Below are 57,671 nucleotides of genomic sequence, written 5' to 3'. Positions count from 1 at the left end.
GGTGCAAAGCGCTACATATCGCCAGGCTCGCATCGGCTCCCCCGCTCGATGTGGTGGACGTGGTGTCTGCCTTCCCATGCTGTCGCTGGTTCAGTGCCCAGCCGGCGCACGCGAACGCAAACGCTCAATACTTGATATTCCTGGCCGCCTGACGGCCGCCCTGCTTGGTTTGCCGCTTGTCCTGCCGGCATTGCGAATTGCTCTTCTGGTCCGCGGCTCTGCACTCCTGCTTCGTATGACGGGCACCCTGGCGTGTCTCCTGGCGCACGTCGCGTCCAGCACGACGTTGCTGAGCCTGTTCGGTTGCCCATGCGCTTCCCGCGCAAGCCATCGCGGACACGGCCATGACCGCGAGCGCGAACTGCCGGCTCCATGAAAACATGGCGGCCTCCCTGTCAGGTTGACGATGATTATTCCGGCTTTGTACAAGGGTGCCACGCGTGGATGTCGCGTCAATCGGACCAAGGTCCTAGGGCCGTCGCGATGACTTTCTCAGCTGTGCGGAGCTCAAATAGGTGTGTAGATCGAGAGTTTCAGCGACGGGTCGTCGTTCGCCTGAAACGTAGCGTATTGATAGCGTTGGTTTCCACGCTGAGGATGCGCGAGTACCTTCTCACCAGATGCGCCGCCACGGACGTCATGCGCGATCCACCAGCTAGCGAACTCCGCACTCGACGAACGCAGGCGCTCCACTAGCTGGACGAACGATGGATCGGTGGCGAAGAGATCATGCGTTGCGCGGAAGAGCGCGATCATGCGGCGCGCTTCGTCTTCCCACGCGGGTCCGAATAGCCGTCGCGCTTCCGGGTCGATGAACATGAAAACGAGGATATTGCGGTCCGCCTCGGTCAGCCGATCGAATCCGAGTAGATCGGCGGCCGCCCGGTTCCACGCCAGGATGTCCCACCGCCTGCCGGTCACGTATGCCGGCAGGCCGAGGTCTGAAACGATGCGCGCGATTGCCGGCGGCACTTTCTCCGCAGCAAACGTCCGCTGATCGTTGCTGCGCGCGAGCGCCCGCAGATGCGCGGCTTCTGCTTTGCCAAGCCGCAGGGCGCGAGCAAGCGCGTCGAGGGTGGCATCGGAGGGGCTGACCGTTCGCCCCTGCTCCAGCCGCACATACCAGTCCACACCGATGCCCGCCAGTTCGGCAACTTCTTCCCGCCGCAGACCCGGCGTACGACGGCGCCGGCCGCTCCCGAGCCGCCCCGATGCGGGGCTCAGCTTCTCCCGGCGCGACCGCAGAAAATCGCCAAACTCACTCCGTCTCGATGCCGGCATGTTCGTCCTCGCAAGGAGGTATCGATGAATCCTGGGATAGTACCAGGCCTTGTTGCCTATTCTAGGTTCGCCAGAATGACCTCGTCAGACCACCCTTGACGGAGAACGACGATGAAAGCTGCAATCCTGAATTCGCTTGAGCGACCGCTCGCGATTAGGCAAATGCCGGATCCGGAAATCGGCACGGGCGAGGTGATCGTGGATGTCGCCGCCGCGCCGGTGCTGTCATACGCGAATGAAGTGTTCAATGGGCAGCGCCGCTATTCGATCGAGCTGCCGATCGTGCCCGGTTGCGGCGCGATCGGTCGTGTAAGAGCGAGCGGTCCCGATGCGACTCATCTGAAGGTGGGCGACTGGGTGTTCTGCGATCCGACCGTGCGCTCGCGCGACGACGCGTTGATGCCCGATATAGCGCTGCAGGGCTGGAGTTCGCGTGGAGACGGGGGCTTGCGACTGCAACGGTACTTTCACGACGGCCCGTTCGCCGAACAGGTGCGTGTGCCGACCGAGAACGCAGTTCGTATCGGCGACATCGATCCTGGCGAGGCGGCGCGCTGGTGTGCGCTCAACGTGATGCTCGTGCCTTATGGCGGGCTGCTTGCGGCCGCGCTGCGGGCTGGCGAAACGCTGCTCGTCAGCGGGGCTACCGGCAACTTCGGCAGCGCCTGCGTGGCTGTCGCCCTCGCGATGGGAGCGCGCTGCGTGGTCGCGCCGGGACGCAATGCGGAAGCACTCGACGATCTGAAACAGCGCTTCGGCGCGCGTGTGCGCCCGGTCAGACTTTCAGGCGATGAACACGCGGATCGCGAACGGATGCAACAGGCGGCTCCTTGCCCGATCGATTGCGTTATCGATCTGCTGCCGCCCTCGGCGCCCGTCACAGCCGTGCGTGCCGCGATGAGGGCCGTGCGGCCGTACGGCCGCGTCATTTTGATGGGTGGCGTGGGCATGCTGGACGATGCTGGGCTCGATCTGCCATATCCGTGGCTCATGCGCAACGACATCACCGTGCGCGGCAAATGGATGTATCCGACGGAAGCCGTGACGCTGATGACGGGCCTGATTCGCTCGGGGCTGCTCGATCTCCGCCATTTCGACGTCAAGACATTCCCGCTCAATCGCGCCAATGAAGCGGTGTCTCACGCGGCCGCAAACGGCGGTCCATTCAGAATGACCGTGATCCAGCCGTAGCCAGCGATTCAGCGAACGCTCACTCGTCCGCCAAAAAGTTCGGATGACTCGTGCGAATCTGATCGATCTGACTCAGCGTCCCCGACAGATGCTTGCGTAGCGCAGCCTGCGCGGCCTCGACATCGCCTTTGTCGATCGCGTCGACGATCTCCGTATGATCGCGCACGACCGCCATCGTCTTGCCCTCCGCCGGCAGATTCAGGCGCCGCAGCCGGTCGATGTGCCCGCTCAGCCTGCGCACCAGATCCCACAGCTGCGGCACGCCCGCCGCCTCGTACATCTGCCGATGAAACGCCTGATCGAGCAGCGAGAACTCCTCGTAGTTCTTCAGGTCGAGCAATTCTGTTTGCCGGGCGATCGTGACGCGCAGTTCCGCGATCAGCGTGGCGTTGCGCTGCTCCGCGAGCGTGCGCACTACTTCGAGTTCGATCGAGCGGCGCAGGAAATGCGCCTGCAGCGCGGAGGTCACTTTGATCTGACTAACGACCGTCGCGTGCTGCGGATAGATATCGACGAGTCCTTCCTCGCCGAGCTTCATCAGCGCGTCGCGCACCGGCGTCTGGCTGAGCCCGTAGCGGTTCGCGAGCTCGGTGCGCGACAGCACCGTGCCAGGCGTCAATTCGAGAGAAAGGATCATTTCGCGCAGTCGTTCGAAGACTTGCGGCGCAGCGTGGCGGGAGCGGTCGAGCCGGGTGACCGTCGACGAGTGAGCGTGGTTTTTCATGGTTGAAATTGAAGCTTGGAAGCAGGCGGACCGACGGGGCGGTTCGCTGAGGCACTAGTACTATAGCCGACGCTCGCCGCTTCCAGCGGGCCTGCAAGCGGAATTCGCCGCGCAGTAGGCATGAGAGTTTACCCCACTAACGCACTAATATATTAGTGCTTTACTATCCGGCCCATCAAGCTCAACTTATGCCGATTGACATCATGACTCGCGACATCACCATCACCCAGGTGCGCATCACCCCGATCGCCTTCCGCGACGGCCCGCTGCTCAACGCGGCCGGAATCCACGAACCCTGGGCGCTGCGCGCCATCGTCGAACTGGAGACGAGCGACGGCCGCGTCGGCATCTCCGAGACCTATGGCGACGAACCGATGCTGCGTGTGCTCGAACAGGCGAAGTCGCTGGTGATCGGGCTGTCGCCGTTCGACCTCAATCGCATGGAAGAACGCGTGCGGGGCACGATCAAGGCGACCCCGGGCGCGGTCGAATTCGAACTCGCGCCCGGCTCGCACGCGGCGAAGAACGCGCCGAAAGTCATCAGCACGCTCGAAGTCGCGATGCTCGACCTGCAAGGGCAAATCGTCGGCGCGCCGATCGTCGATCTGCTTGGCGGCAAGGTGCGCGACGCCGTGCCGTACAGCGCCTATCTGTTCTTCAAGTACGCGGAGCACATCGACAAGCCCTATGCGCCCGATGCCTGGGGCGAAGGCCTGAGCCCCGAGCAGATCGTCGCGCAGGCGCGTCGGATGATCGAGCTGTATGGTTTCCAGAGCATCAAGCTGAAGGGCGGCGTGTTCGAGCCGGCACACGAAATCGCGTGCATGCGCGCGCTGCATCAGGCGTTCCCCGGCGTGCCGCTGCGCCTCGACCCGAACGCGAACTGGACGCTCGAAACGAGCATCGCCGCCGCCCCTGAACTCGACGAACTGCTCGAGTACTACGAAGACCCGTGTCCGAGTCTCGAAGGCATGGCCGAACTGGCGAAGCACACGCGCCTGCCGCTCGCGACCAACATGGTCATCACGACGATGGAAGATTTCCGCCGCGGCGCCGAGATGGGTTCGGTCAAGGTCCTGCTGTCGGATCACCATTACTGGGGCGGCCTGCGCGCGACCCAGACGCTCGCGCGCATGTGCAAGCTGTGGGATCTCGGCATGTCGATGCACTCGAACTCGCACCTCGGCATCAGCCTGATGGCGATGACGCACGTCGCGGCCAGCATCCCCAACCTGACCTATGCGTGCGACACGCACTACCCGTGGCAGGAGGAAGAAGTCATCAAGGGCGGCCGTGTCACGTTCGACAACGGCTCGGTGCGTGTGCCCACCACGCCGGGCCTCGGCGTCGAGCTCGACCGCGAGCGGCTCGCCGAACTGCATGCGCAGTATCTGTCGTGCGGCGTGCGCAATCGCGATGACCTCTCGCAGATGCGCAAGTACGAACCGGGCTTCACCGGCAAGAATCCGCGCTTTTAATTCTCGCTTCCAAATCCGCGCCTACGAGGCCTGCGACGCGCACTGCGCGTCGCCATCGAAGGAGACAACCCCATGAGTAGCCCGATTGCCGACACGGCGCGGCCCGAGCGCGCCGGCGCGCTGGCGAGCGCGGTGCACAAGATCAAGTGGCGCGTGCTGCCGCTGTTCGTCGTGATGTTCATCGTCAACTACATCGACCGCGTGAACATCGGCTTCGTGCGCCAGCATCTGAGCGCCGATCTGGGCATCGGCGCGGCGGCCTACGGGCTCGGCGCGGGGCTCTTCTTCATCAGCTACGCGATCTTCGAAGTGCCGTCGAACATCCTGCTGCAGCGCTACGGCGCGAAGCTGTGGCTCGCGCGCATCATGCTCACGTGGGGGCTGGCCGCGGCCGGCATGGCATTCGTGCGCGGCGAGACGTCGTTCTACGCGATGCGGCTGCTGCTCGGCGCGGCCGAAGCGGGCTTCTTTCCCGGCGTCATCTACTACTTCACGCAATGGCTGCCGAGCAACGAGCGCGGCAAGGCGATGGCGATCTTCCTGAGCGGCTCGGCGCTCGCGTCGGTGCTGTCCGGGCCGATCTCCGGCGGGCTGATGCTGATCGAAGGCGCGGGGCTGCGTGGCTGGCAGTGGATGTTCATCATCGAAGGCATGTTCTCGGTCGTGCTCGCGGGCTTCATCCTGCTGTGGCTCGACTCGAAGCCGCGCGACGCCGCCTGGCTCACCCGCGCCGAGCAAGACGCGGTGCTGGATGCGATCGACGAAGAGCAACGCCAGCGCGCCGCCGCGCACCCGGTCAAGCCGTCGCTCGGAACCCTGCTGCGCGATCCGCAAATCCTGATCTTTTGCCTGATCTACTTCGCGGTATCGCTGACCATCTACGGCGCGACTTTCTGGCTGCCCAGCATCATCCACAAGATGGGCCATTTCAACGACTTCCAGGTCGGCCTGTTCAATTCGATTCCGTGGCTGATCTCGATCGCGGCGATGTATCTGTTCGCGATGCTCGCGGCGCGCTTCAAGTTCCAGCAGGCGTGGGTCGCGTGTGTGCTGCTGATCGCCGCGCTCGGCATGTATGCGGCTGGCCAGGGCGGCCCGGTGTTCTCGTTCGTCGCGATCTGCTTTGCTGCGATCGGCTTCAAGGCGGCCTCGTCGCTGTTCTGGGTGATCCCGCAGGGCTATCTCGACGCGCGGATTTCCGCCGCGGTGCTGGCGCTGATCAACTCGATCGGCAACCTCGGCGGCTTCGTGGCGCCGGCGACCTTCGGCTTCCTCGAACAGAAGACCGGCTCAATCGAGGGCGGCCTCACTGGACTCGCGGTGATGTCGGTGATTGCCGCCGGGGTCGTGTTCTTCTCGCGCATGAGCCCGCGAAGGATTGCCGGCCTCAGCGCATTGACCGTATCGAACCACCATATACGCACATTTTCAGAAACCTTCAGGAGACTCGATGAAGACACTAGAAGCTACGGCGGCCGCCGCACGGACGGCCGTCGGACGATACCGATGGACCATCTGCGCGATGATCTTCGCGGCGACGACGATCAACTACATGGATCGTCAGATGCTCGGGCTGCTCGCGCCGCTGCTGCAAAAGGATATCGGTTGGAACCAGGTGCAGTATGCGCAGACCGTGATGGTGTTTACGGTCGCCTATGCGGTGGGTCTCGCGATCTTCGGCCGCATCGCCGATCGCGTCAGCACGAAGAAGGTCTACGGCAGCGCGATGGCGCTGTGGAGTCTCGCGGCAATGCTGCACGCGGTGGCATCGACCGTGCCGGGTTTCGCGGCCGTACGCGGTCTGCTCGGCTTCGGCGAAGCGGCCAATTTTCCGGTTGCGATCCGCACTACCGCCACGTGGTTTCCGAAGAAGGAGCGCGCGCTCGCGACGGGCTTCTGGAACATGGGCGCGACGATCGGCGGCATCGTGGCGCCGGCTTTCGTGCCGATCGCCGCGGTGATGTGGGGCTGGCGCGCGACGTTCATCGCGGGCGGTGCGACCGGTTTCGTCTGGCTGGCAGTGTGGTGGCTGGTTTATCGGCAACCTTCGGAGCATCCGTCGGTGTCGAAGGAAGAACTCGCCTACATCAATGCGGACCGCGAAGAAGTCGTCGAGCAGAAAGTCAGCTGGTTGTCGGTGCTCAAGTACCGCGAAACGTGGGCGTTCGTCTTCGGCAAGCTGCTGACCGATCCGGTGTGGTGGTTCTATCTGTTCTGGCTGCCCAAGTGGCTCAATGAGTCGCGCCATATCGACATCGCCCACATGGGTCTGCCGCTGATCGCAATCTATACGATGTCGTCGATCGGCAGCGTGGCGGGTGGCTGGCTGTCGTCGCGTTTGATGGCGCGAACCAACCGGCCGAATTTCGCGCGCAAGCTCACGATGCTCATCTGTGCATTGTGCGTGGTGCCGATCGCAACGTTGTCGGCATTCCAGAGCCTGTGGTGGGCGGTGCTCGCCGTTGGTCTCGCGGCAGCGGCGCACCAGGGCTGGTCGGCCAATCTCGTCACGACGGTCGGCGACGTGTTTCCGAAGCGGGTGGTCGGCACGGTGGTCGGTATCGGCGGCGTGGCGGGGATGGTCGGTTCGTTCTTCTTCTCCGGCGTGATCGGCGAGACCTTGCAGCGCACTGGGAATTATTGGGCGCTGTTTACGGTCGGCGCATCGGCGTATCTGGTTGCACTGGGCATCATTCATCTGTTGATGCCGCGGATGACGGCGGTGAAGTTGCGCGATTGATGTAGCGTTTGTCGGTGACACAACCGGAGGGCGGGGGACGCATGATTGGTCTCACCCGCCGTTTTTTTGTCACGCCGGGGATGCAGCGGAGTTGATCCAGTGAGTGATTAGCACTCAGGCTTACTCATTGATTGGCTTTGTCAGTTCATCAAGTCGATTCCTGGTAATTCTCGTCATGCAGTCCCAAAACTCGGAAGTTCGTTGTCGCCGTCAGCCATGATCCGCTCGATTGCAGATACCTTCTTTTCGAGCGTCCGTGAAATGCGTTCGAAATCGTGCTGAGCGCAAGCCGAAACGTCCATTGTCGCTACGGCATTTGCCGGTGAAATATTGGATACGCTTCTCCATGAAGCGTGACGAACATTTCGTCGAGATGCCATGTACTACCCGGCTTATGTCGCGCTGGCCCAACTGGAAGCGGAAATACCATCGAACCGCGCAGCTGATGACCCCAGCCGGAAAACGGTGACCGTGATTGAGCGATTTCGATTTCTTCACCACGCCATCTTATCGGCCTCGCAACCTGACAAAGTCCCAATATCTAGTCGGCGATGCGTAAGCGGCAAGCGAAAAAATCAACTACAAGTTCCAGTACTCTCGGGGCGTACCTGTTGGGGGAAACAAAAGTACATTCGATTCGGTCACGCGATCTCGTGCACCTCCAACGCGCTCGGCGTTAAATGATGTGCCGGATCGCGCATTCTGCTGTGTCAGCGGCGGTTGAAGCGTCTCACGACGCAATAAAAGATCCACGGATGGATCTTGAGCATGGTCATAGTGATGGAAAGCTTCAGATGCCGATCGGCAAACAGGCCAAGCAGGTGCTTCACGCGCAGCTTCTCCGATACGCTTTGCAGAATAGGGCTGGCGAGGCGGTAGGTCGGCGCGGTGATCGCGGTCTGAAACGCGATCGCGCGAAATGCCCAGCTGTATTTGAGCCGGAAGAAGAGGCGCTTGTAGTCGGTAATCGGGAGGGACGCGGTATTTTTTTCCACGCGGTCCATGATGGCAAAAAGGTCGACGACCTGTGGGTTGAAGCGTCTCGAAATTCCTGATTCGCGGATCATGTATGAATAGAGGTTGTCCGGAATGAGGCGCACCACTTTCGAGTTGGCGAGCGTTTGCACCGACACGCAAACGTCTTCGAAAATGAGACCGCACGGATGATCGGCTGCGACGAAGATGGAGCGGCGCACAAGCTTGTTCCAGCAAAAGGCTTGCAGCTTGAGTTCGAGAATTTTCTGGACGGCTTCCACGCCAGTGATAATGCCGTCGCCGGAATCGATTCGAGCGTTGACGGCGCCATCGGGACTGATGCGCTCGGCGGCGAAAATGACGACATCGGCGTCGTGCTGGTCGGCTTCGCGCAGCACGGTGCAAATGAGATCGCGATGGACGTGGTCGTCGCTGTCAACGCAGAGCACATAGTCGCCCCGCGCTTCCGATGCTGCGATTTTTCGCGTTTCAGCGAGCCCTTTGTTGTCGACGTTTCTGATTAACTTCCACGAAATGCGATCCTGTTGCGCGAGAACCCGGGCGGCAATTTCACCGGAGCGATCGGGGCTGCAGTCGTCGACGGCGATGATTTCGAAATCGGTGCAGGATTGTGACAGCAGTGAGTCGAGACAGTCCTCGATATAGTCCTCGACCTTGTAGATAGGCAGCAGAACGCTGATTCTCGGTGCGGACATAGACAATGCTCCTGGAGGTAAACGAGGCGTGAACTACCCGTTGTATATCGCAAAATCCCTGCTTCGCGAACAAATCAACTAATCACGAATCATGTTGTGGGAGCAAATCGGGCCGACCTGAAGTGCCGGTAGTCTGGGATCTACCAAGATCGCCAGCAACTGAAATAATCAGACAATTAATCGGGTAAAACGGGACTATGCCGTCGCGGCGCAAACACAGGACAAAGTCGACCAGCATGCGGCCAGGAACGAAGGTACTCTAAAAGACTAGAATGCATCGCTGTACCAATACATTGTAGGAATCGGCACAAATTGGTGAGGTATTGGCGTATTCCACCACTGCGGCAGTGGATCAGGCAAGTGTGTCAAATAGGAATTTTTTAATGAAATTTGCGATGATTAGACGAATATGCCAACATATCTCAATTAAATCCGGTATGTGAGCGACGTGTCGTCAAATTAGCTGGATAACCCGCGCCCCAATGCTATTCGCATGAGTTTGCGAACGCCTTCATCCCGGCCGACCCTCTCTTCGGCGTTACTGATCAACCTCTGCATCACATCCGCGGGGTAGATCTCGTCGAAAAGCTGATCGGATCCAGTACTGGCAAACACGTGATGCAGGAATGACCCCTCTGGTGGACCGACCCGTTTGAACACGCCAAGCTTAACCACACAATTATTCCAAAATTTAAGCGTATATGCATTGGCGCAAAGCGCAGCGCACTCTCCGAAATAGTGGGGCAAAAAGACCTTATAATAGGAATCGGCATGCACCGGATAAAACACTTTTTCAGGCAAGCCGACCTTTGCACCATAGACTTCCGTCAAAATATGGGAACCAGTAGCACGCCAGTTTATATCCGTGTTTTCCATCGCTTCTACCCGCTGAATTAAATCATGCAGCCGTGGATTCTGCGGGTCGAGACGCAGGAGTGCGGTGCAAAGCAGATCCGGCTTTCCCCGGCCGACCAAGTCGCCCGCAATGTTCAGGTCAAATCGTCTCAGGAGAAGAATATCTGTGTCCGCCCAGATTTCATCCGTTTTGGTAAACATTATCAACCGGAAATAATCTGTGAATCGCGCCATTGAAGGAACGCCATTAACGGGAAAAGCGCTCAGCGAGTCGGCAGAAAGGATCGACCGGGCGTCCTTTTCGATCACGCCTTTTGGCAAGTTGCTGATGGGTTTGTAACTATATACAGCGATTTCGCTGTCATTAGCAGTGAATGTATTCAAACAAGCGATTTCATAAGGAGATAATTCCGGACCATTCCAGAACGTTGCAAATTTTGCATCGCTCATAATTACCCTCCTCGATTTGCTTCATTGAGAGCATCGCTGCATTGCTGCATACCATTGGAGGCTCGGCATAACGTGCCGTACGCGAGAAGGTGGTTGCCTTGTAACGGACTACGCGATACGAGTTTATCCAGGACTAAATGCGATCTGTAGAGCATGTCTTTTTTCGCCCGACTAATGTCGCCAATGGTTGGGTGTGGCTAATTAATCATTTAATCGAAAATCTCCGCCGTCGCCAAGTCGATCCTGACGTTCCTCACAACTGCCGACGGCTTTGTCAGGTTGCGAGGCCGGTAAGATGGCGTGAAGAGAAATCGAAATCGCTCTATCACGGTCACCGTTTTCCGGCTGGGGTCATCAGTTGCGCGGTTCGATGGTATTTCCGCTTCCAGTTGAGCCTGCGCGACATCGAAGAGCTGCTGTTCGAGCGCGGCATTCTCAACGGCTCGAGCGCCCTTCCGGAGCCGGATGTATTGGCCACGTTGTGCGCTTGATATGATGAAGCCACGGGAGGTACTCTTTCAGCAACCTCATAAAACTGACGATATCTCTCCGTCGCACCGGATTGCTGCCCTTTACCGCATGAATGAACAACAATGGATTGCCCAGTCGACCGCTCGCATATGATTTGCCTACACCTCTTGTTTTGCCACGAATGACCTTTATCGGAGTGTCCAGCATCCCGAATTGCGCGAGCGTCTGATTCAATTCAAAACTTGGGCTCGTCCTTGAATCGTCTCCCATGCCGCTCCCGGCCGAACCGACCGGGCGTGTATGGAACACGGAAAAACGATCAATAATGCCAACCTTTCCAAAAGAACCGACCCACTTGGGCCACAAGAAATCGAGGCCCCAGCCTGATTTGTTCATCCCGAAGCTGTGTTTTATCGCATGCAAAGCATTCGAAGATAAACATGGCATCATCAACTCCACGAAATTTGTTTCGCGAAATTCAAACTCCCTGTTTTGCAACGTCGTTTGGTGACCGAAATAGCTTCTGTCGTCGAGAGACGGTTGCGCGAGTGCGAAATTTTCTCGTTCTACATACTCGAAGAAGTCGTTCATGGTTTGAACATCCATCAGGATGTCGTCGTCCGGGAGCCAGATGTAACGATATTGCAGAATCAATTCGGCATTTTGCAACATGAAGTCGTTAAGACCTTCCCATTTTGATCCTTTGAATCGATGTATGGCTTTGGCAAAGATGTCTGCATAATCTTCGTTCTTCCCGTAGTAACTCAGCACCAAATCAAAGTTTGGTGCCTGTCCGCCGCTGAACCATTGCGGATGCAAGGAACTGTCTCCACACCTCAGAACGACCAGGTACTTGTTCATCTTTCAATTTCCCTATGCGTAGAAGCAGATTGCGCGGCACGTAGAGACAGTCACTGGCGAAGAATTGCATTTGACTGACACCAACCGCGCGAAATCACGAAACCACACACTCCGCTCGGCGACGCGCGCCCTTGCTCATTTCCATAGCGTGCGCACTCGCCGATAGATCGCGCGACTGACACGCTTCGACGCTTCAAGCGTCCCCTTGGTGGCCTGCGGCGGGTGATCTTCGAGCCACCGCAACCGCGCTTCGATATCGCGTTCGCGGTCCGCGTAGAGTGAAATCGGAAAGGGATGGCCGAGCCTCCCGTCGTACAGCGCGCGAGCGGCATCGACGATGTCCCGGTTCTCCTCGCGCTGGGTGAAGTACGCGATGTGCACGAATGGCACGCTGCGCGCACAGACGATTCGCAGCTGGTGTCGCGCGCAGTACATATGCATCATGTGCTCGTCGTCCTTCCCACCGTCGTCGATCATGTCCCATAACTGCTTGCGAAAAAGAATGCAGCCGATCGAATAGCGCGATTCTGCCGGCACTTCGCAAGGTTCGAGGTCCCGAGTCGCAGCGATGAAAGCATCAGGCTGAAGCGTGGTCCGTTCATGTAGCCAGCGCGCGATGTGCGGATAGCCCCATATCGTGCCATTGGTGCCGATCTCGATCTGTTCCGCAGGGATGATTCGCATCGGATAGCGCTTGTCCCCGTCGGCCCCGACGAAATGCGGATGCGCCTGGTTCGTGAAGTACTCGCGTTCCAGACTCATCGCACGCATCACTTCCGGGAAGCCCCAGTTGTTGTTGTTGATGAGCGGGGTGACGTAGGCAAGCCCGTTCCCGCTTTCCTTTTCCGCCGCGTCGTACGTGGCGAGCATCTTGTCGAGCCACCCGCCGGCGATCGGGAACGCGTCGTCGTCCACCTTGCAGATCAGGTCGATTTCGGCGAACGCCGGCTGCGAGAATAGTTTTTTGATCGTGCGATAGGGAGGGCCAGGTGGAATATCGTCGACGACCCGAACGACGCCCGGAAAAAGTCTTGCATAGCGCCGCGCGACGGCAAGCGTGCGTTCCGCGTCATAGCCGCCCCGACAGTTCTGAAGCAGGATGAACTCGACGCCTGTCGGCCGGTACGCCAGGTGACTGGCGAGGGTCAGTTCGAGCGCTGCGTAGTCGCGACAGAGCAGGACCAGAATAGCGACTCGCCTCGATGCCGCGTTAGAACGGGATGCAGTCATGCTTCTCCTTCGTAGGACTCCTTTAGACGAGTGTTTCTACTGCTTTGAGCGCCGCACCAACGACTTGGTCCATGTTGTAATAGCGATACTGCGCCAGCCTGCCCACAAAAGTCACATCGGTAACTGTCTCCGCGAGCGCGCTGTAGCGCATGAACAATGCCTCGTTTTCCTTGCGTGGAATCGGGTAGTACGGCTCGCCTTCGGCTCGCGGATATTCCTTTACGATCGAAGTTCCTCGATGCTGTTGCCCGGTGAGGTGCTTGAACTCCGTAATCCTCGTATATTCGTGATCGTTCGGATAGTTGATGGTACCCGTCGTCTGAAAACGCTCCACGTCGCTCAGATGCTGGTGTTGAAAGTGGAGGCTGCGGTACGGAAGCTTGCCGAACCGATACCCGAAATACGCGTCGATCGGTCCAGTGTACACAACGTGTCCACATTCGATATTCGCTTTCACCACGTCATAGTCGGTCGACAGACGCACGTCGATATTTGGACTGTCAAGCATCTTTTCGAACATCGCGGTGTAGCCGCGCGCCGGCATAAATTGAAAAGTATCGGTGAAGTACCGGTCGTCGTCGTTCGAACGCGTTGGTATTCGCGCAGCGACACCCGCAGACAATTCAGACAGATCGAGTCCCCATTGCTTGCGCGTGTAGCCACGGAAAAACTTGTCGCACAGATCCGGGCCAACGCTGCTCAGCACCACGTCCTCGCTGGTCGTATTGGCCTCTCGCGGTTCACGTACCGACTCAAGGAACGCTATCGTGTCCTGCTCGCTCAGATCGAGGCCATATAGCTTGTTGATCGTTGTGCGATTGATCGGTATCGGATACAGATCCCCGTCTACATAAGCCTTTACGCGATGCTCGTAGAAGCGCCAATCGGTAAAACCCGACAGGTACTCAAATATCCGCTTACTGTTCGTATGAAAGATGTGCGGACCATACGGATGGATCAGCACACCGTTCTCATCCTCGCGGTCATAGGCATTGCCGCCAATATGATTTCGCTTGTCTACGACTAGCACACGCTTGCCGCTTGCCGCCAGACGTTCGGCACAGACCGCGCCTGCAAAGCCGGCGCCTACGATAAGGAAGTCATAATTCATCTCTGCGCATCCTCGTATAAAAAGCTGGAATCTTGCATTTGATCAGGTGGAGAGCCATCAAGGCCGTAACCAGAAATTCGGTGGCAAGCACTGACATTGCCGCGCCCTGAGCGCCATAAGCCGATGCAAGAGGCACGAGCAGGGCAAGGTTGATCAAGCCGCAGACGACCAGTATCTCGCTGACTCTCTTCTTCATGCCGAGCGGCAGCATCACCTGAACGCCCAGTACATTGTTTAGACAGATGAGCAGGGGCAGGAGGGCCATCCACTTAAGGACGATGACCGCTGGTTCGTACCCAGGGCCCACGGCGATGCGAATGATCAAATCGGCGCCGGCCCAGAGCGCGACCGAAGCCAGCAACATGGCCGAGCCCCCCAGGTACAGCATCTTGCGCACCAGCCCAAACGCCTTTTCGGAGTCTTCAGAAAAGAGCGCCGTCACGCGCGGGTAAATTGCGTTGGCGAACGGTACGAGCGGCGCCTGGGCGACGTTCCGAATCTTGTCGGCTACGCCAAAGTAGCCAACAGCGACGTCTCCCGCAATAAATCCAAGCAACACGCTATTAGTGGTTGTGTACAGACTGATCGCTGCCGTGGAAATGAACATGTGCCAGCCTTCACGAAGCGCTTCGATGACGTCCGCCATGCTCGGCATCAAGGGGATGATCAGTCGGTTTTTTGCGATCAGGATCGATGCGACGACTCCGGCAGCAATCACGCTCATCGAACTGATGAGCGACGCGATCCACGTGTCGGCCGGCGAGTGCACCAGGAAGAACGTTAGCGGAAGCAGTAGCACCCGCGCGCTCAACGTGGAGACGGTAGTAAACGTCATCTGCTCCAGGCCCTGGAAGAGCCACTGTGGAAACAGGACCGTTCCGATAACGACCGGATAGGTAGCCAGCAGAACCGGCAGCAGTTCGCGCAATCTTGCTACGAAGAACGCCGCTACAAGCAGGATGGCGAAGCAGACTACAGCGATAAGCGCCTTTGCGCCTTGCGTCGCCCAAAAGATCTTCGATACCGCGTGCCGATCTTTTTGGACCCGTGCGACGTGAGCAGTCGCTGACCAGTTAAAACCGTAGTCCGTCAGCAGCACGAGATAACCAACTAAGGCTTGCGCGAAGACGTATGCACCAAAGTGTTCCGGGCGCAGAACACGCAACAGGTAGGGAAATGTTGCAAGCGGCAGCAGCATGTTGGCTGCTTGCAGAACTGACAGCGCAACGATGTTGTGTCGGAGTGGACTCGTCATGAGTTAGCCGTTGTCAATACATCGATGAAGGATCGCTTGGAGACAGATCTTTATATCCCCTGGGCGGAGTGTGAGTAAGGTCTCCGCGGAAGCGAATACCTGATCAGGCCGACGCCGGTTGGGCCTTGCTACCGGCTCCCCGACTCTTCGTCCGAGGAAGCCACCGCTACCGGCAATAAGCCCCAAGTCCGCACTGGTCGGGCGCGGATGCGTCACTGTTGTCCGACTCGGATGAAATTCGTGGCGCACCGTAAACGAGTCGCCACCAGAATCGCCAGGAACTGAAATAAGCAGACAATTGATTAGGTTAAACGGGTTTGTGCCGTTGCGGCGCAATCCCACGAAAGGTCGACCAGGCGCGGCCAGGAAACGAAGTACTTTAGAAATTTGTACATGCTTCGCCGCACCAATGTCAGCAACCGGCACAAATCGGAGAGGTATTGGCGCATTCCACCACTTCGATAGTGGATCGGGCAAGTATGTCAATAGAAATCTACAGACCGGCGTGAGAGCGTCGCCATGGGATGGTTGGGAGTACCTTTCCGCGCCGCCTCGCTGCTGTTGGCATTTCCGGTGAAAAAGTAGTCTCCGCCACTCGTTTGGTGGGGCTTACCACTTCGGCGCCATCGGTCTAGGCGGTACGAGAGTCACCGCCATGAACAAGCGCTGCGCGCACTCGATTCGATAGATAGCAGCGCATGCTCTGCGTTATGTGCCAGATGGCGCATTTCGCAGGGTCAGCGGCGATGGAGGCTTCTCATGAAGCAATAGCAGACGTCATGATGACGGAGACCTCCGGCCGCTCGTCGCATCGCGCTTGCCAGTCACGACATACCAGGCTCGGCGACCGTTTTTCCACAGCGTGCGCACTCGCCGATAGATCGCGCGACTGACACGCTTCGACGCTTCAAGCGTCCCCTTGGTGGCCTGCGGCGGGTGATCTTCGAGCCACCGCAACCGCGCTTCGATATCGCGTTCGCGGTCCGCGTAGAGTGAAATCGGAAAGGGATGGCCGAGCCTCGCGTCGTACAGCGCGCGAGCGGCATCGACGATGTCGCGGTTCTCCTCGCGCTGGGTGAAGTACGCCATGTGCACGAATGGCACGCTGCGCGCACAGACGATTCGCAGCTGGTGTCGCGCGCAGTACATATGCATCATGTGCTCGTCGTCCTTCCCACCGTCGTCGATCATGTCCCACAACTGCTTGCGAAAAAGAATGCAGCCGATCGAATAGCGCGATTCTGAGGGCACTTCGCAAGGTTCGAGGTCCCGAGTCGCAGCGATGAAAGCATCAGGCTGAAGCGTGGTCCGTTCATGTAGCCAGCGCGCGATGTGCGGATAGCCCCATATCGTGCCATTGGTGCCGATCTCGATCTGTTCCGCAGGGATGATTCGCAGCGGATAGCGCTTGTCCCCGTCGGCCCCGACGAAATGCGGATGCGCCTGGCTCGTGAAGTACTCGCGCTCCAGGTTCATCACGCGCATCACTTCAGGGAAGCCCCAGTTGTTGTTGTTGATGAGCGGGGTGACGTAGGCAAGCCCGTTCCCGCTTTCCTTTTCCGCCGCGTCGTACGTGGCGAGCATCTTGTCGAGCCACCCGCCGGCGATCGGAAACGCGTCGTCGTCCACCTTGCAGATCAGGTCGATTTCGGCGAATGCCGGCTGCGAGAGTAGTTTTTTGATCGTGCGATAAGGTGGGCCAGGCGGAATGTCGTCGACGACCCGAACGATGCCCGGAAAAAGTCTTGCATAGCGCCGCGCGACGGCAAGCGTGCGTTCCGCGTCATAGCCGCCCCTGCAGTTCTGAAGCAGGATGAACTCGACGCCTGGTGGCCGGTACGCCATGTGACTGGCGAGGGTCAGTTCGAGCGCTGCGTAGTCGCGACAGAGCAGGACCAGAATGGCGACTCGCCTCGACGCCGCGTTAGAACGGGATGCAGTCATGCTACTCCTTCGTAGGTGCCGATGAGCACATTGTCTAAGGAACATACATGCGAGTATCGGGACACACTGAATTTGGCGTCGTCTATATCACGAATTTACGAACACCAACAGTGCCGATGCTAATAACCGCGCCTCAGGTCGCAGCACCGATCGCGGCTACTAAAGAGACAAGACGGGGACACGCCGGTTCATCATAGTACAAGCAACGATGAAGTGAAGTCGCATTCCATAGCGCGTCGCCCCACCTCTCGGCGGCGAACGGTTACTTCAAGTATTGAGGTAAACAACTGCCGACCGGTCACGATCTTGCGCACACAGCGCGCGAAGCGTTCCGTTCGAGCGCGAACGCCTGTGGCGCATCAGGCTCGACCGGCAATTCCGCGACAGGGATGGCGGTGGGCGGCATGGCTATCATGATGTCCAACTCGCGCTACGTTTAGAAGCCCGGCGAGCCTTGTATTTGCGTGCGAGACCAACGTCGACCCGCGCGCGTCACCGCGACGGCGCGATGCGGCGCGCGCGCCAGGAACGCCTCGACGACATCGAATTGCGACGGGTCAGCAGGACGCGCGCAGCGGCGCGATACTGCGAATCACTGCGCAATAAAAGCAGAGTGGCTATGCTTGCGAAAAAGTTACGTTTCGCTAACGGGTTTAGCAGTCAGAGGCCATAGGCATGAACCACGTGGTCGCCACCAGCGACGAAGACTTGCCCGTTCACGACCATCGGCGACGCGAAGTTGCCCTCGCCGTTTTGAGCTGGCGTGTATTGGTCGTGGAAGAGTATGGTCCCGTCCGCGGCATCCAATGCATAAAAGTCGTTGCCCAAACCGTCTGCGTAATACACCACACCATTTGCGGCGACGGGCGGGATAGCCGGGTTGAACGCGACTTGGTTCAAGCCGACTTGCGCCGTCCACACGGGTTTGGGGTTCACAGTACAGTTGCTGTCGATCGACAGTGCAATCACCCCGTGTTGGTATAAGTTGTTGCTCCCCGAACCGCCAGGGGACACGACGTAAAGCCGATTCAGCACCGGGTCGAATACAGGAAGGCCTATGTTGCTGCCGTCGGCTGAAGTTTGGGAAATCGTCAACTTTTCAATGGGGCCCTGCTGCTGAATAGTGGCTCGGTTATAAATGAACAGGTTGCCGGACTTGTTGTAGGCCGCGAGCATCGTCGGGCAGGTGGGACGCTGAAAGAGCAATGCTGTAGCGCCGAAGTCGACGTCCGAGAGGGGCGGAGAAAGCGGCGAGTTCGACGCGGCTACCGCCAGGGTCGGCGTGAGCTTCACGACGTGCTCCGCGAACGCGGCATTTTCCGGATTGGCGAATGCGTTGCCTGTGAGTGCATAGACGACCGTCCCATCAGGCGGAATCGATACGCCTCCCATACCCCATATACCGCCCCCATCTGGCCCGCTTGCGCCGGTCGGGTACCAGCGTTGCAGAATCGCAGCTGGGTTGGTGGTGGACGCGCGGACGACCTGTCCATGGTACGGCTCCGTATCGCAGGGGTCACCGGCTGTCCCCACGTATATCGACGAACCATCGGGACTAAGCGTCAAGCCGCCATAGACCATCGTTCTTGGAGTAGCGTTGTTTGGGTCGAGAAGTAGCAGGTTGAAGCCCGGGAGATCCACGCCAGTCTGGAGGTTGTACGCATGCAGGTAGCCTCGCCCGCTCACAACGAAAATCCGGTTGTTGGCATGGTCGATGACGGGCGTGCCCTGCACTCCGATCTTGCCTTGGAACAGCCCCTGGCAGGCCGACGTCAAGATAGCTTGAGGGATAGGGGCGCTTTTCCAAATGATATTCCCTGTCGCGGCATTCAGTGCATATGTACTGTTCCCCTCTGTCCCAACATAGACGATATCGGTTGGCACCCCGTTGATCATCACTCCGACAGCCAGTACCGGCTGAGTCAGGATGGCACCGTCCAGCACAGGTGAGTCCCAGTGCTTTATCAACGTCCTAACGTTGGTCTGGGTGAGCACCGTCTCGACTGGGTTATACCCAGTCCGCTGCCTGTTCATACCAAACGTCGGCCAGTCGGTCGTCGTAAAGGTTGGCGCGGCGACGGCCCCTGGTGTCCGGCTCAATGTAGCGGCAGTCGCGGCTTCGGGAGCCTGGTACGGCGTATCCACCGCCGGCCCGCGGTCGTCGAGGAAATTATTCGGATTGATCTTGTCTCCGCCGTTCTGTTTGTCTACGTCCGATCCATCGAGGGCGAAGGCTGGCGGCACTTTCGGTCCGACGCCATGCGGGTGCGGGCCATGAGGGAATGGGTCCAGTGCGTTTGACGACGCCTGAGCGGCTACTGCAAGACCCGGCGCAGATGCCGCAGCCGGTGCCGCGTTCGAACTTTGCGCTTGTGCGCCCGAGCCCGCCGCGCAGGCGAGGATCAAAGCTGCAACGAGCCGAGAAGCGTCGATAACGTTGTGTGCGCTTTTCATGTAGCCACCTCTTGCAAATATTGCTGTTAGCATTGGGTAGACGGCGCACCGCGACTTAACGCCTCGAATCTACTAATTCATACGCGCTTTGCTAACGTGAGGTTAATCGTACGCCATCTAAAACCAACCGCAAGAAATGGCCGCGATGGACTACCGTCTGGCGGACGGGGAATTGTCCCTATTGAGTAACGCAAGGCTCACACACCGTTCGGCTGCTTCATCCGAATGCGCGATTTCGCTGGAAGCAGATCGGCACATCCGGCCACCCCGTCCAGAGCCGTTTTCAATCGATGTGCCATCCGCCGCCGCTGCGCTGACGTTGCGGCCGAAGGCAAACCAAATGATCGATCGATCCATCGCCAAGCAGATTGTCGAGCTCATCAAGAGCGAAGGACTCGACGCCGGCGCGCACCTGCCCGCACAGATGCTCGCCGACCGTCTGCGCGTCTCACGTTCCCCCGTGAACGAAGCGCTCGCGTTGCTGCACGAGAAAGGCATCTTGACGCGGGAAAAGAATCGCGGCTTCTTCCTCGCGAAGCCGCTCTCCGAATCTTTTGCGGACGTGGACGACGAACTGCGCCTCGCCGAGGCCGACGTCGTGACGCGCGCCTATTTCCAGATCGCCGACGACCGCCTGAAAAACCAATTGCCCGATGAATTCTCCGAGCAGCTGATCCGCACCCGCTACGGACTGACGAGCGCGCAACTGACCGCGGTGCTCGGCCGCATCGCGCGGGAAGGATGGGCCGAACGCAAACCGGGCTATGGCTGGCAGTTCTCGCCAATGCTGACCACGCCCGACAGCCTGCTAAAGTCGTACCGGCTGCGCCTCGCGCTCGAACCTGCGGCACTGCTCGAGCCCGGTTACCGGCTCGAGCGCAAGGTGCTGGAGCGGTGCCGCGAGGTGGAGAAGCATCTGCTCGCGGGCGGCATCCAAACGGATAGCGCCGACCAGTTGCACGATCGCGGCGTGCGCTTTCACGAGTCGCTCGTCGAGGCTTCGGGCAACAGCTTTTTCATCGACACGATCCGGCGCGTGAACCGCGTGCGCCGTCTGCTGTCGTATCGCTCGATGCAGCATCGCGAGCGCTATGTCGAACACGCGAAGCAGCATTTGCATCTGCTCGAACTGCTGGAGCAAGAGCGCAACGAAGAAGCATCGGAAGCGATGCGTCAGCATCTGCTGCATACGCTCGACGCGCTGTCCCGCATCAGCGAACTCCTTGAACCCTGAGACCGCCCTTCGCCCTGAACGCGGTCGCCACGAGAACCTCCATGACTATCGATCCCTCCGTCGTCACCGCCTTCACGCCCACGGGCAAGCTGCGCGCGTCGATCAATCTCGGCAATCCGATCCTCGCCAATCGCCATGCCGAGTCCGGCGAGCCGTTCGGCGTATCGGTCGATCTCGCGCGCGCGTTCGCCGCGAAACTAGGCGTCGAACTGGAACTGGTGGTATTCGATACGGCCGCCAAATCGGTGCAGGCCGTCAGCGAGGAACGCGCGGATTTCGGCTTCTTCGCGATCGATCCATTGCGCGGCGAAACGATTGAATTCACCGCGCCGTATGTACTGATCGAAGGCTTCTATCTGGTGCGCGACGACTCGCCGGTGCGGTCGAATCAGGATGTGGATCAGGCGCACAACCGGGTCGTGGTCGGCAAAGGCAGCGCGTACGATCTGTTCCTCACCCGCGAGCTGAAAGCCGCGCAAATCGTCCGCGCGCCGAGTTCACCGAGTGTCGTGCCGACGTTCATCGAGCAGCAGCTGGAAGTGGCGGCAGGCGTGAAGCAGCAACTCGAAGCCGATGCGAAGCAAACGGCCGGCCTGCGCCTGCTCGACGAGCGCTTCATGGTGATCCGGCAGGCGATGGGTGTACCGAAGAGCCGCGGTGAAGCGGCGGCTCGGGCGCTGCGTTCGTTTGTCGAAGAGGTGAAAGCGTCGGGCTTCGTGGCGGAAGCGCTCGCGCGGCATGGGATCGCGGGGGCGTCCGTTGCGCCTGCGGAGTAGCCGTCGGCTCCAAGCCGACACCGCGTAGCAAGCGCGCGTAACAGAAAGGCGGAGCCGCGCCCGATACTTCGGCGCCGCGCCGCCACAAACTACCCTGACCAACCCTCAAACGAGCGTAGTCTGCACATCCACGTTGCCGCGCAACGCCTTTGAATACGGGCAGGTCAAATGCGCGCGCTCGATCAACGCGTGCGCCACGTCCCGCTCGACACCGGGAAGACTGACGAACAGACGCGCCTGAAGGAAATAGGCGCCATCGGTGGTGCCGAGATCGATTTCGGCATCGACGCTCGTATCGGCAGGCAACGAAAGGTGCAGCGCGCGCGCCGCCAAACCGAGCGCACCGATGTAACACGCCGACCAGCCGGCAGCCAGCAACTGCTCGGGGTTCGTTCCAACTCCCGAGGTGCCGGGCGACGACAGCTTGATGTCGAGACGGCCGTCCGAGCTGCGCGCGGCGCCTTCGCGGCCGCCGGTCGTATGGGTCTTGCCGGTGTACAGCACGTTTTCGATGCGGGTCATGGTGGCTTACTCCTGTTGATCCAGTGTTGTTGAGATCTGCAAATCCGGGTTCGAACTTGCGTTGGACGTATTTGAACGCGCCGACGTATCTCGCATGTGTCTGGATCAGCGGGTTTGGTATGCGCACGTATCCGTGGGTCGCGCAGATACATTGCGATACAAGGAGCGGCGCGCGGCCACTAGCGCACGCCATCGCGCCCGTCGCTTCATTCAGCGACGCCGGTCGAAATACCGCCGCAGCAGATAGTTCGCGGTCGAGCCATGCAGCAGCACCGACAACACGATCGCATCGAGCACCGCGGGCAGCAGCGGCGTCATCGCACCGCGCGCGTATTCGAGGCCGAACATCAGGTAGTAAAACGCGCCGACACCGCGAATCCCCATCCATGCCATCAGATACCGCTGGCTGCTGTCGATGCGCGCACCCATCATCGCGACGACGACGGACAGCGGCCGTGCGACGAAAAACAGAAACACCGCGGGCAACACGGCGCGCACGTCGAGCATCTCGCGCCAATGCGCAGACACGACGCAGCCGATGATCAACATCAGCGACAACTCCGCGAGCCGCTCCATTTCGCGCGTGAAGCCCATCATCGATTCGGCGAGGATCGCATGCGCCTTTTCCGGGTCTTTCGCGACATCGGCCCTTTCGCCGTGCTGCACTTCGTCGAGCACTTCGGACGGATTCTTGTCGCCGGTCGAACGCAATTCCTCGTGACGCACGGCGACGCCCGCCACGAATACCGCCACGAACGCATACGCGTGCACCAGCAGCGCCGCGCCGTATGACGTCGCCATCAGCCCTAGCGCGAGAAAGCCGTCGAGACCGATCGCTTCGCCGTAGCGGGTGCGCAGCAAGAAGATCGCGCGCGCGAACACGATTGCGGATACGCAGCCGAGAGCGAGCGCGCTGACGATCCCCCACAGCACCGAGCCGGCGAAATGCACGCCGCTGCCGGAGCCGAACAGCCTCGCGCCGGCAAGCGTCAGACCCAGCACCGCAAACGGATAGGCGGCGCCGTCGTTGAGCCCGCCTTCACCCGACAAAGCGAAGCGCACGGGTTCGTCGTCGCCCGCCTGGGTCACGCGCAACTCGTTCGCGAGCACCGGGTCGGTCGGTGCGAGCGCTGCCGCGAGGAACAACGCCGCACCGTCCGCGCGTCCGGTCAGCCAGGCGGTGAAGCCGAACATCAACGCGATGGTGACGATCATCGCGGGTCCGCCGAGCCGCAGAGGCAACCACCACAATGGATTGCGCAGCCGCACGCGCAGATGCATGCCGATCGAAAACAGCGACACGACGAGCCCGACTTCGGCGAGCGTCGCGAGCAGCACGGTATTGGCGAGCAGATCGACACCCACGAGCCCGGACACGGCCGGACCGACCGCCACGCCGACCAGCAGATAGATCATCGCGCCGGTCAGCGGCAAGCGGCGGATCGGCCCGCGCGCGACCGCCATGAACGTGAGCAGTGCGCCGATCAGCAGGAACCAGACCGGTTCGTCTCTCATGGCGGAATCGCGCGCGCTAGCGGCGACGGCGGCAACCGGGCCGCGTCGCCGCTAGCGCGCGGGGCTGGCACCGTGGGGCGCGCTCGCGCCCTGCAGACTGCGCTGTCCGTGCTGAGCCGCGGCCTGGTTCGCGCGCCCCGCCTGTTCGCGTTTCGTCTGGTTGCGGCTCAACTCGCCGGGTGGCGTGCCCGACTGGCCTGCTGTGCCCGCGCCGCCTTCGGTGCCCGCGTCTTTGCCGGCCTGCGCGAATAGCAACGGCGGCGCGGCGACAGCCGGCTGAGTCCCGGCCCACTCGGCGGCTTGCGCGCAGACGAAGTCACTCGCAACACTGAACATCGCGGCAATGGTCAAGCGCTGTACAACCTTGTTCATCAGCGGCTCCCCGGTTTGGACAAGCTGGATATGCACTGTCCGCTCCGCTGCAAGCCGCGTTCCTCGCTCACACACCGAATGGAAAAGTCTCCGCCGCGTGGTACTTCTCGTCGGCGGAAACGGGCAGCGCGGTCACCGCGCTGGTGCGATCGAACCACACGAACGCATCGAACTGATCGGCCAGCGACGCTTCCGCGTAGTGGCTATACCGCTCGGTCTCCGGACGATAAATCACGCCGATGAAGCGCTCCAGCAGCGACGCGCGCAGCCGTTCGCGCAGCGCGTCGTGCACGCCGGGCCGCAGGTCGAGCAGAAAGCGTGCGAGGCCAGTGGCGTGCATGCTGAATTCGACGCTGCCAGCGAGCGATGGCCGCACGGTCTTCACTTCCATCGGTCCGTCCCAGTCGCTGGCCGCGGCGACCGTGCCACTGTGCGTGCCGAAGCCGATCAGCGCCGCCGCGTCGCCGAACTGCGCGCGGCACAGCTGGCCCAAATTGATCTCGTCCTGCACGCGGCCCATCTGCGTTGCGCTCGCGTCGCCGATGTGCGAGTTATGCGCCCACACGACCACACGCGCCTGCGGCCCGTGACTGTCGAGCGCATGACGCAGCGTGTCGAACATATGCGTGTCGCGCAGATTCCAGCTTTGCGGTCCGCCGTAATACATCGCGCGATAGTAGTGCTCGGCGACAGCCACGAGCCGCGCATTCTGCGCCGCGTCGAGGAAGCGTTCGCCGTCTTCCCGTGCATAGTCGAGCCGGCTTTTCAGCAGATCGCCGAGCTGGGCGACCACGTGCTCTTCGCACTGCGCGTAGCCGCCGCTCAACGCGGCGCGCCCATACACGGCGGGATCTTTCTGCCACGGACTGAGGCACCCATAACGCCCGCGCGCGATGCGCGCCGCGGCCGGGTCGACGCTGTCCAGATAGCGCAGCACCGCGTCGATCGATTCGGACAGGCTGTAGATGTCGAGCCCGTAAAAGCGCGTCTCGCGGTCGCGGTGCAGGGCATTGTGCGAGCGCAGCCACGCGACGAAGCTCATGAAATCGGTGTTGCGCCACATCCAAGTCGGAAAGCGGCGAAACGGTCGAGACCGTTCGCCGGGCATCGGCCGGTCGCGCACATGCCGGTCGATGATCGCGGCATCGGGCCAGTCGGCCTCGACCGCGATCATCGAAAAGCCGTGCCGCTCGACGAGGCGTCGTGTGATCGCCGCCCGCGCGCGATAGAACTCCGACGTGCCGTGACTGGCCTCGCCGAGCAGCACGACGCGCCGCCCGGCGAAGCGGTCGAAAAACGCCGCGAATTCCGCGGAATCGATGTCGGGTAACGGTTCGGCCGCGTCGCGAAGCACGAGTTCGAGCGCGGCCGGCTTAGGCGCGGCCGGCTTAGGCGCGGCCGGCTTAGGCGCGGCCGGCTCAGGCGCGGCCGGCTCAGGCGCGGCCGGCTCAGGCGCGCCCGGCTCAGGCGTGGGCCGCGAATCCGCATGCGGCACGCCGCCCGGCGCCGGCCAGCCGTCGTCGCCGACGAGCGGCACGAAGCGCACGTCGGCGAATGCATGTTCGTCGTAGTCGTGCTCGTCGCGCCGCACGATCTTCACGAGCCGCTGACGGCTCGGACTGCTGCCGACCGGCATCACGAGCCGTCCGCCGACCGCAAGCTGCACGCGCAGCGCCTGCGGCACACGCGGCCCGCCCGCCGCCGCGATGATCGCGTTATACGGCGCATGCGCGGCAAGCCCCGCGGTGCCGTCGCCGACATGCACTTCGACATTCTCGTAGCCGAGCCGCTGCAAGCGCTCGCGCGCGCCCTCGGCGAGGCTCGCGTCGCGTTCGATCGAATCCACCCGGCCCGCGATCTCCGCGGCAATCGCGGCCGCATAGCCCGAGCCCGTACCGATGTCGAGTACACGGTCGCCGGGCTGCAATTCGGCGGCCGCAAGCATCTTCGCGACGATGTACGGCTGCGAGATCGACTGTTCGCCGCCGATCGGCAGCGGCGTATCGTCATACGCGAAGTCGCGCAGATCGGACGGCACGAACGCTTCGCGTGGCACGCGCCGCATCGCCTCGATCACGAAGTCGTCGCGCACGCCGCGTTGCACGATTTGCCGCTCGACCATCCATGCGCGCGCTTCGTCGAAATCGCCCATCGCCGCCTCCTCGCGAATGCGCAGCGCTGCGCGCGCCACGCATCGCGACGGGGCCGCGCGCGAGCTCGCTGCTCTTCCACGTTTCAGCAATGAGCATACCGCCGGCTTGAACCGATGGCGATGCGCGAAACGTGAAGCGCGCGCGGACCGATCCTTGCTGAGCTTTTGCACGAACGAAACGCCGGTCCGAATCCGTCGCACAACACGGGCGAAAATCATGAACGTTCCCATGCAGGTCGTGTCCTTCCTCAGCTCGCGAGGTCTGACGCTCGCGACCGCCGAATCCTGTACCGGCGGCCAGATCGCGTCGTATCTGGCTGGCGTGCCGGGTAGCGGCGCGTGTCTCGATGTCGGCTTCGTCAGCTACTCGCCATCAGGCAAAGCAGGCTTTCTCGGTGTGCGGGAAAGCACGATGAAGCAATACGGGCTCACCAGCGAAGCGGTCGCGCGCGAAATGGCCGAGGGTGCGCTGCGTCAGGAAGGCTGCTGCGCTGATATCGCGGTATCGAACACGGGGCTTGCCGATGGCGGCTCCGCTGACGGCCCGCCACCGGGCACGCAATGCTTCGCATGGTCGTTCCGACGGCCCGGCAATCAGTTCGTCACGTTCGCCGAGACGCGGCGCTTTTCGGGCGACCGCAACGACGTGCGTTCGGCCGCCGCGCTGTATGCATTGTCGCGCGTCGAGCATTACTTCGATCAACTTCCGCGCATCGAGCGGGACCACTGAAGAGAGGCCAAACGATGAATCTGCACCCTTCCTTCGACACCGACGCGTGGCAGCAGGCAGTGATCGACGAACTCGGCGTCGAGCGCGATTTCGACGTGGCCCGCGAGCGCGAGCGGCGTGTCGCGTTCCTCAGCGACTACTTGGCCTCGCAAGGCTTGCACACCTATGTGCTTGGCATCAGCGGCGGCGTCGATTCATCGACTGCCGGACGCCTCGCGCAGCTTGCCGTCGAACGTCTGCGTGCCACCGGCTATGAAGCGCACTTCGTCGCGGTGCGTCTACCGTACGGCAGCCAACGCGACGAAGAGGACGCCGCGGCCGCCCTCGCGTTCATCTGCCCCGACGAAACGCTGACGGTCAACATCAAGGAGCCCGCCGACGCGATGCTGTCTGCGCTCAAGCGAGGCAACGTGCAGTACGTCGACGACTTTCACGAAGACTTCGTGCTCGGCAACATCAAGGCGCGGCAACGTATGATCGCGCAATACGCGATTGCGGGCGCGCGGGTCGGCGTGGTGATCGGCACCGACCATGCGGCCGAATCGCTGATGGGCTTCTTCACGAAGTTCGGCGACGGCGGCGCCGATATCCTGCCGCTGGCGGGTCTGACGAAGCGCCGCGTGCGCGCACTCGCGCATGCGCTCGGCGCATCGGAGCGGCTCGTCGAGAAGGTGCCGACGGCGGACCTCGAATCGCTGACGCCGCAGAAACCGGACGAAGACAGCTACGGCATCGGCTATCAGGACATCGACGACTTTCTCGAAGGCAAGCCGGTCAGCGATGAAGTATTGACGACGATTCGCCGCTTTTACATGGCGACGCGCCACAAACGCGCGCTGCCGGTGGCGCCGACGCGATCGTCGGCGTCGGTGTAGAGCGCGGCGCCCGCTTATCCGGCGCGCGGGCGTTTGGCGCGCTTCGGCGCTTCGATGTCCTCGCCCGGCGTTTCCTGCAGTTGCTGTTCGGGCGCGATGCGCGAGCCGCGGTCGCGATCGGCGGACTGATCGGTCGGCTCCTGCGGCGCGGCAGCGCCTTCCGCCTCGATCTGCCGGCGCGCTTCCTCCCAATGGTCGTCGGCTCTCCCTTCCGGCGACGGATCGTTTTCCCAGATGTGGTACGCCCGCGTGCGGATGCGGGCTTCGAGTTCCTTGTCCATATGTGTTTCTCCGTGAACGTGAGCGATGCCGCGGCACGGCGCCGCGCGCGCCGGGTCCGGATGACGGCGAGCGAAAGGCGAGCAAGGGTTGTTCCGCGCGGCGCGCGTTGGGTCGATGGCATCACGTCAGCAACAGAGCGGCTGCCACACAACTCCACCGTGCCGGTCGTGAACCGGGACAAGCATTTGATGGGGATGCCGTCGTCACCGCGGCGGGTCGCCGCGCGCTACCCAGGCCGCGCGCTTACGCCTCGGGACAGGCAAGGTCGGCCGCGACGATCCGCGCGCCGTATTCCTCGGCGGCGAGCCGCGCTTCCTCGATGCTATTGAACGGACCGACTTCGGGCGCGCCATCGAACGGGAACAGACGGCGGCCATCCACTTTACGGCTCACCAGCAGATCGGCATAGAATCGTCCATCGGCGCTGCGTCGTGCAGTGACGTAGATCGAAAAGTCGTCGCGCGAGGCGATCGCTGCCGCCGGATACTGCGTGAGTTTCAGCTTTCTCCTTGACATGGCTCCCCCTGCCTGCATCAGGCGATCCAGTTTTGCCCTCCTGAAAACGATGTTAATGGACATGCAAACGGGTGCGTTCGTCCGTAAGCGTCGACTTATGAACGGGACTGTCGCGCCGACGCTTTAAGGTTCCAATCAGGTCCTGTCGCCGACCGCCCGGCTGCCCGCCTGATCCAGCCGCGCTTGCAGCGTTTCCTTGCGCGCCGCGATCTTTTTACCGAGCCCCGCCAGATCGCAGCCGGTGCGCCGCAAGGCCGGAAAGAGCTCGCCTTCCTCTTCCTCGACGTGATGCCGCACCAGTTCGGCCATCACCTTGAACGTCGCGTCGAAGCCTTTGTCGCCCGGCTTCAGCGTCGTGAACTTCGCGATTAGCGTCTTCACCAGAAAATGCTCGACGCAGGCTTCATCGACATCGAGCTTGCCGTCGTCGGGTAGTGCTTGCTGCGCGGCCGGATACAACAGCTCTTCCTCGATGATCGTATGCATCGTCAGCTCTTCGCACGCACGCTGCGCCAGCGCGGCTTTGGCTTCGAGCGTGTCGCGCTCGTCACCGCGCGACTTGCCGAACGCATCGAACAGCTTTTCGACGGCGCGGTGATCGGCTTCGAGCAGCGCGAGCGCGTCGGGTGCGCTGGCGGTTTCGCGTGCAGCGGTGGGCTTCGTGTCGTTAGAAGCGGATTGCGTTGCGCGGTCGTTCATGGCAGCTCCTTTGATCGGTCAAGTGCCCGCATCGAGCAAACGCCGTACCGCTTCACCGGTCGGTGGCGGTACGTCGATTGCTGCTGGTGGTCCGGCGCGGCGTGTTGCGCGCCACCCTCCCTCCCCTCTTTTCAACGCCCGATGAGAATCGCCCAGATCGCTCCGCTTTACGAAAGCGTGCCGCCGTTCGCGTACGGCGCGACCGAACGCGTCGTGTCGTATCTGACTGAAGAACTGGTCGCCCGCGGCCACGACGTGACGCTCTATGCGAGCGCCGATTCGACGACCGCCGCGCGGCTCGTGCCAATCTGCCCGCGCGGTCTTTGGCGCGACACGAACGTATGGGACACGCAAACGCATCACGTCCGGCAATTCGCGCGCGTGATTCGCGACGCGGATCAATTCGACGTCGTTCATTTTCACGGCGAGCCATTGCATTTCGCGTGGGCCGAGCGTTTGCCGTGCAGTACGCTGACGACGCTGCACGGCCGTCTGCTGCTGCACGATCATGGCCCGCTGTTTCGGGAATTCGCCCGCGTGCCGGTGGTGTCGATCTCCGCGAGTCAGCGCCGGCCGGTGCCGTGGGCGAACTGGCAGGGCACGGTCCATCACGGCCTGCCGCTCGACGCGTTCTCGTTTCAGCCGATAGCCGGTTCCTACCTGCTTTTCCTCGGCCGCATGATGCCGGAGAAACGTCCCGATCTCGCGATCGAAATCGCCCGGCGCAGCGGCTTGCCGTTGAAGATCGCCGCGAAGATTCATCCCGGCGAGCGCGACTATTTCCGCGAGCGCATCGATCCGCTGTTGCGGCGCTCGACCACGTTCACCGAATACCTCGGCGAAGTCGGCGGCCTCGCGCGCCGGCGGTTGATCGAGAACGCATGCGCGTTGCTGCTGCCGATCGAATGGGACGAGCCGTTCGGCATGGTGATGATCGAGGCGATGGCGTGCGGTACGCCGGTGATCGCGTTTCGCCGCGGCGCGGTGCCGGAGTTGATCGAAGACGGCGTGAGCGGCCTGATCGTCGACAACGTGGACGCGGCCGTGCAAGCCGTTGCGCGCATCGACGGCATCGGGCGCGACGCGTGCCGCCACGCGTTCGAGCGCCGCTTCACGGCCGCGCGCATGACCGACGACTATCTGACGATCTACGACGCACTGCTCGCACGCGACACACGAGGACATCCGCACGCGACCGGCAGTCAGCCCGCGCCGGTGTAATCGCCGTTCAGTTGCGATCGGGCGCCTTGGTACGATCGTCATGATCGTCGGACTCCGTCGCATAGCGACGCGATTGGCCGAGTTGCCGGCGCAACTCGTTCACCTCGTTCTTCAGATCGATCATGCGCAGTTCGCGGCCGATCGCCACCTTGTTGGACCGCTCGAGTTCCTCGTTGCGCGCGCGCAGGTCTTCCTCGGCCCGCGCACGTCCGACCGCGGCCCAAGTGCGCTCGGCCATCAGTTCGAGAAACATCAGTTCGTCGGGCGCCCACGTGTGCGCGCTGTCGAAGTGCACCGTCAGCGCGCCGAGCACGCGGCCCGACTGCACGAACGGCATGTTGGCCCACGCGCCGATGCCGAGTGCGTGGCACGCGCGCCGCTCGGCCGCGCTAGCGGCGGGATCGGCCATCACGTCGTTGCTCCAGCCGCTGCGGCCGGTGAACAGCGCGGCGGTGAGCGCAGGCCCGGCGTCGTGGATCGCGCAGCGGCGGCCCAGCATATCGGCCGTGCCCGCGAGCGCGTCGGTCGCGACGATTTCCAGTTCGTCGGGGCCACGCGCTTCCGAGTAGTTGACGCGCGCGGCGCCGAACTGCTGACGCAGCATCCGGATCGCCGTCGATCGGGTATTGCGGTATCCGGACAGCCCGCGCAGCGCGTTGGCGAAGCGCACCATGAAATCGTGCATCGCGCTTTCGCGCAGGACTCTTTCCGCGTGCTTCAGGTCCGAGATGTCGGTGACCGTGACGGCCACGCCGCTCGTGCCGGTCTGCGACAGAAACGGGCGAATGCGCCGCAGGAACCATCCACCGCTGGCATTGCGCACCTGGGCTTCGCGCGGTGTCCCGCTCTGCATCACCGCGAGCACGTCGCGCAGGAAATTCACGTCGTCGACCTTCGGCGAAATATCGGCGATGCCGCGTCCGACGTCGCCCGTTTTCAGCGGAAATATCTCGCAGATCGAAGGCGTGAACCAGCGCACGCGCAGCGTCTGATCGAGAAACATCGCCATCACCGCACCGGCGCTCAGTACGCCGCTCTGCATCTCCAGCTCCGCGATCTTGCCAGTGAGCCGCGCATTGGCCTGGTTCAGGTCGTCGTTGACGAGATTGAGTTGCTCGTTCGCGGCTTTCAGTTCCTCGTTGAGCACCTGCAACTCTTCGCGCGACGCCTCCAGTTCCTCGCGCGAGATGCGGATCGCTTCGCTCCACTCGCTCGAAGCTGCGACGTCCGCAGCGTGGCTCGGCAGCGCAACGGGTTCGGTGGCGCCGGGCCGAATCTCGCGCGCGCGAGAAATGAACGATGCGAGCAGCCGCGGCGCGGCGCCGTTTTGCGCGCTTCGAATCGGTGTGAGCCGGATCTGGAACGCGTGCGTGACGTTCCCTTCTTCACGCAGGCCGTTGACGATCGTCGGCTGACCGTCTTCGAGCGCTATCTTCGCGGCCGCCTTCAGGCTCGACGCCAGTTCGCGCTGCGTAAGTTCGAGCAGGTTGTCGGTGGGTTGGCCGGCCGGGACGCGCAGGTATTTTTCCGTATCGCCATACACCCGCAGCACGCGAAATTCGTCGTCGATCAGCACCGACGGGAAATCCCGCTGCGCATGCACGCTCGAATGACCGATGAAAGGCACGGCGCTCGCGCGCAAGCTTGTCGCGACACGCAACGGGAAGCGGACCTCGACGTCGCTCGCGGGGCCGGTCTTGCGGTAAATATGCCAACGGCTCGACACGACGTTGAAACCGCCTTGCCGCGACAACAGCGGTTCGCCCTTGCCGAGGAACAGATAGCCGCCCACCTTCAGCGAGTTGTGCAGCAGGAATACGACGCGCTTGACCGCTTCGGGGTCGAGATAAATCAGCAGGTTGCGACAAGTGACCAGATCCAGGTTCCTGAACGGCGGATCGAGCAGCAGGTCCTGCGGCGCGAATACCATCTTTTCGCGCAGGTGGCGTTTGACGCGCCAGTTGCCGTCGGTGGAATAGAAGAACTTCTGCTGGCGTGCCGAAGAGACGTTCTTCAGCGCGTCGCTCGAAAACGCGCCGCGGCTCGCGCGCGCGACGATCTCCGGCGATGCATCGGTCGCGAACACCTGGAAATCGATGGGACGGCCGGTCTTTTCCGCATGCTCGTGCAGAAGCATCGCGACCGAATACGCTTCTTCGCCGGTCGCGCACGCCGGTGTCCAAGCCCGTACGACATCGCTTGCGCGGCGCTCGCTCAGCATCGGCTCTATGACCTCGTGCCGCAGCACGTCCCAGGCGGGCGCATCGCGGAAGAACTCGGTCACGTGAATCGGAATGCCGCGAATCAGCGCTTCGAGCTCGGCCGGGTCGTCGCGCAACAGCGACTCGTAGTCGCCGAACGATTCGGTACGCCGCAAATCCATACGCTGCTGGATGCGCCACAGCAGCGGGGTCGCTTTGTAACCACCCAGATCGAAGCCCGCCTGCTTGCGGATCAGCCCGACGATCTCGTCGAGCGTTCGCGTAATCTCGCCGGTCCACGCGACTTCGTTGGCCGGCCGCACATAGGCGGGTGACGCACAGCGCAGCAGCTGTTTCGCGATCTCGCCGACCGGCAGGATGTAGTCGGCGGCGCCGCGCGAAATCACCGCTCTCGGCATGCTGTCGTTCATCGTGGTGACCGGGTCCTGTACGAGCACCACACCGCCGGCCCGCTTCACGCAGATCGCGCCGGCCGCGCCATCGGTGCCGGTGCCGCACAGGATCGCCGCAAGCGCGTGCGAGCCGCGATCTTGCGCGAGGCTTTCGAGGAATGCGTCGATGGTATCGATGCCGGGACGGCGGCTGCCGCCGTCGACCGGCCGCGTGCGAAAGAGCCCGCCTTCGAGGGTCAGCACGTCGTCGGAACCCGCGACGTACACGTGGTTCGGCTCGGGACGCTCGCCGTTGTTCGCGGCACGGACCGGCAGCAACGTCCACTTGCTGACCAGATTCACGAGCTCGTCCGATCCACCCGGCAGCTGGTGTTGCACGACGACGAGCGCAAGCGCAGGTTCGGCGGGCAAGGCCTGAAGCAGGCAATGCATCGCTTCGATGCCGCCGGCGGATGCGCCAATGCCGACGACGCGGCAGCTTTCCGCTGGCGCGGAAGCTTGAATCGGAGTCGCCATGAGTGTGAGCTTGCGCAGGAACGTCGTATCGTGCCGGCCATGTCCGGCACGCCTGTCCTACATGTTCATCATATGCCCGTGCGTGGTTCGCGGCGCTTTCGTCCCGCGCGGCTGATTTGTGGCGGGGGCTGAAGACCGGTGTCGGCGCAAGGGACCTTTTCACCGGCAGCAGCGCAATAAAAATGCCCGGACGGCATATCGCTTGCTCATTACGTTGACTGACACCAAAGGCCCGTTTTTCCGTCCCGCTTCCACGTCCCGGAGTCCACTTGACCCACCGTGATTTCATCGTAATCGGCACGTCCTCGGGAGGGGTCGACGCGCTGCGTGCGCTTGCGTCGCAGCTTCCCGTCGATATGCCCGCCAGCATCGCCGTCGTGCTGCACATCGGCGCGCATGGCAGCATGCTGCCCACGCTTCTGAACCAGGCCGGACCACTACCCGCCAAGCACGCGCAGGATGGCGAACATTACGCGCCCGGCAGAATTTACGTGGCGCCGCCCGATCGGCACCTCGTGGTAGACGATGGGCAGTTGCGGCTGCTGCATGGCGCGAAAGAAAACTTCGCGCGCCCCGCGATCGACCCGCTGTTTCGCAGCGCGGCCGCGCAGATGGGACCGCGCGCGATCGGCGTGATCCTGACCGGCCTGCTCGACGATGGCGCAGCGGGCCTCGAAGCGATCCAGGCGTGCGGCGGCACTACGGTCGTGCAGGACCCCGACGACGCGTTCGCGAGCGAGATGCCACGGCACGCAACGCCCTTCGCCGACCACGTGCTGCCGCTCCAGCAACTGGGCCCATGTTTGGTAAAACTGACCGGCGGCATTGCCAATCCGCCGGGAAATCTCGGCCCGGCGCAGCGCGAGGCCTCCGACCGCGTCGTCCTCGAACAGCGCGCGTGGCTGTCCGGCACCGCGCCGTTCGACGCGATCGAGGGACTGGCCACGCCGTCGACTTTCACATGCCCCGAATGCAACGGCACGCTGTGGCGCATCACCGGTTCGCGCGTGCTGCGTTACCGCTGCCATACCGGCCATGCGTATTCGGCCGCGTCGCTCGACGACGGCCGCATGATCGATGCGGAGATGTCGCTGCGCAATGCTCTGCGGGCGCTGCGCGAGCGCGAAATGTTCAGCCGCGAGCTCGGCGAACACTTCGCGGCGATAGGAGACACCGCCGCGCAACGACGCGAGGAGGACAATGCCCGGCGCGCGGGCCACGCGGCCGAACTGTTGCAGTCGATGCTGCTGGAAAAATGAGTGCAATGCGGGATAATAACGATCCGGGCCGAGCAAGAAATGGGCTCGTCGCCCTATAAAAATCCACCGCTGAACACTATCCTTTTCCAAGAAGGGACACGCAGCCATGTCAAAGAAGCGAGGGCAAACTCTGCCTAGCCAGGCACTCTATCCGATCGTCGGTATCGGCGCATCGGCAGGAGGGCTTAACGCGCTGACGGAATTCTTCGAGGCGCTGCCCGCGCGCACGTCGATGGCCTTCGTCGTGGTCGTTCACCTGTCGCCGGACCACGAAAGCAATCTGGCCTCGCTGCTGCAAAAGGTCACCAGCATGCCGGTGCAGCAGGTCACGGGCCCCACGCAAATCGAATCGGACCACGTTTATCTGGTCGCGCCCTCGTTCGAGATGATCATGGTCGACGGCTACCTGCGTGTCACGCAGAAGCAGTCCGAAGAGGGACGCCGCGCGAGCATCGATCTGTTCTTCCGCACGCTCGCCGAGGCGCATCGCGAACGCGCGATCGGCATCGTGATGTCGGGTGCGGGCTCGGACGGCTCGGTCGGCCTGTCGCGCATCAAGGAAATGGGCGGCATCACGCTCGTGCAGGACCCTTCCGAAGCGGAATACGACAGCATGCCGCGCAGCGCGATCGCGACCGGCATGGCCGACTTCGTAATGACCGCGGCCGAGATGCCGCAGCGGCTGCTCGATCTGTGGTCCACCGCGCGGGAAATCCATCTGCCGGCCGTGCAGCCGGACGAGCCCGAGGAAGACACGGTCAACGAGTCGGCCGAGCGCGCGCTGCGCGAGATCATGGTGATCCTGCGCACCCGCACCGCGCACGACTTCCGGCATTACAAACGGGCTACGGTTCTGCGCCGCATCGAACGCCGGCTGCAGGTCAACGGCATTACGGATCTGCAGGCGTATCGCGATTATCTGCATCTGCACCCTGAAGAAACTCAGGCGCTGCTGCAGGACATGCTGATCAGCGTCACCAACTTCTTCCGCGACAAGGAAGCGTTCGACGTGCTCGAGCGCGAGGTATTGCCCCCCCTCTTCGAAAACCGCGGCGAACAGGACCGCATCCGCGTCTGGTCGGTGGGCTGCGCGACCGGCGAGGAGGCCTATTCGCTGGCGATGCTGCTGCAGGAGCGCTCGCTGAAGTCGCCCGAGGGCGTGTCGTTCCAGGTATTCGCGACCGACATCGACGAGCGCGCCATTGCGTTCGCGCGCGTCGGCCTGTACCCGGACTCGGTCTCGGCCGACCTGACGCCGGCGCGCATCCGCCAGTTCTTCACGAAAGACGCTGCCCATTACCGGATCAAGAAGGAACTGCGCGAACACATGCTGTTCGCGCACCACAACGTGCTCAGCGACCCGCCGTTCTCGCGGCTCGACCTGATCTGCTGCCGCAATCTGCTGATCTATCTGGACCGCGAAGCGCAGATCGAAATTCTGAAGATGTTCCACTTCGCGCTGCGGCCCGGCGGCGTGCTGTTCCTCGGCAGCTCGGAGTCGGCCGACAGCGTGAGCTCGATGTTCACCGTGGTCGACAAGCGCAACCGCATCTATCGCGCGAACATGGCCGTGCGCGGCGACACGCCGGTGCCGATCGCGATTTCGGGCACGATGAGTTCGCGCCCCCTCGTCACCACGGTGCAGCCGCCGGGGCGCCGGCGCTTTTCGTTCGGCGATTTGCATCAACGGCTCGTCGAGCAATATGCGCCGCCCAGCGTGCTGGTGAGCCGCGAATCCGAAATCGTGCATCTGTCCGACCGCGCCGGGCGCTTTCTGCAATATTCGGGCGGCGAGCCGTCGCATAACATCGTGGCCGTCGTGCGTCCCGAACTGCGGCTCGAACTGCGCACCGCTATCTATCAGGCCTTGCACACGAACCGCAGCGTCGAAGCGCGCCGCGTGCGCATCGAACGCGACGGCCGTTCGTACTTCGTCAACATGACCGCGCGGCCGGTGCACGACCCGGAAGCGAACGCGGACTTCGTGCTGGTGCTGTTCGACGAGGTCGAAGACAGCATGGCCAACGCCGAGACGGCGTCGGTCGACGTGCAGAAAGACCCGATCATCAGCCAGCTCGAACGTGAGCTGCAACGCACGAAGGAGCAATTGCAGTCCACCATCGAGCAGTCGGAGACCTCGACCGAGGAGTTGAAGGCGTCGAACGAGGAATTGCAGGCGATCAACGAGGAACTGCGCTCGGCGACCGAGGAGCTCGAAACCAGCAAGGAAGAGCTGCAATCGATCAACGAAGAGCTGACCACGGTCAACGCGGAGCTGAAGTCGAAGGTCGAGGAAACCGGCAAGATCAACGACGACCTGCACAACCTGATCGCCGCAAACGACATCGGCACGATCTTCGTCGACCGCAACATTTGCATCAAGCGCTATACGCCGCGCGCCACCGACGTCTTCAGCATCATTCCGTCGGATATCGGGCGCTCGCTGCTCGACATCACCCACCGCCTCGAATACGACAAGCTCGCCGACGACGCGGCCGAAGCATTCGACTCGCTGCGCCTGATCGAACGCGAGCTGAAGAGCAACGACGGGCGCTGGTATCTCGCGCGCTTCGTGCCCTACCGCACCACCGAAGACCGCATCGACGGCGCGGTGCTGTCGTTCATCGACATCACCGGCCGGCGTCAGGCGGAAGACCGGCTGCGCGAAGGCGAGCGGCGCATGCGCATCGTCGCCGAGGGCACCAAGGACTACGCGATCATCACGTTCGACGAAAACGGCGTGATCAATAGCTGGAACGCGGGCGCGGAACGGATTTTCGGCTATTCGGAAGCCGAAATGATCGGCCAGTCCGCCGACATCCTGTACACCGACGAAGACCGCGCCGCGAACGTCGCGCAACGCGAGTTCGCCGAAGCGCGTCTGAACGGCCGCGCCGAAGAGGAGCGCTGGCATCTGCGCAAGGACGGCACGCGCTTTTTCGCGAGCGGTGTGCTGTCCCGTCTCGACGAGCCGGGCATCAGCGGTTTTGCGAAGATCACGCGCGATCTCGGCGAGTTCGCCAGCGACCCGACCTCGGGACGCGGCACCCACGTCGAAACGCTGCGCGCCGCGAGCGAGCGCGAAGCGCAGCGGCGCCGCGATGAATTTCTCGCGGTCGTGTCGCACGAACTCAAGCATCCGCTCAACCTGATTTCAGCGAGCGCCGAACTGATCGCGCGCGCGCCGGAAACGCGCCAGAACCTGAACGTGTCGCGCGCGACCGATACGATCCGGCGCACCGTAATCGGCCAGGCGCAAATCATCGACGACCTGCTCGACATTTCGCGCGTGCGCACCGGCAAGCTGTCGGTCGTGCGCACCGTCGTCGACATGCGCGAGATCGTGCAGCGCGTGTGCAGCGCGGTGCAGGACGATGCCGCGCAGCGCGGCATCACACTGAGCGTCGAGGTGACCGATGCGCCCGTGATCATTCATGCTGATCTGACGCGTATCGAGCAGATCGTGTGGAATCTGATCAGTAATGCGCTGAAGTTCACGCAGCGCGGGTCGATCCAGGTGTCGTTGCAGGTCAATGACCACGCCGAAGCCGTGCTGCGCGTCAGCGATACCGGCATCGGCATCGAGGCCTCGCTGCTGCCGCATATCTTCGAGATGTTCCAGCAGAGCCGCGATCCGGGCTCGCGCCGCGGGGGCCTCGGCATCGGCCTCGCGCTGGTGCGCGATCTGGTCAACCTGCACGGCGGCGCGGTGCGCGCGGAGTCGGACGGCGTCGGCCGCGGTGCCACGTTCACGGTGACGCTGCCCACCCACCGGCTCGCCACCCGCACGAGCGCGGGGATCGAAGTCACCGGCGAGCCACTGAAAGGCACGCGCATCCTGATGGTCGACGACGACGCCGCGACCGTCGAAACCTTCAAGCTGCTGCTGGAAAGCGAGGGCGCCGAAGTGCGCACCGCGACGAGCGGTGAGGAAGCGCTGTCGATCATCAACGGCAACGCGCCCGATATCATCCTGTCCGACATCGGCATGCCTGGCATGGACGGTATGGAGTTCATCGGCAAGCTGCGTGGCATGCCGGCGATGAAGTCCGTGATCTGCATCGCGGTCAGCGGCTTCGGCCAGCAGGCGGACGTCAGCGCGGCCGAAGATGCGGGCTTCGACGCGCACCTGAAAAAACCGGTGGTTCTCGAAGACTTGCTGAGCATTTTCGCGCGGCTGCGCAGTTGAATCCGCCGCCCGGCGGCGCGCAGCGCGTCTAGCCGTTGCTTTGCGACGGCGATGCGTTGCGCGACCCGGCCCTTGCAACGGCCGCGTTGACCTTGATCGGCGGCTGCTTGTCGCCGAACGGCGGCTCGACGACGAAGCGCTCTATCACGCCCGGCTCGAACACCAGGCAGCAAGTCGATCCGCCGTACTGGAAAAACCCCAACTCATCGCCCTTTCGGACGCGCTGACCCGGCAACGCCTCGATCATGCACGACGACACGTCCGCCATGCCGACGAACACGCACGCCACCTGCCCCACCGCCGCATCGTCGCATTCGATCACGATCACCGCGCGCGCCGCGAGCGCCGTGATGTAGCCCTGCGAATCGTTGAGCCCGCTCGGGTCTTCGCCTTCGCTATCGGCGGTCGAATAGTAACTGCCGTCCGCCGCGTACGCGCGCGAGATCACGCCACTGACCGGCGCATGCCAGCGGTGATAGTTGAACGCGCTCAGAAAGGCCTGATACACCGAGCCGCCCTCGAAGCGCCGCGCCAGTTCGCGCTCGCGCGAGCTCAGCATGTCTTCGAGCGAATACGGCTGTGACTTGATCCAGAACGTGTCGCGCAGCTTCACGCCGTGCTGCACGTTGTACGGCGTCGCCTCGCACGCGCTGACGATCAGCTTGTCGTTGTCCGGCTCCTCGACCGGCCGCATGCCGGGACGGAAGCGCCGCGTGAAGAAATCGTTCCACGACGTAAAGCCCCAATACTGTTGCTCGGGATCGCAAGCGAATTGCGCGAGGCCGATCCGTTTGTCGGCCTCGGAGCTGAACCAGCCGTCGGGCGACGACGTATTTAAATGTTCGCGTGAATGCGGACCGCTCAGAAAGCCGCACCAGCAATTCAGCACGTGCTTGAGCTGCGCGTTGAGCGCCGGGTCGCGAAACAGTGCATAGCCGGACGGCATGCACATCGGCCAGTCGAGCACCGCGTTCAGCGGACAATGAATCAGATCGGATTCGCTGAACGGCGGCGCGTAGGTCATCAGGTAATCGACGAGCGTCATCAGCTCGTCGATCGTCGCATAGCCGAGCACGTAGCCTGCTTGCTGCGCCTGCATGATGGCCCGCGTCATATCCATGCGCAGCACCGGATCGCCTTCGATCAGCGCCGCGAGTTCCGCGACGGCGCGCGTGCGTGGCGCCCTGCGCGCACGTTCGCGCGCTTTCGCGGCCAGCGCGATCCGGTAGCGCGCGAGATGCGCTTCGTCGCTCGGCAGCCATCCTCCGAGCCGGCGCCGTTGCGTGCGCGGGCTCGTCACTTCGTCGTTCGTCATGCTTCTCCTTTCTTATCTGAGTTGGGGATCATTTGGCGCGCGGCGTGCCGAGGCCGTCGTCCGGTTCCTTGCGCCCGCCACGAATCTGCTCGACGCAGGTCGCGACGGCCTGGGCCACGTTGGCCACTTCCTGCTGCATGTCCTCGTCGCGATCGAGCGCCTCATGGCTGGTCGCATAAGGCTCGTAATAGCCGATAAAGCGATCGAGCCGCGACTTCGCGCCCGCTTCGACGAAGCCCATCCAGTCGAGCCAGTCGGCGAGCGCCCTGCGCGAGTCCTCGATGCCGGCGACGTCGCCATGCACGACGACGCCATAGGCCCGGCCCGCCAGATGTTTCGGATAGTCCCAGCCGCCCAGTTCGAGACGCTTCGCTTCGTCCGCTTTCTTGCCGTGCGTCGAGGAGGGATCGGGATTGCCGCCGTCGGCGCAAACGAGGCGATCCATCATCAGCTTCAGCGGCGCGGACACCTGATACCAGTAGACCGGCGTCACGATCAGCACGCCGTGGCAGGCGGCAAAGCGCTCGTAGATGTCGTTCATCCAGTCGTTGACGAGCCCGAGCGAATGGTTCGGATAACAGCTGCAAGGCCAGTGACACAGCGGCATCGCGGTCGACACACAGCCTTTGCACGGATGGATGTGCAGGTCGCGATCGGAGTTCAGGTGCGACAGGTCGAGGAAATCGACGTCGAAGGTCCGGCGTTCGAACGCCTGTTGCGCGATCTTCGCGAGCCGGAAGCTCTTCGACATCTCGCCGGGGCACGTGTAGTCGTTGCGCGAGGACGCGTTGATCACGAGCACGCGCGAGCGCGTCGTCGGATCGCGCTGTCGCGCCTGCGCCGCCTTCACGCGCTCGCTCGCGGCACGCCATTCGACCGACAGGTCGTAGTCCGGGTCGGCGAATCCCGGGCCGGCCTTTTCGGTGACCGGCGCCTTGCGGCCTTGCGAGTAAGCATCCCACGCGATCGCTTCGAGCCGCGCGAGCGATTCGTCTTCCGCCCGAAATGCCGGGTCGTAGAAGCGGGCCATGAAGCGCTCGCGAAACGCGTCGCGGGACATTGCTTCGGTTACCTGACCTTTGCGGACTTCGACGGTACGGATGTGATCGGGTGGTTTTGCAGGCGGGCTCATGGTTGAAGTTATAAGCGGTAGTAGAAACGCAGGTCAGCAAGGCCTATTCCAGTGCCGCCCCGTCGCGCGCGCCGCGACTGCGGAACGCGGCTTGCTAAGCGCGGGTATGGAATCGAACCAGCGCCTGCTCGTCATCTCGCCGCATCTCGACGATGCGGTCCTCAGTTGCGGACTTCTGCTCGCCGCGCATCCCGGCACAGTGGTTTGCACGGTTTTCACCGCGCCGCCCGCCAAGAAGATCACGACCGATTGGGACCGCGCGGCCGGTTTCGCCGACGCATTCGAAGCGATGCGCACGCGTCAGGCGGAAGACCGGGAGGCGCTGGGATTGCTGTCGGCAATGCCCGTGCATTTGCTGTTCCGCGACGCGCAATACCATGCGTCGCCCGCTGCGGACGACCTGATTACCGCGTTGAGCCAGACTGTTGCTCATGCGAAGCCCACGCGTGTCCTGATGCCGTTGGGCCTGTTCCATTCGGATCACGTTATGGTGGCCGATGCCTGTCTCGCACTGATGCGCCGTCAGCCAGCCGTGCACTTCATCGCCTATGAGGACGTGCCCTACCGGCGCATGTCCGGCGTCGTGCAAGCGCGCCTATGCGACCTCGCGACACGCGGCTATGCCGCTGATGCGCCGCACACGTTGGACGTGCCCGGCACGACGCAACACGAGCGCATGAAGCGCGCGGCACTCGACGCCTATCGCAGCCAATTGCGCGCGTTCGGTCCCGACGGACAGGCAAGCCTCTTTTCGGCCGAACGCTATTGGCAGCTCAGCCGCGATGAATCGAGTCGGCATCCGCAAAACGCGTGACGCACGGCACGGGGTTTGCTACGCCATCGCTGTCCAACCGTCGAAGCGATCGCTTAGCATGCGAACAATAGCCGCCCACCCGCGCATTTCGGTCGTCGTTCTGACGCATAACCGTGCGGGCGAATTGCTCACCACCCTGGAACGTCTGCTCGCGTTACCCGAAAACCCGCCAATCATTGTGGCCGACAACGGCTCTACCGACAACACGGTCGCACTCGTCAAAGCGCGCTATCCGAGCGTTCGCGTCGTCGAATGCAACGGCAATCTCGGCGCGGCGGGCCGCAACCACGCGGTCGCGTGCGTCGAGACCGACTATGTAGCGTTCTGCGATGACGACACGTGGTGGGAGCCCGGCTCGCTCGAACGGGCGGTGCAATTGCTCGACGCATGGCCACGCGTCGGCGTGCTGAATGCGCGCGTGGCCGTCGGCGCGGACCACGCGACGGACCCAACCTGTGCGTTGATGCGGGCAAGCCCGCTGGGACGTGTCGGCCTGCCCGGGCCCGCTTTGATCGGCTATATGGCGGGCGCGTGCGTGTTTCGTACCGCGCTGTTTCGCGAGGTCGGCGGCTATGAGCCGCGCCTTTTCATCGGCGGCGAGGAAACACTCGTTTCCCTCGACGTGCTCGCCTCGGGACAGGCGATCGCCTACTGCGAGCAGTTGACGCTCCAGCATCGTCCGTCGCCGGTGCGTGACAGCGCGTTGCGGCGACGCATGCTCGCGCGCAACGCCGCGTGGGTGGCATGGCTGCGTCTGCCGCTGGGCGAAGCGTTGAGCGCGACGCTGCGCGCCCTCGACGTGTTCGCGCGGGAAGGCACGCTGGTGCGCGACGGCATCCAATTGCTGGCTGGGCTTGCGTGGACCGTGCGAGAACGCCGGGTGGTCCCGCCCTCGATCCTCGCGATGCGCGACCGCGTGCGCGCGGCCGAGCGCAATCCCGACGCGTGCGCAACGACGTCCGTGGGCGGGAAATTCGACGCGCCGACCTGAGACCTGAATCACGCGCTTTCCTTATCCTGGCAACGTCGAGTCCGCGCTCGACGGCGCAGGCGCGAGCCGACGGATCGCGGCGATCAGTTCTTCAGGCTGCACGGGCTTGTTCAAATGCGCGTCGAACACCGCGCCGCGCGCGTGCTGTTCGTCGAATGCGTCCGTGTAGCCGGTCAACGCTATCGCGGGCAGTGGCATGTCCGGTAAGGACGGCCGCTCGCCTTCCAGTTCGCGCAAGCGGCGCAGCACGTCGTAGCCATCTTCGCCGGCCAGCATCAGATCGCAGAGCAGCACGTGCGGCCATTGCGCCGGGTCCGTCGCGCACAGCCAATCCAGCGCTTCGCGGCCGGATGCGAACAGACGCACGCGTGCGCCGCTCGTGCTCAGCACCGCTTCGAGCGCGTCACGTGCTTCTTCCTGATCGTCGATCGCGAGCACGAAGAGGCCGTCGAGCGAAGCGGGCCCGGCCGAATCCGGTGCGGTGGACTCTGGCGGTTGCGCATCCGCGACCGGCCGCAACGGCAGCATCGCGACATATGCGAGCCGCCCGTTCAGCGGGGTCAGTGTGAAGCTGCCGCCCGCGGCCGCCAGCGCGCTTTCCATCTGCCGCGCCATTGCCTGCGATAGCTCGGCCGGCTTGTCGCCCATGCCGAGCACGCTGAACCATACGTGATTGCCGTGGCGCTCCGCGCGCAGTGCGATGCGCTGCCCCGGGCTCGCCTGCGCGATCTCGTTGCGGCACAACTCGGCGATCAGCGGCTGCAGCACGCTCGGGTCGCCGGTCACGCGCAGTTCGTTGTCGGTCGGCTCCGCGTAGACGACCACGCGCTGCCCGGCGATCTCGTCGTGCAACGCATCGATCACACCCGCCGTCAATGCGCTGACGCTGACCGACCGAGCAGTCAGCCGGCGCTGCGCGTGTTCGAGTTCGCCCTGCTGCCATTGCAGCGACCACATCTTCGCGTACACAGCGTCGCGCGCGAGCAGTTCCCGATGCGTGCCCTGCTCGACCACCTGGCCGTGGTCCATCACCAGAATCCAGTCCGCGTCGACGACGGTAGACAGCCGATGCGCGATCACGATCGACGTGCGGCCTTGCGCAAGACGCGTCAGCTCGGTCTGGATCGCGCGCTCGGAGCGCGTGTCGAGCGCCGAGGTCGCTTCGTCGAACACGATGATGCGCGGGTCCTTCAGGATTGCGCGCGCGATTGCGATGCGCTGGCGCTCGCCGCCCGACAGCCGCACGCCGCGCTCGCCAACGCGCGTGTCGTAGTGATCGGGCAAGCGCTCGATGAATTCGTCGAGCTGCGCGGCACGCGCGGCGCGCACCACGTCCGCACGGGTCGCCGACGGACGTCCATACGCAATGTTGTAGGCGATCGTGTCATTGAACAGCACGGTGTCCTGCGGCACGATGCCGATCGCCTCGCGCAGACTGCGCTGCGTGACCTGGCTGATGTCTTGCCCGTCGATGCGGATCATGCCGCGCTCGGGCCGGTACAGCCGGAACAGCAGCTTGACGAGCGTCGATTTGCCCGAGCCGCTGCCGCCGACCACCGCGAGCGTCTTGCCCGGATACGCATGGAAGTCGACATCGCGCAGCACCTTACGCGCGGTGTCGTAGCCAAAATCGACGTGCTCGAACTCGATCAGCCCCGCGCCGACCTTCAGCGGCTGGGCGTCGCGTGCATCGATATCCTCGCCGACGCGGCCGCGCGCGGCCAGAATCACGAACATGCGCTCGACGTTGACGAGCGCGTCGTTGGTCTCGCGAAACACGAAGCCGAGCGTGTTCAACGGCATGCAGACCTGAATCAGGTAGGCATTGACCAGGATCAGATCGCCGACGCTCATGCTGCCGGCCACCACGTGCTGCGCGGCGAGCAGCATGACCCCCGCCACCCCGAGCGCGATCACCGCGCTCTGTCCGACGTGCAACGCGGTCAATGCGTTCTGGTTCGCGATGCGCGCGTGGACCCACTTTTCCAGCACGTCGCCGAGCCGTTGAGTCTCACTGTCTTCGGTCGCGAAGTACTTGACCGTGTCGTAGTTCAGCAGACTATCGACGAGCCGTCCATCCGATTGCGCTTCGAGCAGATTGACCGCGCGCTGGAACGCGACGCGCCGCCGCGTGAACACGAACGTATAACCCGCATACAACACGAAGGTCGCGACGATCACGTACATGAACTCGCGCGCATAGGCGTGCACCATGATCGCGACGATCACCGCGATCTCGAAAAAGGTCGGCACGATCGTAAACAGCGCGGTGCCGAGCAAAAAGCCGATACCGTCAGCGCCTTTCTGCACGTCGCGCACGATCGCGCCAGTCTCGCGCCGCGCATGAAAACGCGCGCTCAACCGGTGCAGATGCGCGAAGGTCCGCTCCGTCAGCGCCGCGACCGTGCGCTGGACGACGATGCTGAACACGACGTCGCGCGCCTCGTTCAGCGCGTCGCCGAGAAAGCGCAGCAGCGCATAGGCGAGCACGAGAAACACCGGAAACGCCACATGCGCGAGCGGATGGCCGAGCTCATCGACGATGTGCTTCAGCGTGAGCGGCATCAGCACGGTCGCGAGCCGGGCCGTGATCATCAGCGCGAGCGCCCCGCTGGTCTGCCAGCGATAACGCCATACCGCATGCGCGAGATCGCCGACGATTCGGCGCGTCAGTTCGGAGCGAGGCGGCGGGGCGGAATTCGGCATGGGATCCTGGTCGGGGCGCGCCCGGATAAAACGTCGCACAAATGGGACGGGGAGCAAGTCGCGCGCCCGGCAGCGAGCGAAAAATGACCGGCGTACAGCGCTCTGGGCGTGCACCTCTTACCTGTTCAATGCGCGCGATGCTGCGCCCATCCTAGTACCGGCGCGCCATCAGCGGTGCGAAGTTACACGATCGTATGTAGAAAAAGGGAACGCCACAGCGTTTCTCCCTCGGCACGAAAAAGGGCACGCCACAGCGCTTCGTCCGCGCGGGCCAACGTCCGCCGTCGTTTCTCGGCACCGCAAGAACCGAATGGCACAGCGAATGCTCGGGGCGGGGAAACGATTCCTCAATATCGAAGAACGCGCAACTCGGGAAGGAGTGCAAATGAAGATCGCCCTGATCAGTGAACATGCGTCGCCACTTGCTGTCGCCGGCGGCGTCGATAGCGGCGGCCAGAATATCTACGTCGCGAACGTCGCGCGTCAACTGGTGGAAATGGGCCATCAGGTCGATGTGTTCACGCGCCGCGATCGCGCACTGCTGCCCGAGCGCGTCGACATGGACGGCGTGCGCGTGATTCATGTGCCTGCCGGACCGCCGCGACAATTGCCGAAGGAACAATTGCTGCCGTTCATGGACGAGTTCGCCGCGTTTCTGGTCGGGTTCTTTCGGCGTGAACCTCAGCCGTACGACGTAATGCACGCGAACTTCTTCATGTCGGGCCTCGCCGCGTTGAAGGTAAAGGCTGCGCTCGGTGTGCCGCTGGTCACGACCTTTCATGCGCTCGGCCGCGTGCGGCGCATCCATCAAGGCGCGGACGACGGCTTCCCCGACGAGCGCTTCGCGATCGAAGACGAACTGGTCGCACGCTCGGACGTCGTCGTGGCCGAATGTCCGCAGGACCAGGCCGATCTGCTCGAACACTATCGCGCCGATCCCGCGCGCATCCGGATCGTGCCGTGCGGTTTCGATGACGAGGAGTTCCGGCCCGTCGAGCGCGAAGCCGCCCGCAATGCGCTCGGCTGGAGCCCGCACGACTTCATCGTGCTGCAGCTAGGCCGGCTCGTGCAACGCAAAGGCATCGACAACGTGGTACGCGGCGTCGGCGTGCTGAAGCACACCTTCAACGCGGCAGCGCGGCTGTACGTGGTCGGTGGCAATTCGGACGCGCCCAACGAAATCGCGACACCGGAGATCGCGCGCCTGCGCCAGATCGCACGCGAATGTGGCGTCGCGGACGAGACGAGCTTCGTCGGCCGGCGTGGTCGCGCGCGGCTGCGCTACTTCTACAGCGCCGCCGACGTGTTCGTGACGACGCCCTGGTACGAGCCGTTCGGCATCACGCCGGTGGAGGCGATGGCCTGCGCGACGCCGGTGATCGGCGCCGATGTCGGCGGCATTCGCTATTCGGTTCTCGATGGCGTGACCGGCTTTCTGGTGCCGCCGCGCGATCCGCACGCGCTCGCCGCGCGTCTCGACCGCTTGCGGCGCGACCCCGCGCTCGCGCGCCGGATGGGCGAAGCGGGCCTCGAGCGGGCGCGGACCAGCTTTACCTGGCGCGGCGTCAGCGAAGCGCTCGCGCAAATCTATGCTCGCGCGGCAAAGCTCGCGCCGAGCAAAACATCGCTCGATACCGGCTCCGAGCCCGCGCAGCTACCGCTGCGAGCAGCAGCCGGAGCGTCGTTCCGTTGACGACGGCGCACGCCGCGCGAACGCGCACGGCGTGCGCATTGGAACGCGCCGCGGCCGGTCCAGCGGCTACGGCGCGCCTTTTTCCGACTATCGGCCCACGCTCGCAAAACCACCAACCATCATGACGGTACCCGCTGTGTTCATCGACAAGGACGGCACGCTGCTCGAAGACGTGCCCTACAACGCCGATCCCGCGCTGATGCGTTTTGCGCCTGGTGCGCGCGAGGCCCTCACGCTGCTCGCCGCCTACCCTTATGCGCTGTTCTTGATCAGCAATCAGTCCGGCATCGCGCTTGGCAAGTTCGAAGACAAAGCGCTGTTCGCGGTCGAACGCCGGCTGCGGCAGATGTTCGCCGAGTGCGGCGCCACGCTCGCCGGCGCGTACTGGTGTCCGCATCATCCGGAGGGCAGCGTCGAGCGCTACGCGATCGTCTGCGACTGCCGCAAGCCCGCGCCCGGGATGCTGCTGCGCGCAGCCAAAGAGCATGAACTCGATCTCGCGCATAGCTGGTTCCTCGGCGACATTCTCGACGACGTCGAAGCAGGCAATCGCGCCGGCTGTCGCACGATCCTGCTCGACAACGGCCACGAGACCGAATGGCGGACCGGCCCGCAGCGCACGCCGAATGCGCGCGCGGCCGATCTGCACGAGGCCGCGCAACGCGTCGTGTTGAACGGCGTGCCGCCGGGCAGCGCGGCACGCCGCAAGGAGGCGCCGCGGTGAACGCACCTCTGCCACTTGCGCCGCCCACGCTCGCTCATGCGCGCGTGCCCGATACGTCGCAGCCGGTGTGCTGGGGCGACGACGTCAAACGGATTCTGTGCGTGCGCCTCGACAATCTCGGTGACGTGCTGATGACGACGCCCGCGCTGCACGCGCTGCGCGAGTCCGCCGAAGATCGCCATCTCACGCTGCTCGCGTCGCGCAGCGGCGTCGCGCTCGCGCCGTTTCTCGACGACGTCGACGACGTGATCGAATACGACGCGCCGTGGGTCGCGCCCGCGTCGAACGTGACGCGCGACCTGCTCGACGATCATCGGATGCAGCAGCGGCTGAAGCGCGGCTGCTTCGACGCGGCGGTGATTTTCACCGTGTACAGCCAGAGCCCGTTGCCGGCCGCGATGCTGTGCTATCTCGCGGGGATTCCGCGCCGCCTCGCGCATTGCCGCGAGAATCCGTACGCGCTGTTGACCGACTGGCTGCGCGAACCGGAGCCGCAGCAGCGCACGCGGCACGAGGTGCAACGCCAGCTCGATCTGGTGCGCCACGTCGGCGCCCAGTCGAGCGACACCGCCATGCGTTTTCGCGTGCCGCCCGCCGCGCGCCGGTCGCTCGATTCGAAACTGAGGACCCTCGGCATCTCCCGCCACGACGAGTGCATCGTGCTGCATCCAGGCGCGACCGCCGCGTCGCGCCGCTATCCGCCCGAGCGCTTCGGCGAAGTCGCGACACGGCTCGCGCGCGAAACCGGCGCCGCCGTGCTGTTGACCGGCGGCGCGAGCGAGCGAGCGCTCGTCGAGGCCGTGATGCGCGCCGCTGCGCCAGGCGTTTGCGCGCAGTTGTTCGACCTGAGCGGTGCACTGACGCTCGCCGAGCTCGCCGCGCTGCTCGAACGCGCAAGCGTGCTCGTCTCCAACAACAGCGGCCCCGTGCATGTCGCGTCCGCGCTCGGCACGCCGGTCGTCGATCTTTACGCGCTGACCAACCCGCAGCACACGCCGTGGCAAACGCCGCAACGCGTGCTGTACCGCGACGTCGAATGCCGCTGGTGCTATCGCAGCGTGTGTCCGCACGGGCATCACGCTTGCCTGCTCGGTGTTCCGATCGAAGAAGTCGTGCACGCGGCACTCGAATTGCGGCACGCGCATGCGCATGCCCCGCGGCGTTGCGCAGCCGAGCGCGCGGGCCGCAGCGATGACACGAACACGCCGACGCTGGCGGATCAGCCAACCATCCCCTGAACCCACTGCCACTGCTAACGCCATGTACACCCTCGGAATCAATGCGGTCTATCACGACAGCGCGGCCGCGCTGCTGCGTGACGGCGTAGTGCTCGCCGCCGCCGAAGACGAACGCTTCACGCACGTCAAGCACGCGAAACGTCCGGTCCCGTTCTCGACCTGGCAGCTGCCGTTCGACGCGATCGACTACTGCCTGAAAGCCGCCGGCATCACGCTCGCCGACATCGATCACGTCGCTTACTCGTACGACCCCGCGCTGTTCGGCGGCATGCCGAAGAAGCCGGGCGCGACGATCGAGTTGCCGTTCGATCCGGCCGGCACGCGTCCGGACAACCCGTCCGCGTCGCCGTGGGACCCGCTGTTTCTCAGCTATATCGCGAACGCGAAGGGCCAGTTGCTCGACGGCGCGCCGCATCATTTGCGCAAGCGGTTTCAGGGCGTGGATCGCGAGCACGGCTTCGCATGGCACTTCGTGGAGCACCATCTTGCGCACGAGGCGAGCGCGTTTCTGGCCGCGCCGTTCGACGACACTGCCGTGCTGACGATGGACGGCCGCGGCGAAGGCGTGACGACCAGCATGGGGCAATTCGTCGGCGGCGAGTACACGCGCCTGAAACAGGTCGAGTTGCCGCACTCGCTCGGCTTGCTGTACGAAGCGGTGACCGACTGGCTCGGCTTCCTCCACTCGTCGGACGAGTACAAAGTGATGGCGCTCGCGTCGTACGGCAAGCCGGCCTATGTCGACGTGTTTCGCGAGATCGTCAAGTACCGCCAGGACGGCAGCTATACCGTCGATGCGCCGCGTCTGACCGAGCGCTTCGGTCCCGCGCGCGAACGCGGCGGTCCGCTCGGGCAACGCCACTTCGATATCGCCAATTCGTTGCAGCGCGTGCTCGAGGAGACCGTGCTGGAACTCGCGCACTGGCTGCATCGGCAGACCGGCTTGAGCCGGCTGTGCATGGCGGGCGGCGTCGCGCTGAACTGCGTGATGAACTCGAAGGTACGCGACGCGGGGCCGTTCAGCCAAGTGTGGGTGCAGCCGGCGGCCGGCGACGCCGGCACCGCGCTCGGCGCGGCGCTGTGGACCGACTATCGCGAGCGCGCGGCGCGCGGCGACCGCGAGCGTCGCTGGAAAATGGACCACGCGTACCTCGGCCCGGAATACAGCGAAGCGGAAATCGAGCAGTTTCTGCGCTGGTCGAAAGTGCCGTACCGGCGCCTCGACGATATCGCCGGTGAGAGCGCCGATCTGCTCGCGCAAGGCAAAGTGATCGGCTGGTATCAGGGCCGCACCGAATTCGGGCCGCGCGCGCTCGGAGCGCGCTCGATCCTCGCGTCGCCGATCGATCCGCACATGCAGGCGAAGCTCAACGAGATCAAGGATCGCGAAGACTTCCGCCCGGTCGCGCCGGTCGTGATCGAAGAGGAAGCAAACGACTGGTTCGTGAACGGCCGAACCGCGCCGTTCATGCTGTTCATTTTCGACGTGCGCGCCGACAAGGCCGCGCGCATTCCGGCCGTGCGGCATGTGGACGGCACCGCGCGCGTGCAGACCATCAACCGCGCGCAGCACCCGCTGTACTACGACCTGCTGGCCGCGTTCAAGCAGCGCACTGGCGTGCCGATTCTCGTCAATACGTCGTTCAACACGCGCGGCGAGCCGATGGTGAATTCGCCGCGCGACGCGGTCGAGTCGTTCTGGACCTCGCCGCTCGACGCGCTCGTGATCGGCCCCTTCCTCGTCGATAAGGCGGGGGGCCGCGTATGAACGCGTCGGTCATGTGTCCGGCGCCACTGCATGGCGGCGTGGCCGCGCGCTACAGCAGTGAGGATGCCGAGGAAACCGGCCGCACGCTGCGCACGCCCTCGTGGCCCGACGTGTCGGTGGTCGTGCCCACCTATCGCCGTCCCCAGATGCTCGCGAACTGCCTCGACGCGCTGTGCGCGCAGCAGTTCGCGCCGCATCGCTACGAGATCGTGGTCTGCGACGACGGTCCAGACGACGCCACGCGCGCCTGCGTCGAACGGTTCGCGCGCGAGCAGGCGCCGCGCGGATTGGAGGTGCACTACCTGCCGGTCACGCGCACCCAGGGTCCGGCCGGCGCGCGCAACGCGGGCTGGCAGTATGCGCGCGCGTCGCTGATCGCCTTCACCGACGACGACACGCTGCCCGATCCGCACTGGCTGACGGCCGGCGTCGCGGCGCTCGCTTCCGGCGCCACGGCGGCCGCCGGCAGGATCGTCGTGCCGCTGCCCGAGCTACCCGCGCTGCCGACCGATTACGAAGCGGACGCGAGCGGCCTCGCCCGCGCCGAGTTCGCGACCGCGAACGTGTTCGTGACGCGCGCGGCGCTCGTCGCGACCGGCGGCTTCGACGAACGTTTCACGTCGGCGTGGCGCGAGGATTCGGACCTGCAGTTCACGCTGCTTACCGCCGGCGGCCAGATCGTGCAGGCCCGCGACGCGGTGGTCGTGCATCCGGTGCGGCCCGCGCGTTGGGGCGTCAGCATCGCGCAGCAGAAAAAGAGCCAATTCGATGCGCTGCTTTACCGCAAGCATCCCGAACTGTTTCGAACGCGCATCGGCTCGCGGCCGCCGCTCCTGTACTACGCGATTCTCGCTGCCGCGTTGCTCGCGATCGGCGGTGGGTTCGCGGATCTGCCGATTCTCGCGGGCGCGGGTGTTATCGCGTGGTGCTGGTTGACCGGCTATTTCTGCGCGCGTCGGCTGCGCGGGCGCAATCACGGCTGGCGCCACGTCGCCGAAATGATCTGGACGTCCATTCTGATTCCGTTCCTGTCGATCTACTGGCGGCTCTATGGCGCCATCCGTTTCAAGGTGTTCTTTCCATGACCGTACCCTCGCTGCTGGCGGCGCTCGCGCCGCGCCGTATCGTCGTGTTTCGCGCGCTGCAGCTCGGCGACATGCTGTGCGCGGTACCCGCGCTGCGCGCGCTGCGCGCCGCCGCCCCCGATGCGCATATCGCGCTGATCGGACTGCCGTGGGCGCGCGCGTTCGTCGAGCGCTATGCGGCGCTCGTCGACGAGCTGATCGTGTTTCCGGGCGCCGTCGGTTTTCCGGAGCAGCCCGAAACGGACGATGGCTTGCCCGCGTTCTTCGCGCGGATGCGCGGCCGGCGTTTCGATCTGGCGATCCAGCTGCACGGCAGCGGCGGCGTCGCCAACGATCTGCTGCATCGACTCGGCGCGCGTGCCGATGCCGGCTTCGTGCAGCCCGATGAGGTCACGCGCGAAGGCTGCTTCATCGATTGGCCGGATGCGCTGCCCGAGCCAGAGCGCTATCTCGCGCTGATGAGCACACTCGGTGCGCCGGTACACGACCGGCGCCTGACGTTCCCGCTCACCGGGCCCGATCTCGATGAGTTTGCCGCGCTGCGCGCGTATCACGGCATCGAAGACGAGCGGCTCGTGCTGATCCACCCCGGCTCGCAATTGCCGTCGCGCCGCTGGCCCACCGAGCGCTTCGCGGCCGTCGCCGACCACCTCGCCGCCGACGGCTGGCAGATCGCGATCACCGGCACGGCCGCCGAGGCGCCGCTGACCTGCGCGGTGCTCGGCGCGATGAGCGCGCCCGCGCTGCATCTGGCCGGCGCAACGTCGCTCGGCGGGCTCGCGGCACTGGCGGCGCATGCGCGGCTCGTGGTTTGCAACGACACCGGCATCTCGCACATCGCCGCGGCGATGGCGACCGCGTCGGTCGTGATCGCGTGCGGCAGCGACACGCGGCGCTGGGCGCCGCTCGATCATGCGCGGCACCGCGTGCTGGCCGACTACCCGGCATGCCGGCCGTGCATGTTCCGCGACTGCCCGTATGGCCATCCATGCGCGCTGAACATCGGCGTCGATGAGGTGGTCGAGACCGCCCGCGAGCAGCTTGCGCGCGCACCTGGCGCGCAAGCTGGCGCGCCCGGTAGCCTGCATGACGGAACCGTTTCACCGTTTTTCGAGGATCTGCACCATGCTGCGTAATTGCCGCCGACTGCGTGTGCTGACCTGGCACGTGCACGGCAACTACATGTACTACTTGAGCCAGACGCCGCACGATTTCTATCTGGTGACGAAACCGGGACATCCGCCCGGTTACGCCGGCAAGGTCGGCGTGTTGCCGTGGGGCGAGAACGTGCACGAGATCGCGATCGACGACGTCGCCAATCACGAGTTCGACGTGGTGCTGTACCAGCATCGCACGCACTGGGAATACGACCGCGAGCACGTGCTGAGCAGCGCGCAGCGGCTTCTGCCGCGTGTCTACGTCGAGCACGATCCGCCGCAGGAAAACGCGTTCGAGCAATGGCATTGGGTCGACGATCCCGGCACGCTGCTGGTGCACGTCACGCACTTCAACCGGCTGATGTGGGACAGCGGCGTCACACCGACACGCGTGATCGAACACGGCGTCGTGGTACCCGACGGCGTGCGTTACAGCGGCGAACTGCAGCGCGGCATCGTGGTAGTCAATCATCTCGCGCAGCGCGGCCGGCGGCTCGGCGCGGACATCTTCAGCGAAACGCGCACGCGCGTGCCGCTCGATCTCGTGGGCATGGACGCGCAGCGGCTCGGCGGTATCGGCGAAATCGGCAATCTCGATCTGGCCGCGTTCAGCGCGCGCTACCGCTTCTTTTTCAATCCAATCCGCTGGACCAGCCTCGGCCTCGCGATCGTCGAGGCGATGACGATCGGCATGCCGATCGTCGGTCTCGCGACCACCGAGCTCGCGACAGTGATCCGTAACGGCGAAAACGGCTTCGTGCATACCGACGTCGACGCGCTCGTCGACGCGATGCTCGGGCTGCTGCGCGATCCAGACGAAGCTCGGCGGCTCGGCGAGGGCGCGCGGCGCACGGCGCTGGAGCGCTTTCATATCGACCGTTTCGCGCAGGACTGGCACGACGCGCTGCTGCACGTCACCGCGTGACGCCACGCCGCTTTTCAACGCCCATGCGCTCCAATCACAGGATCACGCACCATGAAAGAACTCACCCGCAAGCGCATTCTGGTTACCGGCGGCGCCGGCTTTCTCGGCTCGCATCTGTGCGAACGGCTCGTCGCGCAGGGCCACGACGTGCTGTGCGTCGATAACTTCTACACCGGCACGAAGGACAACATCGCGCATCTGCTCGATTGTGCGAACTTCGAGCTGATGCGTCACGACGTGACGTTCCCGCTGTATGTGGAAGTCGATGAAATCTATAACCTCGCGTGCCCCGCGTCGCCGATTCACTACCAGTACGATCCGGTGCAGACCACGAAAACCAGCGTGCATGGCGCGATCAATATGCTCGGGCTGGCCAAGCGCGTGAAAGCGCGAATTTTCCAGGCATCGACGAGCGAAGTGTATGGCGACGCGCTCGTGCATCCGCAGAAGGAAAACTACTGGGGTCACGTGAATCCGATCGGTCCGCGCTCGTGCTACGACGAAGGCAAGCGCTGCGCGGAAACGCTATTCATGGACTATCGCCGCCAGCATGGTCTGTCGATCCGCATCGCGCGCATCTTCAACACCTACGGCCCGCGCATGCATCCGTCCGACGGCCGCGTGGTGTCGAACTTCATGATGCAGGCGCTGCGCGGCGAACCGCTGACCGTCTATGGCGACGGTACGCAGACGCGTTCGTTCTGCTATGTCGACGACATGATCGATGCCTTCATCCTGCTGATGAACAGCGCCGACGATCCGGGCGGCCCGGTCAACCTCGGCAATCCGCACGAAGTGTCGATGCGCGAGATCGCGCAGCGCATCGTCGCGGTGACCGGCTCCGCTTCGCCGCTCGAAACGCAGCCGCTGCCGGCCGACGACCCGTGGCACCGGCAGCCGGACATCTCGCTGGCCATCAAACTGCTCGGCTGGCAGCCTGGCATGTCGCTCGATGAAGGGCTGCTGCGCACCGCGCATTATTTCCGCGCGCGCATCGAGGCGAGTCGGCCGATGCCGCCGCAGCAGGTGGGGGAACGAGTCTCGTGACGCGCATTAAAAAAGAAGCGACCGCGAAGGTCGCTCGGGGAGCAGTGCCACGGAGGCCGCTCAAAAGCCATACCGCGAAGGGCGTGCGGGCTATGGCATTGGGTTCATGAGGAACGGAGGGTGGACTCCGCGTCGCTCGTCAGCACCGTCATCGGCCCCGCGCTCAACGCGGCCGAGATGATCGCGAGGTGTTCGGCCGGGCAATCGACCAGATCGACGCTCAGCGACTCGCGTCCGCCCGCGGTGTTCACGTGCGCGGACCAGCCGCACACGTGCGCATGATGTTCGATCAGGCTCTTCCAGACTGCGACGACTCGGAGTGATCCCGGGCTTGCATAAACAGTCAGACGTTTCACGTGCATGGCTTTCATACGGCATCGCGCCGCGCCTCGGGTTCGGATCGCAAGGTTTGATAATGGTGTGTAGGTTGAGGTTAGACGTGTGAACTTTCAAAGCAAAGCACATGCCCCTGTCCGTAACTGAACTGTTACGGACAGGGGCATGTGGACGCACGTTTGGGCAATGTGGCGCTTTCCACACGGTCGGTCGTGCAAAATGCGCCGTGCGGGATGCCCGAACGGCGATGCGGTAAAAACGATAGGAAAGGAATCGGCAGGTATTTTCTACATGGCTGGCGTGTCCGCGCGAATGCGCATCACGGTCTGGCGCGAAGTGCCGAAGCGTCGCGCGACTTCGCTGACCGACTGTCCTCTGCCGAGGGATTGCAGCACGCGTTGGCGCTGTTGCTCGGACAGCGATGGCGGCCTGCCCGTGTGTTTGCCGCTTGCGCGAACGGCCGCGAGACTATCGCGGCTACGCAGGCTGCGGCACGCGGCATCGAGCCGCACTAGCGCGCGCAGCGCCTTCACCGCCGAAGGCTCGGGACGTCCGGCCAGATCGGTATGGCCGACTTCGACGCAACGCAGCGCCACGCCGGCCTTCCGGCACTGCATCACGGTGGCGAGAATGTCGCGCGCATTGCAGCCGAGCGCGGCCAGCTCGAGCACGACGAGCGTATCGCGCGGCGCGAGGCGCCGGATCAGACTCTGCAGTTCGGGGCGTTCGCGTCCCTGTGTGTAGGTCGGCAGATCCTCGACCACGAGCCGCGCGAGCGTGACCATGTAGCCCGCCTTGTCGAGCCGGATCAGCGCCTGCTCATGGCGAAGCGCATCGTGCGCGCCGAACAGATAGATGTGTAGTTTTTCCACGTCGCCTTCGTAGTCGCGATCCGCCATTCGCGGCGCTATTGCACTCGGAATCCCGTTAGTTCGAGCGACGACGGTTGCACACGTCGCCACTCATCGCGCCTAGCAGGCTGTTGAAAAGCGCCCCGTCATGACGACCGAAGCTACGTTCAGGAGACTTGCGCGTGCAATTTTCCGCTGAATTACCGGTTCACCGCGCGATCCGCGCGGGGCAGGCGCACGCATGCGGCTCGTCTGGCGCGCAGTCTTCGCGCCTTGACGGCTCATCGCGTCGCTCCTCGCGGCACCATCCCTGGCATTCGGGCCATGCGGGTCAGATTGCTCGCAACCATCGTCAGCTTGAAGTGCTGGTCGACGCGCTTGAGGCCGCGATAGACCGTCTGCCGGATCCGCCCGATGGTTTTGCCCCAGCCGAAATGCTCTTCGATTCGTTTGCGGATGATCTGGCTAGTCCGGTAGCCCGCATGCCGCGAAGTGCGACCGTCGATGGCGCTGCCGCCCCAACGCTCATCGTTGCGCGCGACATGCGGTGTCACGTTGCGAGCGCGGCAATCGTTCACGAAGTCGCGGGTGTCATACGCCTTGTCGGCACCAACTGTCTTCGCATGAGCGCCTGGCACGCAATCGAGCAATTGCAATGCGCTGGCCCGCTCGGCGAAACCA

The 57,671-nt window shown here is 63.5% G+C and carries 45 protein-coding genes and 3 pseudogenes; 22 read left to right on the top strand and 26 right to left on the bottom strand.

Going from position 1 to position 57,671, the window contains the following annotated elements:
• Positions 1–124 precede the first annotated feature (124 nt).
• Together AB3X86_RS21640 and AB3X86_RS21635 are read right to left on the bottom strand one after the other, a co-directional pair.
• Positions 125–382, bottom strand: a complete 258-nt coding sequence (locus AB3X86_RS21640; protein WP_176366812.1) for a hypothetical protein — start codon at positions 380–382, stop codon at positions 125–127.
• 125 nt (positions 383–507) lie between these two features.
• Positions 508–1,281 (bottom strand): helix-turn-helix transcriptional regulator, encoded by a 774-nt coding sequence (locus AB3X86_RS21635; RefSeq protein ID WP_368597576.1) that lies wholly within the window; start codon positions 1,279–1,281, stop codon positions 508–510.
• A 111-nt stretch (positions 1,282–1,392) separates the two neighbouring features.
• Here AB3X86_RS21635 and AB3X86_RS21630 point away from each other — a divergent pair, with 111 nt between their 5' ends.
• Entirely contained in the window at positions 1,393–2,472 is a 1,080-nt protein-coding gene (locus AB3X86_RS21630; protein ID WP_368597575.1) for a zinc-binding dehydrogenase, read from the top strand.
• 19 nt (positions 2,473–2,491) lie between these two features.
• Here the strand turns inward: AB3X86_RS21630 and AB3X86_RS21625 are convergent, their stop codons facing one another.
• A complete protein-coding gene (locus tag AB3X86_RS21625) occupies positions 2,492–3,196 on the bottom strand; it encodes a GntR family transcriptional regulator (RefSeq protein WP_176123614.1) in 705 nt (234 codons plus the stop codon).
• 203 nt (positions 3,197–3,399) lie between these two features.
• Here AB3X86_RS21625 and AB3X86_RS21620 point away from each other — a divergent pair, with 203 nt between their 5' ends.
• The 3 genes and pseudogenes from AB3X86_RS21620 to AB3X86_RS21610 all read left to right on the top strand — a co-directional run bounded on the left by AB3X86_RS21620 (position 3,400) and on the right by AB3X86_RS21610 (position 7,414).
• Positions 3,400–4,674 carry a glucarate dehydratase family protein gene (locus AB3X86_RS21620; RefSeq protein ID WP_026228580.1) on the top strand — a complete coding sequence of 425 codons (1,275 nt, stop codon included), beginning with the start codon at positions 3,400–3,402 and terminating at the stop codon, positions 4,672–4,674.
• Between the two features lie 72 nt (positions 4,675–4,746).
• Positions 4,747–6,048, top strand: a pseudogene (locus AB3X86_RS21615) (MFS transporter); the annotation flags it as partial.
• Between the two features lie 76 nt (positions 6,049–6,124).
• Positions 6,125–7,414, top strand: coding sequence for an MFS transporter (locus AB3X86_RS21610; RefSeq protein WP_368597574.1), 1,290 nt, complete (start codon positions 6,125–6,127; stop codon positions 7,412–7,414).
• 334 nt (positions 7,415–7,748) lie between these two features.
• Here AB3X86_RS21610 and AB3X86_RS21605 read toward each other — a convergent pair.
• From AB3X86_RS21605 to AB3X86_RS21595, 3 genes and pseudogenes are all read right to left on the bottom strand, one after another.
• Positions 7,749–7,912 (bottom strand): annotated as a pseudogene (locus tag AB3X86_RS21605) (IS6 family transposase); the annotation flags it as partial.
• Positions 7,913–8,124: 212 nt separating this feature from the next.
• Positions 8,125–9,105, bottom strand: coding sequence for a glycosyltransferase family 2 protein (locus AB3X86_RS21600; protein ID WP_368597573.1), 981 nt, complete (start codon positions 9,103–9,105; stop codon positions 8,125–8,127).
• Positions 9,106–9,564: 459 nt separating this feature from the next.
• Positions 9,565–10,410, bottom strand: coding sequence for a hypothetical protein (locus tag AB3X86_RS21595; protein WP_368597572.1), 846 nt, complete (start codon positions 10,408–10,410; stop codon positions 9,565–9,567).
• 332 nt (positions 10,411–10,742) lie between these two features.
• Between AB3X86_RS21595 and AB3X86_RS21590 the strand changes: the two are divergent.
• Positions 10,743–10,844 (top strand): annotated as a pseudogene (locus AB3X86_RS21590) (IS6 family transposase); the annotation flags it as partial.
• Position 10,845: 1 nt separating this feature from the next.
• Here the strand turns inward: AB3X86_RS21590 and AB3X86_RS21585 are convergent.
• The 6 genes from AB3X86_RS21585 to AB3X86_RS21560 all read right to left on the bottom strand — a co-directional run bounded on the left by AB3X86_RS21585 (position 10,846) and on the right by AB3X86_RS21560 (position 19,736).
• Positions 10,846–11,742, bottom strand: coding sequence for a DUF707 domain-containing protein (locus AB3X86_RS21585; RefSeq protein ID WP_368597571.1), 897 nt, complete (start codon positions 11,740–11,742; stop codon positions 10,846–10,848).
• 135 nt (positions 11,743–11,877) lie between these two features.
• Positions 11,878–12,972, bottom strand: coding sequence for a hypothetical protein (locus AB3X86_RS21580; protein WP_368597570.1), 1,095 nt, complete (start codon positions 12,970–12,972; stop codon positions 11,878–11,880).
• 22 nt (positions 12,973–12,994) lie between these two features.
• Positions 12,995–14,083 (bottom strand): UDP-galactopyranose mutase, encoded by a 1,089-nt coding sequence (gene glf, locus AB3X86_RS21575; RefSeq protein WP_368597569.1) that lies wholly within the window; start codon positions 14,081–14,083, stop codon positions 12,995–12,997.
• Positions 14,073–15,338 carry a flippase gene (locus tag AB3X86_RS21570; protein ID WP_368597568.1) on the bottom strand — a complete coding sequence of 422 codons (1,266 nt, stop codon included), beginning with the start codon at positions 15,336–15,338 and terminating at the stop codon, positions 14,073–14,075. The genes glf and AB3X86_RS21570 overlap by 11 nt, the downstream gene beginning before the upstream one ends.
• 777 nt (positions 15,339–16,115) lie before the next feature.
• Entirely contained in the window at positions 16,116–17,282 is a 1,167-nt protein-coding gene (locus tag AB3X86_RS21565) for a hypothetical protein (protein WP_368597567.1), read from the bottom strand.
• Between the two features lie 660 nt (positions 17,283–17,942).
• Positions 17,943–19,736 carry a PQQ-binding-like beta-propeller repeat protein gene (locus tag AB3X86_RS21560; protein ID WP_368597566.1) on the bottom strand — a complete coding sequence of 598 codons (1,794 nt, stop codon included), beginning with the start codon at positions 19,734–19,736 and terminating at the stop codon, positions 17,943–17,945.
• Positions 19,737–20,076: 340 nt separating this feature from the next.
• Here AB3X86_RS21560 and AB3X86_RS21555 point away from each other — a divergent pair, with 340 nt between their 5' ends.
• Both AB3X86_RS21555 and AB3X86_RS21550 read left to right on the top strand, forming a co-directional pair.
• Entirely contained in the window at positions 20,077–20,970 is an 894-nt protein-coding gene (locus AB3X86_RS21555; RefSeq protein WP_368597565.1) for a GntR family transcriptional regulator, read from the top strand.
• A gap of 41 nt (positions 20,971–21,011) precedes the next feature.
• Complete coding sequence (locus tag AB3X86_RS21550) at positions 21,012–21,746, top strand: ABC transporter substrate-binding protein (RefSeq protein ID WP_368597564.1); 735 nt, start codon at positions 21,012–21,014, stop codon at positions 21,744–21,746.
• A gap of 105 nt (positions 21,747–21,851) precedes the next feature.
• On the opposite strand, the gene AB3X86_RS21545 is transcribed toward AB3X86_RS21550, so the two are convergent.
• From AB3X86_RS21545 to AB3X86_RS21530, 4 genes are all read right to left on the bottom strand, one after another.
• Positions 21,852–22,268 carry an organic hydroperoxide resistance protein gene (locus tag AB3X86_RS21545; RefSeq protein WP_368597563.1) on the bottom strand — a complete coding sequence of 139 codons (417 nt, stop codon included), beginning with the start codon at positions 22,266–22,268 and terminating at the stop codon, positions 21,852–21,854.
• Positions 22,269–22,478: 210 nt separating this feature from the next.
• A complete protein-coding gene (locus AB3X86_RS21540) occupies positions 22,479–23,783 on the bottom strand; it encodes a cation:proton antiporter (RefSeq protein WP_368597562.1) in 1,305 nt (434 codons plus the stop codon).
• Positions 23,784–23,834: 51 nt separating this feature from the next.
• Entirely contained in the window at positions 23,835–24,155 is a 321-nt protein-coding gene (locus AB3X86_RS21535; protein WP_368597561.1) for a hypothetical protein, read from the bottom strand.
• 67 nt (positions 24,156–24,222) lie between these two features.
• Complete coding sequence (locus tag AB3X86_RS21530) at positions 24,223–26,307, bottom strand: protein-L-isoaspartate(D-aspartate) O-methyltransferase (protein ID WP_368597560.1); 2,085 nt, start codon at positions 26,305–26,307, stop codon at positions 24,223–24,225.
• 217 nt (positions 26,308–26,524) lie between these two features.
• On the opposite strand from AB3X86_RS21530, the gene AB3X86_RS21525 reads away from it, so the two are divergent.
• Together AB3X86_RS21525 and nadE are read left to right on the top strand one after the other, a co-directional pair.
• Entirely contained in the window at positions 26,525–27,037 is a 513-nt protein-coding gene (locus AB3X86_RS21525) for a CinA family protein (RefSeq protein WP_368597559.1), read from the top strand.
• A 14-nt stretch (positions 27,038–27,051) separates the two neighbouring features.
• Positions 27,052–27,912: an ammonia-dependent NAD(+) synthetase gene (gene nadE, locus AB3X86_RS21520; protein ID WP_368597558.1), complete on the top strand. Its 861-nt coding sequence runs from the start codon at positions 27,052–27,054 to the stop codon at positions 27,910–27,912.
• A 14-nt stretch (positions 27,913–27,926) separates the two neighbouring features.
• Here nadE and AB3X86_RS21515 read toward each other — a convergent pair whose 3' ends face one another.
• The 3 genes from AB3X86_RS21515 to AB3X86_RS21505 form a co-directional block, all read right to left on the bottom strand.
• Positions 27,927–28,193 (bottom strand): DUF2934 domain-containing protein, encoded by a 267-nt coding sequence (locus AB3X86_RS21515; RefSeq protein WP_368597557.1) that lies wholly within the window; start codon positions 28,191–28,193, stop codon positions 27,927–27,929.
• A gap of 244 nt (positions 28,194–28,437) precedes the next feature.
• Entirely contained in the window at positions 28,438–28,710 is a 273-nt protein-coding gene (locus AB3X86_RS21510; protein WP_176111751.1) for a DUF6723 family protein, read from the bottom strand.
• A gap of 135 nt (positions 28,711–28,845) precedes the next feature.
• Positions 28,846–29,409, bottom strand: a complete 564-nt coding sequence (locus AB3X86_RS21505; RefSeq protein WP_368597556.1) for a hemerythrin domain-containing protein — start codon at positions 29,407–29,409, stop codon at positions 28,846–28,848.
• A gap of 141 nt (positions 29,410–29,550) precedes the next feature.
• Between AB3X86_RS21505 and AB3X86_RS21500 the strand changes: the two genes are divergently transcribed.
• On the top strand, positions 29,551–30,630 hold the full coding sequence (locus AB3X86_RS21500; RefSeq protein ID WP_368597555.1) for a glycosyltransferase family 4 protein: 1,080 nt from the start codon (positions 29,551–29,553) through the stop codon (positions 30,628–30,630).
• 7 nt (positions 30,631–30,637) lie between these two features.
• On the opposite strand, the gene AB3X86_RS21495 is transcribed toward AB3X86_RS21500, so the two are convergent.
• Positions 30,638–33,760: a CheR family methyltransferase gene (locus tag AB3X86_RS21495; protein ID WP_368597554.1), complete on the bottom strand. Its 3,123-nt coding sequence runs from the start codon at positions 33,758–33,760 to the stop codon at positions 30,638–30,640.
• Between the two features lie 269 nt (positions 33,761–34,029).
• On the opposite strand from AB3X86_RS21495, the gene AB3X86_RS21490 reads away from it, so the two are divergent.
• A complete protein-coding gene (locus AB3X86_RS21490) occupies positions 34,030–35,019 on the top strand; it encodes a chemotaxis protein CheB (RefSeq protein ID WP_368597553.1) in 990 nt (329 codons plus the stop codon).
• A 106-nt stretch (positions 35,020–35,125) separates the two neighbouring features.
• A complete protein-coding gene (locus tag AB3X86_RS21485) occupies positions 35,126–39,208 on the top strand; it encodes a CheR family methyltransferase (RefSeq protein WP_368597552.1) in 4,083 nt (1,360 codons plus the stop codon).
• A 28-nt stretch (positions 39,209–39,236) separates the two neighbouring features.
• Here AB3X86_RS21485 and AB3X86_RS21480 read toward each other — a convergent pair whose 3' ends face one another.
• Together AB3X86_RS21480 and AB3X86_RS21475 are read right to left on the bottom strand one after the other, a co-directional pair.
• Positions 39,237–40,523, bottom strand: coding sequence for a phosphatidylserine decarboxylase family protein (locus AB3X86_RS21480; RefSeq protein WP_368597551.1), 1,287 nt, complete (start codon positions 40,521–40,523; stop codon positions 39,237–39,239).
• 28 nt (positions 40,524–40,551) lie between these two features.
• The gene (locus AB3X86_RS21475; protein WP_368597550.1) at positions 40,552–41,583 is read right to left on the bottom strand and encodes a flavodoxin family protein; all 1,032 of its coding nucleotides are present in this window, start codon (positions 41,581–41,583) and stop codon (positions 40,552–40,554) included.
• A gap of 178 nt (positions 41,584–41,761) precedes the next feature.
• On the opposite strand from AB3X86_RS21475, the gene AB3X86_RS21470 reads away from it, so the two are divergent.
• Together AB3X86_RS21470 and AB3X86_RS21465 are read left to right on the top strand one after the other, a co-directional pair.
• Positions 41,762–42,469 (top strand): PIG-L deacetylase family protein, encoded by a 708-nt coding sequence (locus AB3X86_RS21470; protein WP_368597708.1) that lies wholly within the window; start codon positions 41,762–41,764, stop codon positions 42,467–42,469.
• A 58-nt stretch (positions 42,470–42,527) separates the two neighbouring features.
• The gene (locus AB3X86_RS21465) at positions 42,528–43,460 is read left to right on the top strand and encodes a glycosyltransferase family 2 protein (RefSeq protein ID WP_368597549.1); all 933 of its coding nucleotides are present in this window, start codon (positions 42,528–42,530) and stop codon (positions 43,458–43,460) included.
• Positions 43,461–43,481: 21 nt separating this feature from the next.
• Here AB3X86_RS21465 and AB3X86_RS21460 read toward each other — a convergent pair whose 3' ends face one another.
• Positions 43,482–46,166, bottom strand: coding sequence for an ATP-binding cassette domain-containing protein (locus tag AB3X86_RS21460; protein ID WP_368597548.1), 2,685 nt, complete (start codon positions 46,164–46,166; stop codon positions 43,482–43,484).
• A gap of 385 nt (positions 46,167–46,551) precedes the next feature.
• On the opposite strand from AB3X86_RS21460, the gene AB3X86_RS21455 reads away from it, so the two are divergent.
• From AB3X86_RS21455 to AB3X86_RS21420, 8 genes are all read left to right on the top strand, one after another.
• Positions 46,552–47,859, top strand: a complete 1,308-nt coding sequence (locus tag AB3X86_RS21455; protein ID WP_368597547.1) for a glycosyltransferase family 4 protein — start codon at positions 46,552–46,554, stop codon at positions 47,857–47,859.
• 121 nt (positions 47,860–47,980) lie between these two features.
• Positions 47,981–48,583 (top strand): D-glycero-alpha-D-manno-heptose-1,7-bisphosphate 7-phosphatase, encoded by a 603-nt coding sequence (locus tag AB3X86_RS21450; RefSeq protein ID WP_368597546.1) that lies wholly within the window; start codon positions 47,981–47,983, stop codon positions 48,581–48,583.
• Positions 48,580–49,821: a lipopolysaccharide heptosyltransferase II gene (gene waaF / locus AB3X86_RS21445; protein WP_368597545.1), complete on the top strand. Its 1,242-nt coding sequence runs from the start codon at positions 48,580–48,582 to the stop codon at positions 49,819–49,821. Before AB3X86_RS21450 ends, waaF begins: the two co-directional genes overlap by 4 nt.
• A gap of 22 nt (positions 49,822–49,843) precedes the next feature.
• Positions 49,844–51,589 carry a carbamoyltransferase gene (locus AB3X86_RS21440; protein WP_368597544.1) on the top strand — a complete coding sequence of 582 codons (1,746 nt, stop codon included), beginning with the start codon at positions 49,844–49,846 and terminating at the stop codon, positions 51,587–51,589.
• Positions 51,586–52,674 carry a glycosyltransferase family 2 protein gene (locus AB3X86_RS21435; RefSeq protein WP_368597543.1) on the top strand — a complete coding sequence of 363 codons (1,089 nt, stop codon included), beginning with the start codon at positions 51,586–51,588 and terminating at the stop codon, positions 52,672–52,674. Before AB3X86_RS21440 ends, AB3X86_RS21435 begins: the two co-directional genes overlap by 4 nt.
• Positions 52,671–53,810 carry a glycosyltransferase family 9 protein gene (locus AB3X86_RS21430; RefSeq protein ID WP_368597542.1) on the top strand — a complete coding sequence of 380 codons (1,140 nt, stop codon included), beginning with the start codon at positions 52,671–52,673 and terminating at the stop codon, positions 53,808–53,810. Before AB3X86_RS21435 ends, AB3X86_RS21430 begins: the two co-directional genes overlap by 4 nt.
• Entirely contained in the window at positions 53,800–54,756 is a 957-nt protein-coding gene (locus tag AB3X86_RS21425; RefSeq protein ID WP_368597541.1) for a glycosyltransferase family 4 protein, read from the top strand. The genes AB3X86_RS21430 and AB3X86_RS21425 overlap by 11 nt, the downstream gene beginning before the upstream one ends.
• Positions 54,757–54,807: 51 nt before the next feature.
• Complete coding sequence (locus AB3X86_RS21420; protein WP_176123652.1) at positions 54,808–55,803, top strand: UDP-glucuronic acid decarboxylase family protein; 996 nt, start codon at positions 54,808–54,810, stop codon at positions 55,801–55,803.
• Positions 55,804–55,907: 104 nt separating this feature from the next.
• On the opposite strand, the gene AB3X86_RS21415 is transcribed toward AB3X86_RS21420, so the two are convergent.
• The 3 genes from AB3X86_RS21415 to AB3X86_RS21405 form a co-directional block, all read right to left on the bottom strand.
• A complete protein-coding gene (locus tag AB3X86_RS21415) occupies positions 55,908–56,174 on the bottom strand; it encodes a hypothetical protein (protein ID WP_368597540.1) in 267 nt (88 codons plus the stop codon).
• Between the two features lie 252 nt (positions 56,175–56,426).
• On the bottom strand, positions 56,427–57,011 hold the full coding sequence (locus AB3X86_RS21410; protein ID WP_368597539.1) for a recombinase family protein: 585 nt from the start codon (positions 57,009–57,011) through the stop codon (positions 56,427–56,429).
• Between the two features lie 260 nt (positions 57,012–57,271).
• On the bottom strand, positions 57,272–57,671 hold a 400-nt coding region (locus tag AB3X86_RS21405; protein WP_368597538.1), incomplete at its 5' end, for a transposase.

Source organism: Paraburkholderia sp. BR14374 (assembly GCF_040948685.1).
Lineage (GTDB): Bacteria > Pseudomonadota > Gammaproteobacteria > Burkholderiales > Burkholderiaceae > Paraburkholderia > Paraburkholderia youngii.
This window is presented reverse-complemented; position numbering and strand designations above follow the sequence as displayed.

What these genes read in the sequence shown, in the direction of transcription:
- AB3X86_RS21640 (WP_176366812.1), bottom strand. Translation starts at nt 382, where the DNA reads ATGTTTTCATGGAGCCGGCAGTTCGCGCTCGCGGTCATGGCCGTGTCC.
- AB3X86_RS21635 (WP_368597576.1), bottom strand. Translation starts at nt 1,281, where the DNA reads ATGCCGGCATCGAGACGGAGTGAGTTTGGCGATTTTCTGCGGTCGCGC.
- AB3X86_RS21630 (WP_368597575.1), top strand. Translation starts at nt 1,393, where the DNA reads ATGAAAGCTGCAATCCTGAATTCGCTTGAGCGACCGCTCGCGATTAGG.
- AB3X86_RS21625 (WP_176123614.1), bottom strand. Translation starts at nt 3,196, where the DNA reads ATGAAAAACCACGCTCACTCGTCGACGGTCACCCGGCTCGACCGCTCC.
- AB3X86_RS21620 (WP_026228580.1), top strand. Translation starts at nt 3,400, where the DNA reads ATGACTCGCGACATCACCATCACCCAGGTGCGCATCACCCCGATCGCC.
- AB3X86_RS21610 (WP_368597574.1), top strand. Translation starts at nt 6,125, where the DNA reads ATGAAGACACTAGAAGCTACGGCGGCCGCCGCACGGACGGCCGTCGGA.
- AB3X86_RS21600 (WP_368597573.1), bottom strand. Translation starts at nt 9,105, where the DNA reads ATGTCCGCACCGAGAATCAGCGTTCTGCTGCCTATCTACAAGGTCGAG.
- AB3X86_RS21595 (WP_368597572.1), bottom strand. Translation starts at nt 10,410, where the DNA reads ATGAGCGATGCAAAATTTGCAACGTTCTGGAATGGTCCGGAATTATCT.
- AB3X86_RS21585 (WP_368597571.1), bottom strand. Translation starts at nt 11,742, where the DNA reads ATGAACAAGTACCTGGTCGTTCTGAGGTGTGGAGACAGTTCCTTGCAT.
- AB3X86_RS21580 (WP_368597570.1), bottom strand. Translation starts at nt 12,972, where the DNA reads ATGACTGCATCCCGTTCTAACGCGGCATCGAGGCGAGTCGCTATTCTG.
- glf (WP_368597569.1), bottom strand. Translation starts at nt 14,083, where the DNA reads ATGAATTATGACTTCCTTATCGTAGGCGCCGGCTTTGCAGGCGCGGTC.
- AB3X86_RS21570 (WP_368597568.1), bottom strand. Translation starts at nt 15,338, where the DNA reads ATGACGAGTCCACTCCGACACAACATCGTTGCGCTGTCAGTTCTGCAA.
- AB3X86_RS21565 (WP_368597567.1), bottom strand. Translation starts at nt 17,282, where the DNA reads ATGACTGCATCCCGTTCTAACGCGGCGTCGAGGCGAGTCGCCATTCTG.
- AB3X86_RS21560 (WP_368597566.1), bottom strand. Translation starts at nt 19,736, where the DNA reads ATGAAAAGCGCACACAACGTTATCGACGCTTCTCGGCTCGTTGCAGCT.
- AB3X86_RS21555 (WP_368597565.1), top strand. Translation starts at nt 20,077, where the DNA reads ATGATCGATCGATCCATCGCCAAGCAGATTGTCGAGCTCATCAAGAGC.
- AB3X86_RS21550 (WP_368597564.1), top strand. Translation starts at nt 21,012, where the DNA reads ATGACTATCGATCCCTCCGTCGTCACCGCCTTCACGCCCACGGGCAAG.
- AB3X86_RS21545 (WP_368597563.1), bottom strand. Translation starts at nt 22,268, where the DNA reads ATGACCCGCATCGAAAACGTGCTGTACACCGGCAAGACCCATACGACC.
- AB3X86_RS21540 (WP_368597562.1), bottom strand. Translation starts at nt 23,783, where the DNA reads ATGAGAGACGAACCGGTCTGGTTCCTGCTGATCGGCGCACTGCTCACG.
- AB3X86_RS21535 (WP_368597561.1), bottom strand. Translation starts at nt 24,155, where the DNA reads ATGAACAAGGTTGTACAGCGCTTGACCATTGCCGCGATGTTCAGTGTT.
- AB3X86_RS21530 (WP_368597560.1), bottom strand. Translation starts at nt 26,307, where the DNA reads ATGGGCGATTTCGACGAAGCGCGCGCATGGATGGTCGAGCGGCAAATC.
- AB3X86_RS21525 (WP_368597559.1), top strand. Translation starts at nt 26,525, where the DNA reads ATGAACGTTCCCATGCAGGTCGTGTCCTTCCTCAGCTCGCGAGGTCTG.
- nadE (WP_368597558.1), top strand. Translation starts at nt 27,052, where the DNA reads ATGAATCTGCACCCTTCCTTCGACACCGACGCGTGGCAGCAGGCAGTG.
- AB3X86_RS21515 (WP_368597557.1), bottom strand. Translation starts at nt 28,193, where the DNA reads ATGGACAAGGAACTCGAAGCCCGCATCCGCACGCGGGCGTACCACATC.
- AB3X86_RS21510 (WP_176111751.1), bottom strand. Translation starts at nt 28,710, where the DNA reads ATGTCAAGGAGAAAGCTGAAACTCACGCAGTATCCGGCGGCAGCGATC.
- AB3X86_RS21505 (WP_368597556.1), bottom strand. Translation starts at nt 29,409, where the DNA reads ATGAACGACCGCGCAACGCAATCCGCTTCTAACGACACGAAGCCCACC.
- AB3X86_RS21500 (WP_368597555.1), top strand. Translation starts at nt 29,551, where the DNA reads ATGAGAATCGCCCAGATCGCTCCGCTTTACGAAAGCGTGCCGCCGTTC.
- AB3X86_RS21495 (WP_368597554.1), bottom strand. Translation starts at nt 33,760, where the DNA reads ATGGCGACTCCGATTCAAGCTTCCGCGCCAGCGGAAAGCTGCCGCGTC.
- AB3X86_RS21485 (WP_368597552.1), top strand. Translation starts at nt 35,126, where the DNA reads ATGTCAAAGAAGCGAGGGCAAACTCTGCCTAGCCAGGCACTCTATCCG.
- AB3X86_RS21480 (WP_368597551.1), bottom strand. Translation starts at nt 40,523, where the DNA reads ATGACGAACGACGAAGTGACGAGCCCGCGCACGCAACGGCGCCGGCTC.
- AB3X86_RS21475 (WP_368597550.1), bottom strand. Translation starts at nt 41,583, where the DNA reads ATGTCCCGCGACGCGTTTCGCGAGCGCTTCATGGCCCGCTTCTACGAC.
- AB3X86_RS21470 (WP_368597708.1), top strand. Translation starts at nt 41,762, where the DNA reads ATGGAATCGAACCAGCGCCTGCTCGTCATCTCGCCGCATCTCGACGAT.
- AB3X86_RS21465 (WP_368597549.1), top strand. Translation starts at nt 42,528, where the DNA reads ATGCGAACAATAGCCGCCCACCCGCGCATTTCGGTCGTCGTTCTGACG.
- AB3X86_RS21460 (WP_368597548.1), bottom strand. Translation starts at nt 46,166, where the DNA reads ATGCCGAATTCCGCCCCGCCGCCTCGCTCCGAACTGACGCGCCGAATC.
- AB3X86_RS21455 (WP_368597547.1), top strand. Translation starts at nt 46,552, where the DNA reads ATGAAGATCGCCCTGATCAGTGAACATGCGTCGCCACTTGCTGTCGCC.
- AB3X86_RS21450 (WP_368597546.1), top strand. Translation starts at nt 47,981, where the DNA reads ATGACGGTACCCGCTGTGTTCATCGACAAGGACGGCACGCTGCTCGAA.
- AB3X86_RS21440 (WP_368597544.1), top strand. Translation starts at nt 49,844, where the DNA reads ATGTACACCCTCGGAATCAATGCGGTCTATCACGACAGCGCGGCCGCG.
- AB3X86_RS21435 (WP_368597543.1), top strand. Translation starts at nt 51,586, where the DNA reads ATGAACGCGTCGGTCATGTGTCCGGCGCCACTGCATGGCGGCGTGGCC.
- AB3X86_RS21430 (WP_368597542.1), top strand. Translation starts at nt 52,671, where the DNA reads ATGACCGTACCCTCGCTGCTGGCGGCGCTCGCGCCGCGCCGTATCGTC.
- AB3X86_RS21425 (WP_368597541.1), top strand. Translation starts at nt 53,800, where the DNA reads ATGCTGCGTAATTGCCGCCGACTGCGTGTGCTGACCTGGCACGTGCAC.
- AB3X86_RS21420 (WP_176123652.1), top strand. Translation starts at nt 54,808, where the DNA reads ATGAAAGAACTCACCCGCAAGCGCATTCTGGTTACCGGCGGCGCCGGC.
- AB3X86_RS21415 (WP_368597540.1), bottom strand. Translation starts at nt 56,174, where the DNA reads ATGAAAGCCATGCACGTGAAACGTCTGACTGTTTATGCAAGCCCGGGA.